This window comes from Lysobacter antibioticus (genome assembly GCF_000731095.1).
In the GTDB taxonomy this organism is placed as follows: Bacteria; Pseudomonadota; Gammaproteobacteria; order Xanthomonadales; family Xanthomonadaceae; genus Lysobacter; species Lysobacter antibioticus_B.
The window spans coordinates 1-50,376 of sequence record NZ_JMTZ01000065.1; the positions used below are offsets into that span (position 1 = coordinate 1).

Here is a 50,376-nt window from a genome sequence, read left to right on the forward strand (position 1 = left end):
TCCCTGTCCCGATGAAAAACGGCCCGCATCCATGCGGGCCGCCCTCCGGGTCTTCTGTGGCCTTCGCTAGTGCGAAGCTGCGCACAGCAACAGCAACAGCAACAGCAACAGTCATAAGCCAAAGCCAAGGCCAAGGCCAAGGCCAGGGATGGGATTCGACGCCGTCAAGGAAAGAACGTCGCCGCCCACGATTCGCGGTCGCGGCTCGCGCCGCTCCTACCCCAGCTGCGTCGCGGATCGCACCTTCGATCAGGTCTTGGCCTTGACCTTCGGCTTGCTCGCCGCCGACTTGTTCGCCGGCGGTTTGTTAGCGGCAGGCTGGTTACCCGGCGCAGGATTGACCGCCGGTTTGTTCGCCGGCGATTTGCTCTCGGCGGCTTTCTTCGCGCCGCCCTTGGGCTTGTCGCGTACCCACACCGTCAGGTTGTCGCGCCGTATCTCGAACAGGCCCATCGCCTCGATCAGGTCGCTGAGTTTGCGGTAACCGTAATTGCGCGGATCGAACGAGGCCTGGTTGCCGATCTGCTGTCCGATCGTGGCCAACCGCGACCAGCCGTCGTCGCCGCCGGCGGCGTCGACTGCACGCCGCAGCATCTGCACCAGGCGCGTATCGCTGCGCAGGTCCTTGGCGCTGCGCACCGGCGTCGCCGCGCTGTCGTCGGGCACGCCGTCGACGCTGGCCGGCTGGGCCAGGGCCTCGACATAGGTGAATTTGGAACAGGCGTTGACGAAGGGTTCCGGGGTCTTCTGCTCGCCGAAGCCGTAGACCTTGGCGCCCTCGGTCAGCAGGCGCATCACCAGCGGGGTGAAATCGGCGTCGCTGGAGACGATCGCGAAACCGTCGAGGTTGCGCGCATACAGCAGGTCCATCGCATCGATGACCATCGCCATGTCGGAGGCGTTCTTGCCCTTGCTGTAGGCGAACTGCTGCATCGGCCGGATCGCGTAGTCGTGCAGCACCGCTTCCCAGCTCCTCAGGTTCGGACTCTTCCAGTCGCCGTAGGCGCGGCGCACGTTGGCGATGCCGTAGCTCGCCACCTCGGTCAGGATCACGTCGATCTTCGCCGCCGGCGCGTTGTCGGCATCGATCAGCAGCGCGATGCGTTTTTCCTCTGCGGCCATGCGAATCCCCTGCGGGCCGGTCCCGGCCCTGTCGCGGCCAGCCTAGCGCAACCCCGTCGTCGGCGCCTCCACGCCGCGCCGGCGCCGAAACGAGCGCCACGGTCATGACGCGCTAACCTCGATCAGTGAGAATGGCGGGGACCCTAACGACACGACATGACCCCACCCCCATGACCAACCAGCTCGAACAACTGCGCGCACTCTCCGCCGTCGTCGCCGACACCGGCGACATCGAAGCCATCGCCCGCTTCCGACCGCTCGATGCGACCACCAACCCCTCCTTGCTGCTCAAAGCCTCGGCCTTGCCGGCCTATGCGCCGCTGATCGAGGCCGCGGTCGCCGCGGCGCAAGGCGCCGACACCGCCGCGCGGGTCGGCGACGCAGGCCTGCGCCTGGCCGTCGCGATCGGCGGCGAAATCCTCAAGCTGATCCCCGGCCGCGTCTCCACCGAAGTCGATGCGCGCCTGAGCTTCGACACCGAAGCGACCCTGGCCCAGGCCCGCCGCATCGTCGAGTTGTACGACCAGGCCGGCATCGGCCGCGAGCGCCTGCTGATCAAGATCGCCTCGACCTGGGAAGGCATCCGCGCCGCCGAGCAGCTCGAACGCGAAGGCATCCACTGCAACCTGACCCTGCTGTTCTCGTTCGCCCAGGCCGTGGCCTGCGCCGAGGCCGGCGTATACCTGATTTCGCCGTTCGTGGGCCGCATCCTCGACTGGCACCTCGCCAACGGCACGCCCAAGCCGGCCACGCCCGCCGACGACCCCGGCGTGCAGTCGGTCGCGCGCATCTGGCAGTACTACAAGCGCCACGACTACGCCACCGTGGTCATGGGCGCGAGCTTCCGCAACACCGGGCAAGTGCTCGCGCTCGCCGGTTGCGACCGCCTGACGATCTCGCCGGAGTTGCTCGGCGAACTCGAAGCCGGCCACGACGCGGTCGCGCGCGCGCTCGTCGACGACGGCCAGCGCGCCGCGCCGGGCGCGAAGCTCGACGAGGCCGGGTTCCGCTGGCAGCACAACGAGGACGCGATGGCGACCGACAAGCTCGCCGACGGCATCCGCCGTTTCGCCGCCGACCAGCGCAAGCTCGAAGACCTGCTCACCCACCATCTCAGCTGATCGAGGTTCCATCGCCATGAGCGACTCCCGCAAGCACGTCGTCATCGTCGGCGGCGGGTTCGGCGGTCTGTGGGCGACGCGCGCCCTGGCTTCGGCCGAGGTGCGCATCACCCTGATCGACCGTCGCAACCATCATCTGTTCCAGCCCCTGCTCTACCAGGTCGCGACCGCCGGCCTGTCGGCGCCGGACATCGCCGCGCCCTTGCGCCACATCCTGCGCAATCAGAAGAATGTCGAAGTGCGCCTGGGCGAAGTGACCGGCATCGCCGCCGACGCGCGCCAGGTGAGCCTCGCCGGCGGCGACGTCATCGACTACGACTACCTGCTGCTCGCCAGCGGCGCGACCCATGCCTATTTCGGCCACGACGAATGGGCCGACGATGCGCCCGGCCTGAAGACCCTCGACGACGCCCTGCACATCCGCCGCCGCGTCCTGCTCGCCTTCGAACGCGCCGAAGCGGCCGAAACCGAGGAAGAACGCTCGGCTTGGCTGCACTTCGCCGTGGTCGGCGGCGGCCCGACCGGGGTCGAACTCGCCGGCACCCTCGCCGAGATTTCGCGCAAGACCCTGCGTCGCGAGTTCCGCCGCATCGACCCGGCACAGGCGCGCGTGCGTTTGATCGAAGCCGGCCCGCGCGTGCTCGCCAACTTTCCCGAATCGCTGTCGGAAAAGGCCCGCGCGCAATTGCAGCGGCTCGGAGTCGAGGTCGCCACCGGCACCCCGGTGGCCGAGATCGACGGCCGCGGCTATCGCCTCGGCGCCGAGTTCGTGCCGTCGCGCACGGTGCTGTGGGCGGCCGGCGTCGCCGCTTCACCGCTCGGCGCCCTGCTCGATGCGCCGCGCGATCGCGCCGGGCGCGTGCTGGTCGAACCCGACCTCAGCGTGCCCGGGCATCCGGAGATCTTCGTCGCCGGCGATCTGGCCAGCGTCAAGCAAGCCAACGGCCAGCCCGTGCCCGGGGTCGCGCCGGGCGCCAAGCAGATGGGCGCCTACGTCGCGCGTGCGATACGCGCACGTCTCGATCGGCGCGCGCTCGAGCCTTTCCGTTACGTCGACTTCGGCAACCTCGCCACCATCGGCCGCCGCGCCGCGGTGGTCGACCTGCGCGGCTTCAAGTTCTCCGGCTTCCTCGCCTGGGTGTTCTGGCTTGCCGCGCACGTGTTCTTCCTGATCGGCTTCCGCAACCGGCTGATCGTGATGCTCAACTGGTCGTGGGCCTACTTCACCTACCAACGCCACGCCCGCATCATCTTCGGCACCGGCGAGCCTGCCCGCGCCGACACGCCGCCGCCATGAAGGCATGGACGCGACGCGGTGCGCACGCATTGCCTCGGCTGCAGCGGTAACGACGACGAAGGGCGCCTCGCGGCGCCCTTCGTGTTTACCGCGGACTCGGTGGCTGTCTGCAAGGTCGCGTCAAACCCGATCGATCCGGCACATGAAGCAACCGGTGCGGGCGTTGTGCGCGTGCACTTCGGTCGTGTCCGGATCGTCGAGCAGCTCGGCCAGCGCCGCATCGGCCTGGGCGCCATCGATCGCACGCGCGCCGCGCATCCAGCCGTCGGCATCGTAGGCGCGCAGCGACAGATGACGGGTGCGCAGGAACGGCGGTAGCGCGTCGTCGTACGAGGCCGCGGCGGCGCCCTCGCGCACGTAGATCGGGCCGCTGGAACGATAGGGGCCGTCGCAGGCGTGGTGCTCGAAGGTCAGCAACAACACCGAGTCGCCGGGCTTGGCGTCGGCCAGGCTGATCCGGCAGGGGTAGCCGTTCGGCGAGTCGGCGACGATGCGGCGCATGCCGTGGGCACGCAGGCTGGCGTCGTCGAGCGCGCCGAGGGTGGCGAAGGGTTCCGGCGACAGGCCGGCGATGCGGTAGCGAGACATCGGGTAACTCCCTGGAAGACAGTGCCCCAAGTTAGATGCCGCGCGCGCGCGGCGATATCCGCTTCTTGCGCTGCGCGGTCGCGAACGCTGCGGCCGATTGCGGCGCCGCAAAGGACGACGGCCCGGTTTCCCGGGCCGTCGTCGCTAAGCTTGTTGATCGCCGATCAGGCGACGAACAGGCCGCGCATCTTCTTCAGGGCATTGGCTTCGATCTGGCGGATGCGCTCGGCGCTGACGCCGTACTCGTCGGCCAGTTCCTGCAAGGTGATCTTGCTGTCGGCATCGAGCCAGCGACGCTTGATGATGTCACGCGAACGCGCATCCAGGCCGGCGAGGCCTTCGCGCAGCAGGCCGAGCTGGTTGTCTTCCTCGTCCTCGCGCTCGTACGACTGCGACGGATCTTCGTCGCTCGCGCGCAAGTACGCGGCCGGCGACGGCGGCGCATGATCGTCGTCCTCGTCCGAAGGCGCATCGAAACCGATGTCGCGGCCGGACAGGCGCGATTCCATTTCCAGCACTTCGCGCTCGGAGACGTTGAGGTCCTTGGCGACCAGGCGCACTTCCTCGGCGTTCATCCAGCCCAGGCGCGTCTTGCTCTTGCGCAGGTTGAAGAACAGCTTGCGCTGCGCCTTGGTCGTGGCGACCTTGACGATGCGCCAGTTCTTGAGGATGAACTCGTGCATCTCGGCGCGGATCCAATGGACCGCGAACGAGACCAGGCGCACGCCCTGGTCGGGGTCGAAACGCTTGACCGCCTTCATCAGGCCGATGTTGCCTTCCTGGATCAGGTCGCCGATCTGCAGACCGTAGCCGTTGTAGCCGCGGGCCACGTGGACGACGAAGCGCAGATGCGAGTGAACGAGTTCACGGGCCGCGTCGAGGTCTTCCCCTTCGCGGAAGCGGCGCGCCAGCGCCTGCTCGTTTTCCACGCTGAGCACCGGGATCTGGTGCACGGCGCCGATATACGCGTCCAGCGAACCGAGCGCGCTGGGCACAGGCAGGTTGTTGGCGACTAGAGCAGTGGATTGGGCGATAGAGGTCATGGGGGTCATCTTAGCAGTCGCGATATATGACTGCTAAAGGTGGGGAAAGTTCCACAGTGTTGCGGTACTGGAACGGGCGACCGGGCCTTGACCGGCCCGGGCGGCGGAGCGCCGGACCGATGAGACGGCGGCGCGGACATCAACATACCCTTTGCAATTAATAACTTATTAAAGCGAACCGGCCGTCGGCGCCATTCAGCCTAGGGCCCGGGCGCTCGAATATCCGCCCGCGGCGCCTTCGGCCGCCTGAACCGGCGTGGCGAAACGCCACTATCGGCCTGATCCGGGCGCACGTTCCATCAGGACCGGGGTCCCAGATCGCAAAACCGGCGCCGGGTCGAGGGCGGCGACCGGGGCTTCGACCCCCGGTCCCGACGAAGGTTCACCCCGCAACCCTGCTCGCGCCCGCGACCGGCGCGCCACTACAGTGAGGCGACGCCGCCCGCCCCGGACTGCCCGTGATCCGAAGAACGACCCAGGAAGACGCCACCGGCTGCGGCCTGGCCTGCGTGGCGATGCTCGGCGGCATCGGCTATGCGCAGGCGCGGGTGCTGGCGCGCCGGCTCGGCGTCGGCCCGCACGACCGGGTCGTGGGCCGCGGCGACCAAGCGCGCACGGTGCGCAATGCCTATTTCAGCGATGCCAGGCAGCTGCGGCGCATGCTCAAACTGCTCGGTCTGCGCGCGGGGCCGGAACGTCGCCTGGCGCGATGGGATGCGCTCGATCGCAGCGGCATCGCCGGCATCAATCCCAACCGCCGCGAGGGCAGCTGGCACTGGGTGGTCTATCTGCACTCGGACGAAGGCGGCTGCGTGCTCGACCCGAATCCGCGCGTGCGCAGCGAACGCAGGACCGACTTCGGCCGGATGAAGCCGCGCTGCTTCATCCCGGTGGCCCCCGCCTGAGCCGGCGTCAGGCGCCGCCGAGTTCCTCCAGCGAGCGGCGGAAACGCTTCAGGGCCGGGGCGATCTCGTCGGCATCGATGACGCCGTAACCGAAGGTCAGCGCCGGCCGCTCCAAGGCGCCGATCGCATAGTCGCCGACCGACTGAGCACCGGGCAGGTGGCGCAGCATGCGGGTAAGGATCGCCGGCGCCAACCCGGGGTCGCGGATGCGCGCGGCCAGATGCAGCCCCGCTTCCGAGGGAATCGGCTCCAGCCACGGATGCAGTTCGCGGCGCAGGCCGTCGAGCAGAGCGTCGCGGCGCTCGCCGTAGATCGAACGCATGCGCCGCACGTGCCGGGCGAGATGACCGTCGCGGATGAAGGCCGCAAGCACCGACTGGGTGATCGTATCGCAATGCGAATCGGCGCATTGCTTGACCGTGATCAGAGCGTCGCGCGCCCACGCCGGCGCGACCACGAAGCCTTTGCGCAGCGACGGGAACAGGCTCTTGGAGAAGGTGCCGACGTAGAACACCAAGGCGTCGCGATCCAGGGTCTGCAGCGCATCGAGCGGGCGCCCGCCGAAGCGGAATTCGCCGTCGTAGTCGTCTTCGATCACCACCGCATGATGCTGGCGGGCGAACTCCAGCAGCGCCTTGCGCCGGCGCAGCGACAAGGCGACGCCGGTCGGCGATTGGTGCGAGGGGGTGACGCTGACGACGCGCACGTCCTCGGGCAGGCGATCCACGCACAAGCCTTCGTCGTCGACCGGCATCGGCACCAGGCGCGCGCCGGCCGCGGCGAAGGCCGCGCGCACCGGCGGATAGCCCGGCTCTTCGACCGCCACCCGGGTCACGCCCGGCGTCACCAGCAAACGCGCGAGCAGATCGAAGGCCTGCTGCGCGCCGGAAGTGACGATGACGTCGTCGGCCGCGCAGGCGACCGCACGCGCGAACGCGACGTGCTGGGCGATCGCTTCGCGCAGGGCCGGGATGCCTTCCGACGGCGGATAGCTGAAATGGGTCTTCGACCATTCCCGCAGGCTCTGCGCGGACAGACGCCGCCAGAGGTCGTGCGGGAAATGGCGATGGTCGGGAATGCCGAGGCGGAAGCAGCGTTCCGGCAGGCTGCGCGGCAGCGCGGGACGCATGAACGGTGTGCGCCACAGCGGGTTCAGGCGCGGGTCTTCCAGCCCCTGCTCCAGATGCGAGGGCGCGCGCCGTTCGCGACGTCCGGCGACGTCGGCCACCACGGTCTTCGCGCCCTTGCGCGGCAGCGCATAGCCTTCGGCGATCAGCAGGTCGTAGGCGGTGACGACAGTGTTGCGGGCGACGCCGAGTTCGTTGGCGACCTGGCGCGTCGCCGGCAGCGGCGCCCCGGCGGCGAGGCGGCCGTCGAGGATCGCCGAGCGCAGTTGGTGGTGCAGTTCCTGGGTCAGGGTGCCCTGGCCGCGGTCCGGCAGGGCGAGAGGAAACGGGAAAACTGGCCCCATGAAATATCACCGTTTTGGCTCATTCAGGGCGCCAGAGTACTCCTAAGCTGAGTCCATGGAAGCGGCACGACGCCGCCGCACCGCCCCTCCCAGACGAGCCCCTGCCGATGATCGACCTCTACTACAGCCCGACCCCCAACGGCCTGAAGCTGCGCCTGTTCCTCGAAGAGTCCGGCCTGGCCCACCGGATCGTGCCGGTGCAGCTTTCGGCCGGCGAGCAGTTCGCCCCCGAATTCCTGGCGATCTCGCCGAACAACAAGATCCCGGCGATCGTCGACCACGCCCCGCGCGACGGCGGCGAGCCGGTGGCGGTGTTCGAGTCGGGCGCGATCTTGCTCTATCTCGCCGAGAAAACCGGCCTGCTGCTGCCCGAGGACGCCCGCGCCCGTCTCGAAGTCACCCAGTGGCTGTTCTGGCAGATGGCCGGGCTCGGCCCGATGGCCGGCCAGGCCGGTCACTTTCGCGTCTATGCGCCCGAGCCGCTGCCGTATGCGATCGAGCGCTACACCCAGGAAGTGAAGCGCCTGTACGGCGTGCTCGACCGCCGCCTCGCCGACCGCGCCTATCTCGGCGGCGACGCCTATTCGATCGCCGACATCGCTTGCTACCCGTGGATCGTGCCGCACGTCGGGCTCGGTCAGGACCTCGCCGCGACCCCGCACCTGCAGCGCTGGTTCCAGAGCATCGCCTCACGTCCGGCCACCCAGCGCGTCTACGCCGGCATCGACGACCCCTACACGAAGGCGCCGGTGCTGTCGGAGGAAGCGCGAAACGTCCTGTTCAACCAGGGCGCGACGAACGCGAAGTCCTGACTCGTCGCGCACCCGCACAGCCCACCTGCATGAGGCCTGTCATGTCCCTGCCGATCTGCGAAACCTGCGGCACCCAGTTCGCCCCTCATGCCGGCGTGCCGGCGCATTGCCCGATCTGCGAAGACGATCGCCAGTACGTCGGCTGGCAAGGCCAGACCTGGACCACCCACGAAGCGCTGGCGCAACGCTACACGCTGCGGCTCGAGGACGATGCCGGCGTGCTCGGCATCGGCCTGGCGCCGGCATTCGCGATCGACCAACGCGCGCTGTATCTGCAGACCGACGCCGGCAACATCCTGTGGGAATGCCTGGCCCTGGTCACCGACGAGGCCGTGGCCGAGCTGCGCGCGCGCGGCGGCGTCAACCTGATCGCGATCTCGCATCCGCATTTCTACGCCTCGATGGTCGAGTGGAGCGAAGCGCTCGGCGGCGTGCCGATCCTGATCCACGAAGCCGATCGCGCATGGGTGCAGCGCCCGTCCGAACGCATCCGCTACTGGAGCGGCGACGAACACAAACTCTCCGAGGACGTCACCCTGATCCGCTGCGGCGGCCACTTCCCCGGCAGCACCGCGCTGCACTGGAAGCGCGGCCCGCGCGACGGCGGCGCGCTGTTCCCGGGCGATGCGCTGCAGGTGGTGTTCGACCGCCGCCACGTGACCTTCATGTACAGCTATCCCAACTACATCCCGATGAAACCCAGCGATGTGCGGGCGATGCGCGAACGCGTCGCCGGCTACGCATTCGAGGACGTCTACGGCTACACCTGGGGCCGCAACATCATCGGCGGCGGCCGCCAGGCGGTCGACGACTCCTTCGATCGCTTCCTCGATGCGGTCGCCTGCTGAGCCGGCCGCGCCTGGCTGCCTTCCCTATCCTCCGAGGAATACCCGATGCCGCACGGACTCGATGCCCTGCACGATTATCTGCCCGCACGTTTCAGCACCAGCGCCGACCTGCCGTGGATTCCGTCCTCGACCCCGGGCAAGGCCGCCAAGCCGCTGCGCTTCCTCGCCGGCGACCAGGGCTTCGTCGAGCTGCTGCGCATGGACCCGGGCGTGGTCATGCCGCTGCACCGCCACACCGGCGAGATCCATGCCTACAACCTCAGCGGCAGCCGGCTGTTGTGCACCGGCGAGCTGATCGGCCCCGGCGACTATGTCTATGAGCCGCCGGGCAATACCGACTGGTGGAAGATCGTCGGCGACGAACCGATGATCGCCCTGGTCGTGGTCATGGGTGCGGTCGAATTCCTCGGCCCCGGCGGCGTGGTGCGGATGCGCGCTACCGCCGAGACCCAACGCGCCGAGTACGAGCAGTACTGCCGCGAGCACGGGCTGCCGCCGCGCGATCTGATGGAGCGATGACCGGCGCCGCCGGCGCTGCGCCGGCGAGCCTCGGCGGCCTCGGGGTCTCAGTCTTCGACGGAGGATTTAAGCCGCAGCAAGGCCTGGTCCCACTGCTGCGAGATCGCATCGAGCGAGCGCCGCGCCTCGTCCAGTTGCGCGGGCTCGAACTCCCACAAACGTTCGCGCCCGGCCTTGAGGTCGCGCACCAGGCCGGCCTCGGCCAAGACCTGCAGGTGCTTGGTCACCGCCTGGCGGCTGATGTCGGTGCCGCCGGTGAGTTGCGCGATCGACATCGCACCGCCCGCGCACAAAGCCACGACCAGGCGCAGCCGCGTCTCGTCGCTGAGCGCGGCGAAGACCCGTGCCGATTTAGACAAAGCCGACTTGCGCAGGACCGGCGTTTTCGACGCGGCCCTAGCCGACATAGCGTTCGATGTTCTTCATCTGCTCGTCCCAGCCGCCGCTGTTCATGCGGAAGGCTTCGTCGCGGCGCGAGGCCGGCACGCGGTCGAAACCGGACTCGACCACGCGCAACAAGGTGCCGCCGTCGACCTCTTCGAGAGTGAACTCGACCAGGGTCGGCGCTTCCTGCGAGTAGTCGACCTCGGCATCGACCGCATAGGGATGCCAATGGAAGGACAGCAGGCGTTCGGGCTCGACGCGCTGGACTTCGACCTGCATCAGCAGGTGCTCGTAGCCCGGATAGGTGATGTAGCCCTGGGTGGTCTGCCCGGGCACGAAGCGCTGGCCTTTGAGGCGGACGCCGAACCATTCGCCGAAGGACTCGGCGTCCGCCAAGGCCCGCCAGACCCGCGAGCGCGGCGCCTTCAGCAGGATCTGCTTCTCGATGCGATCGGTGGATGCGTTCATGGTCGTACCTCCGACCCGGAGGCTAGTCCCGCCCGCAACGAAATGCAACCATTTGGTTGCCTTACATCGCCACCGCGGCGATCAGGCCGCTCGCCGCCACCGGACCCGCGCCCCGGCTCAAGCCCCGAGCGATCCGTCCTGCAGGGCGCGGCACAGCTGCGCGGTGGCCTCGTCCATCGGGAAACAGCACTCCACGTGCAATTCGTCGATGGTGACGTCGCGCGGGGTGCCGAAGGTGGTGATGGTGGAGAAGAAACGCAGTTCGTGTTCGTCGCGGCGCAGGATCGTGGTCAGCAACGGCGACGGCGCCGCATCGAACTGGCGCCGGCGCCAATGGCTCGGCACCCCGGGATAGGCCATGGCTTCGTCGAGCAAGGCGCGCGCCGCGCTGTCGCCGGGCGTGGCCGCGACGGCGGTATGCAAGTGACGGATCAGCTCGCCGGCCACCTCCTCCCAGTTGGCGACCGCCGGACGCAGATCCTCGGGGTCGAAGATCTGCCGGATCATGTTGGCGTGGCGGTTCGGGCGACCGCGCATGACGAAGGCATTGGTGCGCACCGCAGCCTCGTTGGCCATCAACACGTCCCAGTGCCGGTTCAACAGGAACGCCGGATACGGCTCCTGCTGCTTGAGGATGAATTCGATCGCGCGCCGGATCTGGGCGAACTCGGGCGTCGCCAACGCGGTCTCGGGGTACTTCGGCGCGAAGCCGGCCGCGACCAGCAACGCATTGCGTTCGCGCAGCGGCATGTCGAGGGCGTCGGCGAGCTTGACGATCATCTCGCGGCTCGGCTGCGACTTGCCGGTCTCCACATAGCTCAGATGACGGGCCGATACGCCCGCGTCCAGGGCCAGGTCCAGTTGGCTCCAGCGCCGGACCGCGCGCCACTCGCGCAGCAGCGCGCCGACACTCTGGTTGCGCGGGCCGGTCTTCGGATTCGTAGCGAGGGCCATGTTCATGCGGCCATGATAGGAGCCGGCTTCAGTCAAAACCATGACCTCGCAGGTCATGCAAATTGCACCTGCAACGTCATTGCCGGCATGACTGCCGATCTCGATCATCGCCTCCCATCGAAACGCCCGTCCGGGCCTGGGAGACGACATGAACCGCAGAACCTTCATCCAACTCGGCGTCGGCGCAGCCAGCGTCGGCCTGCTCGGCGCTTGCGCCACCGGCCTGACCGGCGCCGGCGCCACCGCCGCCGATACCGCGCCGTGGAACGCGGCGGCGTTCCATGCCGCGCGCCGCTTCGTCGCGACCTCGTTCGGCGAGATCGCCTACGTCGAGCGCGGCCAGGGGCCGGCGGCCCTGTTCCTGCACGGCTTCCCGCTCAACAGCTTCCAGTGGCGCGGCGCGATGGCCTATCTGGCGCCGTACCGCCGTTGCATCGCCGCGGACTTCATGGGCCTGGGCTATACGCGGGTCGCCGCAGGCCAGAGCGTCGCGCCGGACGCGCAGGTCGACATGCTCGCGACCTTGCTCGACCGGCTCGGCATCGACAGCGTCGACCTGATCGCCAACGACAGCGGCGGCGCGGTCGCGCAGATGTTCCTGGTCAAGTATCCGCAGCGCGTGCGCAGCATGCTGCTGACCAACTGCGACGTCGAGAACGACAGCCCGCCGGCCGCGGTGGTGCCGGTGATCGAAGCCGCACGCCGCGGCCGCTTCGCCCTGGAAACGTTTCCGCCGCAACTGGCCGACCATGCCTTCGCCCGTTCGGAAAAGGGCATCGGCGTACAGTGCTTCACCTATCCCGATCATCCGAGCGACGAAGCGATCGAGACCTACTTCACCCCGCTGGTGAGCACGCCGCAACGCGTGCAGCTCACCGACGCCTATGCGATGGGGCTGGACCCGAACCCGCTCGCCGGCATCGAGGCGGCACTGAAGCGCTGCACGCAACCGGTGCGGATCGTCTGGGGCACCGGCGACACGATCTTCTCGCCGGCCAGCCCGCATTACCTGGACCGCTTGTTCCCGAAGTCGCGCGGCATCCGCTTCATCGAAGGCGCGAAACTGTTCTACCCGGAAGAGTTTCCGGAAGTGATCGCGCACGAAGCGCGCCAGCTCTGGGCGACGCTCTGATCGCAGCGAAATCTGCGTCGTATCCGTATGACGTTTGTCATCAATCGTGGCCGCGCCGGCGCGTTGCGACGACAACGATGAAGTTCATGCCTGGCCATCGCCAGGCTCGTGTCTCGACTACGACGGCGGCGCAATGCCGCCGTCGCGCGTATCGCAGCGGCCCTCGATGCGCCGTTGGTACGCTCTTGCGATCCGTCCATCGGTTTCGCCTTGTCTCTGCGTACAGCAACCGCCATTACGCTGTCGTGCAAGGTCGCCGCGCCATCGCGTCGCCGCTCACGCCGCCGTCCGCGCATCGCGCTTGCAACCCTGCGTACGATCGCGGCATCAATGTCAGCAAGCCCACTCACTGCGCCGCCTTCGATGCCCTCACCGCTGCGTTTCCGAAACGAACGTCATTCGCCCGGCCCGGTTGCGGACGCACGCGCCAGTCCGCCGCCGTGGCGTCCGCCGCGCGCGCCGCCCGACCCCGGCTTCGATACCCGGATGTGTTTATTTGTACGGTCCCGACGAGCACCACCCGCCGGCGCTACCATGCCGGCTCGCATGAGGTGGCCATGAATAAAGTCCTGCTGATAGAGGACGACGCCCGACTGGCCGGGCTGATATCCGAATACCTGCAACGCTACGACTTTCAAACCTCGGTGGTACTGCGCGGGGACCAGGCGCTGACCGCGATCGAGGACGATCCACCCGACGTCATCGTGCTCGACCTGATGCTGCCCGGCATGGACGGCTTCGACGTCTGTCGCCAGATCCGCAAGCAGTCGAGTCTGCCGATCGTGATGCTGACCGCGCGCGGCGATCTGTTCGATCAGGTCACCGGCCTGGAGGTCGGCGCCGACGACTACGTCCTCAAGCCGGTCGAGCCGCGGCTGTTGCTGGCGCGATTGCGCGCCATCCTGCGCCGCAGCCAGGCGCGGCCGCAACCCAACGGCTCCTCGATGCTGCTGTACGGTGGCCTGCAGATCGACATGACCGCGCGTCAGGTGCGCTGGAAAGGCCAGGAGATCGACCTCAAGACCGCCGACTACAACCTGTTCGTGATCCTGGCCCAGGCCGCCGGCCGCGTGCTCAATCGCGACGAGTTGCTGCGGCGCTGGCGCGGGATCGGCTTCGACGGCGTCGACCGCACCGTCGACGTCAGCATCTCGCGCCTGCGCCGGCATTTCGGCGACGACGCCAACGAGCCGCGCAAGATCAAGACCGTATGGGGCCGCGGTTACCTGTTCAGTCCGATCGCCTGGGAGGACTGAATGTTCGCGATGCTGGTGCGGCTGTATCTGACCGTGGCCGGCCTGCTGTTGTGCTCGATGCTGTTGGTGCAGCAAGCCTTTCCGTATCTGTTCCCGGACCAGTACTCGCAATCGGCGCGGCACGAGTTCAGCGGCGAGCTGGCGCTGCTACGCGAGCACCTGCGCGGCGTCGGCATCGGCGAATTGCCCGAGCGCATCGCCGCGCTCAACCGCAGCAACCCGGACCGCTACAGCGTGCTGTCGCCGGCGATGGCGCTGCGCCTGCCGTCGCGTGTGCTGGCCGAACTGGCCGCCACCGGCACCGCCAGCGACCACGTCAGCACCGAGCATCACCACGTCTATGTCCGCCTCGACCACGGCGACGTGGTCCAGATCAGCTACGACGAAAGCGATTTCCCGATCCGCTACATCGCCTATGCCACCGTGTTCGCGATGGTGCTGGTCGGCCTGATGATCTGGCTGCAGCCGCATTGGCGCGACCTGGAGCAGTTGCGCGACGCCGCCGCGCGCTTCGGCGACGGCGACCTCAACGCCCGCGCACGCCTGCCGGGCGGCTCGTCGATCCGCCAGCTGTGCGTCTACTTCAACAACATGGCCGACCAGATCGGCTGCCTGATCCAGTCGCAGCGCGACATGGTCAACGCCGCCTCGCACGAGCTGCGCACGCCGATCACCCGCCTGGAGTTCGGCCTGGCCAACCTCGGCGACACCCTCGACGACCGGGTGGCGCGTGCGCGCGTGCACGCCTTGCGCTGCGACGTCGAAGAACTCGACCTGCTGGTCGGCGAACTGTTGACCCTGGGCATGCTCGAACGCAGCGGCCCGATGCCGGCGTTGGAGCGCATCGACCTGTCCGCGTTCCTGCGCGCCTCGACCGGCGTGTCGGCCGAGGAGCTGCGCATCCGCACCACCTATATCGAATGGGCGCTCGCCCCGGCGCTGAAAGAGGTCGTGGTCGAGCCGCGCAGCCTCGGCCGCGCCTTCTCCAACCTCATGCGCAACGCCCTGCGCTATGCCGACGGCACCATCCGGGTCGGCGCCGAAGCGGTCGAGCACGGTTGGCAGTTGGTGGTCGAGGACGACGGCGTCGGCATCCCGCCGGAAGACCGCCTGCGCGTGTTCGAACCGTTCTATCGCCTCGACCGCAGCCGCGACCGCGCCACCGGCGGCTTCGGGCTGGGCCTCAGCATCGTGCGCCAGGTGATCGACCGCCACGGCGGCGAGGTCCACATCGAGAGCTCGCCGCTGGGCGGCGCGCGCTTCGTCATGCGCATTCCCTGGCACCAGCCCGGCGAGTGGCGCGGCCGCAACCGCCCCCCGCGCGAAGAACCCGCGGCGGACGCCGGCCACCTCGAGCACTCGTTTCATCTGCAATGATCGGCGCCGAAAGGATCGGCGCCGAGCGCTGACCCCTTTTTCCGGCGCAGTGCGTTAACCCATGCGCAGGCCGCCAATGACGGCGGCCGGGAAGGAACCGATATGCATATGGAAATGAATGCCCTCGACGACGTCGAGTCGCAGGTCCTCGACCTCGCCAACCAGGCCATCGGCCATCAGGCCGGCGGCGATTACCGCCAGGCCGCCCAGCACTGGGCGCAGGCCATCGCCTTGGCCGACACCGGCATGCACGACGACGAGATCCGCTACTGGCTGCGCAGCGGCATCGCCGACGCCCACTACCGGCTCGGCCAGGACGAAGCCTGCATCGCCGCGGCGCGCGAGGCGCGCGCCTGGTGCCGGCAGAACCAGGCGCCGCTGGCGGCCTTGCTGCTGGGTCAGGCGCTGTACCGCAGCGGACGCGTGCAGGCGGCGCTGGAAGCCCTCGACGAGGCGCGCGGCATGATCGGCGCGGAGTTCCTCGACGCGATCGACCACGCCCATCGCGACGCCATCGCCGAGCTCATGACCGCCCGCGCCGCCTGATCGCGAGGCTGCGCGGCGGGCTCAGAAGCGCGCCCACCATTGCACCGAGCGCTCGAAGTAACCGATCAGGGTCTGCACCAGGCGTTGCCGGTCCTGCGGCTCGCCGCAGGCAATGACCCGGTCGACCGCGCTGTGCATGGCGGTGAAGAAGATCACCGCGGTCAGGCGTGGGTCCGGCGCGGCCCAGACCCGCGCTGCGATGCCGCCTTCGAGCAACTCGACCAGTTGATCGACGACCGGGTTCTCCTGCATCGCATGGCGGTCGTGGGTGCGCAGGTCGTGGAAGACGACGTCGTGCAGCGCGACCTGGTCGAGATATCCTTCGACCGCGCTCTGCACCCAGGCGCGCAGGCGTGCCGGCCAATCGTTGGGCCGGCAGCGGTCCATGGCCTCGTGGAGACGGACGCGAAAGCCCTCGACGAAACGCTGCTGCAAGGCCAGCAGCACATGCTCGCGGCTGGCGAAGTGGTCGCGCAGCACGCGCAGTTCCAGGCCGGCGCCGGCGGCGATGTCGGCCAGGGCGACGCGCTCGGTGCCGCGCTCGACGAACAGGCGCGCGGCGACGTCCAGCAGCGCTTCGCGGGTCGGGGCGGCGGCCGCGGCGAAGGCGGGCTGGGGCAGAGCAAACGCTGACGGGGACGGCATCGACCGGCCTCAAATGAGAATGGCTCTCATCATATCCCAGGCCACGACGGCGCGGGCCGGCGAGACCGGCCATACCGCCTGACCGCATTCACCCGGGCGTCGCGATCCGAGCCGGCCGCGCGTCGCAGTTCGATCGTTCTGCATCGCTCGACGCGGCGGTCTGCGCGCCATGGATATTCGCTGGCGGAAAATTCGTTCGCTAAAGCGAAAATCGAAAGCGCCTCGATGCCGCGCGGCATCACAGGCGGATCGTGATTTCGAACCGCGTTGCGATACCGCGCGGATACCGATATTTCAGAGGCGCAAACGCGAAAAATCGCTGCGGCGAGAATATTCGCGCGATCTTGTCGCCTGTAGAAAAAGCTTCACATATTCGACTTGTGATCCGGCTCTCAACGGCGGCTTCGTAAATATTCGACTTGTGATCCGGCTCTCACCGATCTCGATGGACAGCGCCGGAGCGCTCAGGGATATTGAATCCGAAGCGGCAGCGAAGTGCGATGCGGATCGTCGCTGCCGCAGGCGAACCATATAAGAACTCAAGCCCGCCATCTGCGCGAATAGCGCAGCCAGCTGCTACGGACAGGGCTCAGCCCCGGCGCCAAGCGCCGCGGCGGCGACGTAGTTTTATTTCGAAACAAACATGGAGAGGGGGCCACTCGTAACGACGAGCTGGCCGCGGGATCGCGCGCGAAAACAACGCGTCGTCGGGCATCGCGCCCGCCGGCCGCTGACGGCGTGCGGCCAACGGCCGCCTCAAAGGATGCGCGCCATGAATGAATCCCACTCCCCCGCCCTGCCCCTGACCACCGCCCAGCGCGGACTGTGGGTCGGGCAGAAGATCGCCTCGGCCGAAGCCTCCATGAACATCGCCGAAGCCGTGGAGATTTGCGGCCCGGTCGATACCGAGCTGTTCCTGCGTGCACTGCGCCAATTCACCCGCGAAGCCGATGCCACCCGCGTGCGCATCGTCGAACACGGCGGCTTGCCGCGGCAGATCGTGCGCGAGGAATACGAAAGCGACTTCCCGTATTTCGACCTCAGCCTGGAAGCCGAACCGCGCGCGGCCGCGGAACGCTGGATGCAGGCCGAACTCGCCAAGCCGGTCGATTTCGTCCACGACCCGCTCTGGGTCAGCGCGCTGTTCAAGCTCGCCGACGACCGCTATTGCTGGTACCAGCGCGCCCATCACACGATCTACGACGGCTACAGCGGCGGCATGACCGTGCGCCGCATCAGCGAGTTGTACAGCGCCTACGTCGAAGGCCGCGAGCCCGAGCCCTGCGGCTACGGCTCGCTGGCGGCGCTGGTCGAAAGCGAAGCCGCCTATCGCGGTTCCGAACGTTTCCAGCGCGACCGCGCGTTCTGGCGCGAGCAACTGGCGGCCCTGCCCGAGGCGGTGACCTTGGCGCGCCGGCGCGTGCGCAACAACGGCGGCCTGCGCCGTGCGCGCGGCCTGCTCGACGACGCGGCGCGCACACGCCTGGTCGAGATCGCGCGCGACTGCGGGGTGAGCCTGCCGCAGGTGCTGATCGCGCTGATCGCCGCCTATTATCACCGCGCCACCGGCGCCCACGACCTGGTGTTCGGCATGCCGGTCACCGGCCGCGTCAATCACGCCCTGCGCAGCACCCCGGGCATGGTCGCCAACGTGGTCGCGATCCGTTTGGCGATGAGCCCGCAGACGACCATGCCGGAACTGTTCGCGCAGGTCTCGCGCGTGGTCAAGCAGGCGCTGCGCCACCAGCAGTATCGCTACGAAGACCTGCGCCGCGACCTCGGCCTGGTCAATCCCGACCAGCATCTGGCCTGGCTCGGCATCAACATCGAGCCCTTCGACTACGGCAGCTTCGGCGGCCAACGCGCGACCGGGCATAACCTGCACAACGGCTCGGCCGAAGACCTGACCGTGTTCGTTTACGACCGCGACGACGGCGAAGGCTTGAGCTTCGACCTCGATGCCAACCCGGCCCTGTACCCGGCCGCGGAGCTCGACGAACACCGGCGCCGCCTGATGCGGTTGATCGAATCGGTGTCGGCCGATCCGTCGCTGAGCCTCGGCGCCATCGACGTGCTCGGCGATCAAGAGCGCGAGCGCCTGCTGCTGGGCTGGAACGACACCGACGCACCGCTGCCGGACAGCACCGCGCTCGACCAGTTCGAGCAGCAGGCCGCGCGCACGCCCGATGCGGTCGCGGTGATCGCCGGCGACACCGTGCTGAGCTATCGCGAACTCGACCAGAGCAGCACCCGCCTGGCCCACCGCTTGATCGCGAAGGGCGTGCGCCCCGGCGACATCGTCGCCATCGCCCTGCCGCGCGACGAGGTGTTGATCGCGGCCCTGATCGCGGTGTGGAAAGCCGGCGCGGCCTATCTGCCGCTGGACCCGGAAGCGCCGGCCGAGCGCATCGCCCTGACCCTCGACGACGCCGCACCGAGCCTGCTGCTGACCACCTCGAACTTCGCCGAGGCCTTCGCCGGCCGCGCGCTGCCGCTGCTGTTCGCCCACGAGCAGGACGAGGCCTACGAGATCGACGTCGACGCCGTCCTGCCGCGCGCGCGCTTCGACGCCACCGCCTACCTGATCTACACCTCGGGCTCGACCGGCCGGCCCAAGGGCGTGGAAGTCACTCAGCGCAATCTCGGCAACTTTCTGCTCGCGACCCAGCGCCTGTTCGCGCCGACCGCGGCCGATCGATTCTTGGCCCAGACCACGGTCGCCTTCGACATCGCCTGCTTCGAGCTGTTCCTGCCGCTCAGCGTCGGCGCGCGCATCGTCGTGACCACCGCCGAGGTGGTGCGCAATCCGCTCGCGCTGGCCCGCTTGATCGCCGAGCACGGCCTCAACTTCGTCCAGGCCACGCCGTCGCTGTGGCGCATGCTGTTGGCCAACCCCGAGCTGCGTCTGGACGGCGTGCACGCGTTGTCGACCGGCGAAGCCTTGCCGCCGGAACTCGCCCAGCGTCTGGTCGCCGCGGCCGCGCGGGTGACCAATCTGTACGGGCCGACCGAGACCACGGTGTGGGCCAGCGCGATCGAGATCACGGCGGCCGACCTCGCCGACGGTGCGCCGCCGCCGATCGGCAAGCCACTGGCGAACACCCGCGCCTACGTGCTCGACACCACGCTGAGTCCGGTGCCGACCGGCAGCGTCGGCGAGCTCTACATCGGCGGCGCCTGCGTCGCCAAGGGCTATCTGGGCCGCGACGAGCTCACCGCCGAGCGCTTCATCGCCGATCCTTTCGCCGCCCGCCGAGCCGATCCGCTCAGCGCCACCGATGCGCGCCTGTACCGCACCGGCGACCTCGCGCGCTGGCGCGACGACGGCGTCATCGAATACCTGGGCCGCGCCGATCAGCAGGTCAAGATCCGCGGCCACCGGGTCGAGCTCGGCGAAATCGAAACCCATCTCGGCGCCGAAGAAACCGTAGCCGAGGCCGCGGTCGCCCTGCACAGCGACACCGCGGGGCACGCGCTGCTTGCCGCCTATCTGGTGCCCGCGACCGGCCTGCGCCTCGACAGCGACGGCCTGCGCCGCCGTCTCGCCGCCAAGCTGCCCGACCACATGGTGCCGAGCGTCTACGTCGAATTGGCGGCGCTGCCGCTGACGCCGAGCGGCAAACTCGACCGCAAGGCGCTGGCGCCGCCGGAACGCAGCCGCCAGGCTGCCTACGCCGCGCCGCGCAGCGAGATCGAACGCAAGCTGGTGGCGCTGTGGCAGCGGATCTTCGGCCTCGAACGCGTCGGCATCCACGACAACTTCTTCGAGCTCGGCGGCGATTCGCTGACCGCCGCCGAACTGGTCGCCGCCTTCCCGCAGCATTTCGGCAGCGAGCTGTCGCTCGGCGCCCTGTTCGAGGGCTCGACCATCGCCGGCCTAGCCGCGTATCTGGAACGCAGCGGCGGCGAGAACGATCCGCTCGGCGCGTTGCTGTCGCTGCGCCTGTCCGACCGCGAACGGCCGCTGTTCTGCATCCACCCGGTGACCGGCTTCAGCTGGTCCTACGCCGGCATGCTGCGCCACCTCGACGAGACCCTGCCGGTGTACGCCCTGCAGTCGCGCGGCCTGCGCGGCGGCGGCGCCCTGCCCGGCAGCATCGAGGAGATCGCCGCCGACTACATCGCGCAGATGCGCCGGATCCAGCCGCAGGGGCCGTACCGCCTGCTCGGCTGGTCGCTCGGCGGCCTGATCGGGCATGCCATCGCCGCGCAGTTGCAGCAGGTAGGCGAACGCATCGAACTGCTGGCGATGATGGATTCGTATCCGTTCGTGGCCGATGCCCACGACGCCCAGAGCGAGGCGCAACAGGCCGTGGCCGTGCTCAAATTCCTCGGCTTCCACCACCGCATCCGCGACAACCCGCCGCAGGACATGCGCAGCCTGGCCGACCTGCTGTGCCGCGAGTACGAGGTGTTCTCGATTCCGCTGGTGCAGGAAATCATGAAGGCCGACGCGCGCCTGATCGAGAACGTCACCGCGGTGACCCGCAACAACCTGATGCTGGCGCGGCGCTACCGCCCGGCGCCGATCGAGACCGACGTGGTGTTCTTCAACGCCGGCCTCAAGGAGCACGTCGACCTGGACGGCCTGCTGCATTACCACGCCGCGGCCTGGCAGCCCTTCATCGGCGGGCGCATCGAGATCCACGACGTCGACTGCCATCACCAGTCGATGCTCGAACCGCGCGCGGCCGCCCACATCGGCCGCGTGCTGCGCGAGCGGCTGGACTCGCGGCCGCTGCCTTCCCCGCCACCGACGCCGGCCGCGCTCGCGGTCGCGTACTCGTAAGGAGACGCTCCGTGTCCGATGCCATCGTCATCTTCACCGTCGGCACCCAAGGCGACGCGCGTCCCTGCGTCGCCCTCGGCGTGGCCCTGCGCCAGGCCGGCCACCGGGTCCGCATCGTCACCAGCGACAACTTCGCCGGCATGGTGCGCGAGGCGGGGCTGGAGTTCTTCGCCCTCAGCGCCGACTTCAGCGATCTGCTGACCAACAACCCCGAGACCGTCGACAAGGCGCTCAACCCCTTGTTCCTGGTCAAGCACACGCGCGAGAAATTCGCCTCGATGGCCGCGACCTGGGTGCGCGAGACCCGCCCGGCCTGCGAGGGCGCCGCGCTGTTGATCGGCAACGGCATCGCGACCCAGTTGGCGAAGGCGCTCGGCGAGGCCGAGGGCATCGCCTTCGTGCAGGCGCAGTTGCAACCGTTCACGCCCTCGCGCGAACTCTCGCCGCTGGCATTCTGGTCGAAGGCGCGGTTCCCGGGCGCGGTCAACCTGGGCCTGTACCAACTCATGAAATTGTTGGCCTGGTACACCCTCAAGCCCGCGGTCAACGACGTGATCCGCCCGCAACTCGGCCTGCCGCGCTATCCCTGGTACGGCCCTTATTTCGAGCGCGATCGCTTGCGCAAACGCGTGCTGTACGGCTACAGCCGCCACATCCTGCCGCGCCCGAGCGACTGGCCCGAAGAAGCCCGCGTCACCGGCGGCTGGTTCCTCGACCAGGCCGAGCAGTGGCAGCCCCCGCAGGCGCTGCAGGACTTCCTCGACGAGGGCGAGAAACCGATCTACATCGGCTTCGGCAGCATGCTGGCGAACAACGCCGAGGCCTTCACCGCGACCGTGCTCGAGGCCGCGCGCATGAGCGGTCGCCGCGCGGTGCTCGCGACCGGCTGGGGCGGCCTGCGCGGCGAACCCGGGCGCCGCGACGAGCGCACCTACGTGATCGACAACGCGCCGCACGACTGGCTGTTCCCGCGCATGGCCCTGGCCATGCATCACGGCGGCGCCGGCACCACCGCGGCCGCGGCGCGCGCCGGCATCCCTTCGGTGTTCGTGCCGTTCTTCGGCGATCAACCGTTCTGGGCGCGGCGCATGCACGAACTGGGCGCGGCGCCGCCGGCCCTGGACCGCGTGAGCGTGACCGCGACGCAGATGGCGCAGGCGATCGGCGCCGGGCTGCAGGCGCCGATGGTGCAGGCCGCCGCGCAACTCGGCCAACGCATCCGCGCCGAGGAAGGCGGCGCGACCGCGGTGCGCGCGTTGGCCGAGTGGGGGCTGTTGCCGGCCGCGTCGGGCCCGGCCGCGCAGGCCGCATCGGCGAAGGAAACACCGGCGCGGCTGCGCGCGGTGGAAGCCTTGGAGGCCTGAGGCGCGGCCCATCGGCGTCGGCCTCGCGGCCCGCCGCCCTCATCCGGCCCTGCGGGCCACCTTCTCCCGCAAACGGGAGAAGGAAGGCGCCGTCGCCGTCGCGAGCGCCTGAAGCCACAAGGCGAGGCGTTCGCAGAGGCGGGCCCGGCTTGCGACGGGCTCCCCACGGCGCCGACCAGCCATCGCAACCTGCAAGACGCGCTTCGGCGAGAATGAGCGGCTGATCGCGCGATGTTCTCGTCGCGCCTCAAACCGCCGAGGCGTCCTCCATGAAAAGCACCGATGTCGAACTCGAGCGCCTGCGCATCCGCCGCGAAGCGCGCCGCGCCGCGCTCGCCGCCGACACCCGCGTCGCGGTCGAACGCGAGGGCCGCGCCGTCTGCCTGTCCGGCGGCGGTTATCGCGCCGCGCTGTTCCACCTCGGCGCCTTGTTGCGGCTGCACGAGAGCGGATTGCTGGCCGGGGTGACCCTGTTCAGCTCGGTCTCGGGCGGCAGCATCGTCTCGGCCTGGCTCGCCTGCCGCTATCTCGACACCCGCCTCGACGGCGAAGCCTTCGCTGCCTGGAGCGACCGCATCGATTTCCGCGCGGTGGTGGTCGAGCCGTTCCGCGCCGTCGTCGCCCGCGACATCCGCACCGCGCCCGTGCTCGCCACCGTCGCCTACAACTGGCTCTGGCCCTCGCACCGCATCGCCCTGCTCGAGCGCCGCTATGCCGAAGTCTTCGGCGAACGCACGCTCGACCAATTGCCCGAATCGCCGGCCTTCGTGTTCTGCGCGACCGATCTGACCTTCGGGGTGAACTGGGAGTTCTCGCGACGCCGCGTCGGCGACTACCTCGCCGGCTATCTGCGCGACGGCGCACGGCGCGTCGGCCTGGCCTGCGCGGTGGCCGCGTCCTCATCGTTTCCGCCGGTGTTCGGCCCGGTCCGCTTCGACACCGAAGCCGGCGATTACCAGGGCGGTCACTACCAGGGCGACGACGGCGACGAACTGCGCGCACGCATCGAGCTCAGCGACGGCGGTGTCTACGACAACCTCGCCACCGAGCCGGCGCTGCGCCGTTACCGCGAGATGCTGGTGTCCGACGCCGGCGGCCCGTTCGCGTTCGAGACCCGGCGCTGGTGGCTGCAGCGGCTGCTGCGCTACACCCAGGTCGTCGGCAATCAAGCCGAGGCCCTGCGCAAGCGGCTGTTCTTCGGCCAGGCCGAGAGCGGTTCGCTGACCGGCGTGTACTGGAGCTTGAACGGCTCGCGCGACGAAGGCGCCGACGGCTACAGCCCGGCGCTGGTGCGCGAGGTGATCGGCCGGTTCCGCACCGATCTGGATCGCTTCCTCGATCCGGAGTTCGAGGTTTTGGTCAATCACGGCTACTTCGCTGCCGTCGACGCGATGTGGCGGCAGAACGGCTGGCATCCCGACAGCACCCAGAGCGCGAATTGGCCGTATCCGCAGCGCGCCGACGAGAGCGAAGTCCGGCGTCTGTTGCGCCACAGCCACCGGCGCGTGCTGCACCGGCGCTGGTGGGGCGCGAGCTGAGCCGATCGCGTTCGGCGCGCCCCCTCAAGCAGAGGCCGTGGCTCCACGCTCGCACGGCGCGAACAGGTCCAGGCGTTTGCGATACACGGAAGTCTCGACCTGCATCAGGCCGAGCACCGAATGGAACAGGTTGTCCTGGCTGGCCGGCCGCCGTGCTTCGTTGCGCAGGCACCGCAGGTCGAGGCCGCGCGCGGTGCTGAAGCCCGGCGACATCCACATCACCATCGGCACCCGGGTCTGAGTCTTCGGCGCGATGGCGTACGGCACGCCGTGCAGGTACAGGCCGTTCTCGCCGAGCGACTCGCCGTGGTCGGACAGATAGATCAGCGCGGTGTCGCGACCGGCGTCGCCGGCCAGGTAACGGATCGTGCGGGCGAGGAATTCGTCGGTGGCCAACACCGCGTTGTCGTAGGCGTTGACGATCTGCTCGCGGCTGCAGCGCCCGAGCTCGTTGGTGTCGCAGGTCGGGGTGTAGCGGCGCAGGCGCTCGGGATAGCGACGGAAATAACTCGGCCCGTGATTGCCGAGCTGATGCAGCACCACCACCGCATCGCCGCCGCGCACGTCGAGGCGTTCGCGCAGGCCGCGCAACATGACCTCGTCGAAGCAGCGCTCGGCATCGCAGAAGGCCGGATCGCGGTCGTGCTCGAACGACTCGAACGCCAGGCCCTTGCAGACGTTCTTGCAGCCGGTCTGGTTGTCACGCCACAAGGTCTGGATGCCGGCGTATTCGAGCACGTTGAGCAACGACTCCGAGCCCTCGATGCGACGCTTGTCGTAATTCTCGCGGCCGTACGGCGAGAACATGCACGGCACCGACACCTCGGTGCTGCTGCCGCAGGCAGTCATGTCGGGGAAATTGATCGGCTGGATCCGCGCCAGCTCCGGCGTGGTCTGGCGCTGGTAACCGTTGAGGCCCCAGTTCTGCGCGCGCACGGTCTCACCGACCACCAGCACCAGCAGGCGCGGCTTGGCCCCGGGCGCGCGGGCACCGACGCGTGCGTCGGTGCCGATCGGCGCGCGTCCGCGCACCCGCGAAGCCGAGTCGTCCAGCGCGACCCGCGCCAGCGAGACCAGATAATTCGCCGGCGTCACCAGGTGGCGGATCTCCTTGTGATTGCGCATCAGCGCCGATACGTCCTGGAACGACAGCATCAGCGCCAGCACGCCGACCGCGAGCGCGGCCGACAGCGTGCCCAGGCGCACCAGCACGGCGCGCCCGAGCGGCCGCGGTTTCAGCTTCACCCGCCACAGCAGCAGCGACGGCAGCACGCCGTACAGCAGCATCGGCAGGATCAGACCGGCACTGAGCAGTTCGCCGGATTCTTTGCCGTCGGACTGCAGCACGTTGCGCACCATGCCGGTGTCGAGGTACACGCCGTACTGGCTCATGAAATGCGCGGCGGCGGCGGTGATCAACAACAGGAGAGTCAGCAGCGGCTTCACCGTCCAACGGTTCAACAGCATCCCGAGCAGAAGCAGAGTGATCGCGACGATCGCCACGAACATGCAGGCGGCGATCCAGGCGCCGTCGCCGGCGCTCAGCGCCCCGGCGGCCGAAGCCGCGTGCCAGAACGCGCCGTTGGCGAACACCGCGAAGAACAGACTCGCGGCCAGGGCGATGCTCTCGACGCTGGCCTCGGGCCGGTAAGCGAACCAGGCCGGCCAACGCAGCCGCGAACGGACGATCGCGTTCATCGGCCGGCCCCCGGCGCCAACGGCAAGGCGACCGCCGCGGGCGCCGCGCGCTTGAGCGGCGCCATCGCCAGGTACAGCGTCAGCGCCGCCGACCAGGCGATGCCGAGGGTCCACAGATCGTGCGAAAGAAAGTGCGCGCCGCGCAGCTGTTGCGCAAAACCGAACAGCAAACCGAGGCCGAGGCCGACCGACAGCCCGAGCCAACGCAGCCGCGGCTGCACGGCCAGGAAGAAGAAGTACAAGGCGACCCAGGCATAACCCGCGCTGGCATGGCCGGCCGGAAAACAGCGTCCGCGCGCCAGCCCCGACGGGCGCTGGGACAACAGGCCGAAGAACTCGTTGGCGCCGCCGTAGCGGCTCAAGTCCCAGGGGCAATCCATGTCGGTGAGCGACTTCAGCGCCGACACCAGCGCGATCGCCAGCACGGTCGACAGCAACAGATACGCCAGCGGCCGCCGCCATTCGCTCAAGCCCGGGCTCAGGCGCGCGACGAGCCACGATGCGAGCACGCCGAACCAGGCCGCGGTGCTGGCGTCGCGGCCGAAACGATGGACCAGATGCTCGGTCAGATAGGCGTTCTGCAACGCCCAACGCCCGCCTTGCCAGGCATACAAACGGTCGGCCAGCCAGAAGTCGCCGCCCGTCGTCGCCCAGGCCGTCACGGCGAACCAGAGCAGCAGCGGCGCGGCGAGATGCGTCCGCAGGAAACGGCGATGCGACGGGTAATACCGCGGCGAGAGCGCGGAACGGGCGAGGAAATAGGCGGAGGGGTTCATCGACGGCGGCGGGCTCGCAGGGCGGCGAAGGCGGTCCCGCGATGGGATCGGCCGGACCGGCGGCGATCATCGAAGCGCCGCTGTCGGAGAGCGGTCGGAGCCAGGTTCGCGCTTCGTTAAAGCGCAGCCGATGGCGCAGGCCGCAACCGCCGGCGTTCAGCTGCCGGCGTGGGCGGCGGCGTGCTTTGCGAGGCGCTCCGACATCGCTCCGACGCGACCTGGGCGACCCTGGCGGTTTGGTCCAGTGGTTTGGTCCGGTGGTTTGGCGGTGGTTTGGCGGTGGTTTGGGCCCGGCGCCCGGGCCAGGTCGGGCCGATCACGGCCGGCGGCGGCCACGGGCCGCGCCGGTGCGAATCGGGCACTATCGCAACGAGCCGCGAACGGCGGCGGGAGATTCGGCGCATGCGCCTGTTGGTGGTGGAAGACAATCGCAGCCTGGTCGCCAACCTCTTCGATTATTTCGAGGCGCGCGGCTACACCCTGGATGCCGCGCCCGACGGCCCGACCGGCCTGCACCTGGCGGTGACCCAACATTACGATGCGATCGTGCTGGACTGGATGTTGCCGCGCCTGGACGGGCGCGAGGTGCTGCGCTGCCTGCGCGAGGAAGCCGGTTCCGACGTGCCGGTGCTCATGCTGACCGCGCGCGACGAACTGCCCGACAAGATCGCCGGCTTCCGCGCCGGCGCCGACGACTACCTGACCAAGCCCTTCGCCCTGCCCGAACTCGAAGTGCGCCTGGAAGCGTTGGCCGCGCGCGCAGCCGGACGCGGCCGCAGCCGGGTGCTGCAACTGGCCGATCTCAAACTCGACCTGACCACCCTGGAAGTCAGCCGCGGCGGGCGCGCGCTGCACCTGTATCCGGCCTGCCGCAAATTGCTCGAAGTGTTGATGCAGTCGAGCCCGGCCGCGGTCACCCGCGAACGCCTCGAACATGCCTTGTGGGGCGACAGCCCGCCCGACGGCGACATGCTGCGCTCGCATATCTACGAACTGCGCCGCGCCGTCGACGGCCCTTATCCGGTCAAGCTGATCCAGACCCTGCCGCGCGTCGGTTATCGCATCGCCGTGCCGGCCGCCGAGCGCGACAACGATGCCCACGCCGACTGAATTCAACGGGCCCGCCGCCGGGACCGCAGGCGCTCGCGGCGGATTCCGTTCGAGCCTGCAGCGCCGCATCCTGCTCGGCGTGCTCGGCTATACCGCGTTGCTGTCGATCGCGGTGGTGGTGCAGGGGTTCGTCGTCAACGAGCACGCCGAACATCTGGTGTGGACTTCGCTGATGGATTCCGAGCTCGATCACTTCATCGAGCGCCGCCGGATCGAACCCGACTATCGCTGGATCGACACCGAATCGCTGAGCCTCTACGACAGCCGCGGCGACCGCCCGATCCCGGCCGACCTGCAGGCGCTCGGCCCCGGCGTGCACGACGACATCCTGGTCGACGGCGGCGAGCGCGTGGTGATGGTGCGCGACGTCGACGGCGGACGCCTGACCCTGTCGCTCGACATCACCGACATGGAGCACAGCGAATTCGACATGGCGCTGACCATCGCCGGCGCGGCACTGACGACCTTGCTGCTGCTGGCGGTGATGATCGCCTGGGGCGTGCACCGCCTGGTGCGCCCGCTCAGCCACATGGCCCAGCGCATCGGCGGCCTGCAGCCCGATCGCGCCGGCCAGCGCATCGAGGTGCCTGAAGCGGCGAGTTCGGAACTGGTGGTGATCGCCGATGCGGTCAACGACTACCTCGAACGCAACGACCGCTTCGTCGAACGCGAGCGCGCCTTCATCGACAGCGCCAGCCACGAACTGCGCACGCCGATCGCGGTGATCGCCGGTTCGACCGAACTCGCGCTCGAACAACGCGAACTGCCGCCGGGCGCGCAACTGCAGTTGGAACGGATCCGTCGCACCGCCCGCGACGTCGAGCAGCTGATTTCGCTGTTGCTGGTGCTCGCCAAGGACCCGCAGCGCCTGGCCGCGAGCGCCGACCGCGTCGCCCTGGATCAGTTGCTGCCGGAGATCGTCGAAGACCACCGTCACCTGACCCGCGACAAAGACCTGAGCCTGGCGCTGGCGCCGATGCCGCATTGCGAGATCGTCGCGCCGCTGCCGATCGTGCAGGCGGCGATCGGTAACCTGCTGCGCAACGCCATCGAGAACAGCGACCGCGGCGAGATCGCGATCCGCCTGTCCGCGGATGCGACCGTGATCATCGAAGACCCGGGCCACGGCATGACGCCGGAGGAGATCAGCGCGATCTACGCGCGCGTCGCGCGCGGCGGCCGCGAAGGCGGCGGCATCGGCCTGGACCTGATCTCGCGCCTGTGCGAGCACCTGGGCTGGAGCCTGCGTTTCGATGCCGCCGAACGCGGCACGCGCACCACGCTACGCTTGCGGCCGGATTGAACGGCAGCCGCTACGAATACCTCCAACCGTCATCCCCGCGAAGGCGGAGTGAATGGATGCTGCTCGCGAGCCACTGGCTCGCGCATCCACGAACGCCAGGGCGCTATGCGCCCTGGCCGGCTCGCAGAGACCTCAGGTGTTCCCGCACGAAAATCCGACTGCTCGACCACTCGCCATCGACACGTGGAAGTGCACGGTCGCGGCTCGCGCCGCTCCTGCCCTTGGCTGCGGGAAGTGATGCCGCCAGCCGGTCAGTGCCGCCGGTCTCACTCGTCCAGTTAATCGCCCGCAGCATCGTCCGCCGGCGGCGCCGGCAAAGCCCGCGCCGCTACCGCTACCGGTGCCGACAGCGACGCCGGCGCGGTGCGCTGGCGTTCGTAGGCGCGCGCGACTTCGGCGTGGCCGTACTTGCGTTCCAGGCGCTTGACGATGAAATGGCCGCGCGCCATGTCCTGATAGTGATTGGTGAACAGCATGTTCATCGTCGCCGCGGTGGCCGCGCCGATCACCGGCACCAGCTGCGCCGCGGTCTTCTCGCCGACGACCACGCCGAAGCGCGTGGCGACCACATCGACCAGCTTGCTCATCCACGCCGTGGCCTGCTTCTTGGCGTAGGCATGGGTGGCATGCTGGGCACCGCGCCGGCCGGCCAGCCCGGCCAGTTCCAGCCGGCCGACTTCGGCCAGGGCGGTACGCACGGCGTAGTAACCGGATGCGGACGCATCGTCCTCGTCGCTGCCGCCGCCGAAGGCGAACACTTCCACGCACGCGGCCTGCACCTCGGGATCGGACAGCGAGAACCCCTCGCTGCGGGCGATGTCGGCGACCGCGCGCATCATCACCACGGTCGACACCGGAAGCTCCGCGGCCAGCCCGGCCGCGCCGAAGAAACCGCCGACCGCACCGACCGCGCCGGCGACGAGCTTGTGGCTCTTGGTCGAGGAGGCCTTGCTCGGCTGATCCTTGACCGTCCACAGCGCCGCCGCGGCCGCCTTGTGCAGGGCCCCATGCACGATGTTCTGGATCCTGCGGCTGACGAAGCCGGGCAGCTTGGACATGCCGAACTCGATCGGCGCGCCGACGAAGGCGGTCATGCGCGCGGTGATCGACGGGGTTTCCAGCAGCGCCACCGCGCGCTTGAGATCGGCCGCGTCGGCGGTGTCGTCGAAGATGTCCTGGCCCTGCTCCATTCGCTCTCGCTCCGTCTCGGCTTGTCGCTCGCTGCCGCGATCGGACGATCGCGGTAAGGCGAACATAGGGGCGCCGGCGCCGCGCAACAAGCCCGCGCCGGCGCGGCGTCAGTCCCGCGCCGGGATCGGCCGCACCATGCGTTCGAGCAGGTGCTCGACGATCCGCTCGGGTTCGAGGCAGCGGCCGGTGTGCACCGGCGACATCTGGATGATCGAGCTGCGCTTGGCGGTGAGCCAGTGGAAACGCGCCCGCGCCGGCAACTGGCCGATCGGGCCGGCATCGCGGCCGCCGCGGCAGATGCGTTCGATCGCCTGCAGGTGCAATCGCACCGCCTCGATGTCGACACCGGGGTCGAGCGCACGCAGCCGCGCCGCATCGAGTTCGATCCCGGCAACCAGCAGACTGGAACCCGGACACGAGACCAGCACGCCGACGTTGACGAACTCTTCGCGTTCGACCCGCGGCACCACGCGGATCACCGCATAGTCATACGGAGAGCGAGCGGGCATGGATCGCCTCCTCCACGAATGCGCGCGGCGCTTGCACGCGGCGGTTCAGATAATCGGCATAGGCCTGTCGGTGCGCGGCTGCATCGGCGAAGCCGGGTTCGTCGGTCAGCCAACTGTCGGGCACCAGCTCGACGATGGACCGCACCAGCGCGGGCGTGACCGCCGCGGCCATCGCCGCGTCGACTTCGGCGATGTCGCTGGCGAACGGCAGCAGCACATGGTCCTTGACCGGCGCGAAGCGGCTGCCCGCGGCGTTGCCGGCGTTGGCCCAGTCGTGATGGAAGTACAGGGCGGCGCCGTGATCGATCAGGGTCAGGCGGCGATGCCACAGCAACATGTTGGTGTTGCGCGCGGTGCGGTCGACATTGGTGACGAAGGCGTCGAACCAGGCGATGCGCGAGGCCAGCTCGTCGCTCGGACGGTCGACCAGCGGATCGTAGTTGACCGAACCGGGCAGGTAGTCGAGCGCGAGGTTGAGACCGGCGCTGGCGCGGATCAGGTGCTGGATCTCCGGATCGGGCTCGGTGCGGGCCATGTCGGCGTCGAGCTCGATCAGGACGATTTCCGGCACCGGCAGTTCCAGCCGGCGCGCGAGCTCGCCGGCGACGATCTCGGCGATCAGGGCCTTGCGGCCCTGGCCGGCGCCGCGGAATTTCATCACGTACAGGCCGTCGTCGTCGGCTTCGACGACGGCCGGCAGCGAGCCGCCTTCGCGCAGCGGCGTGACGTAACGGGTGGCGCAGACGGTCCTCAACACGGACGTTCCATTGCGGTCGGCTCGGCGGTGACGGGCGATCGCGGCGATGCGCGATCAGGCCGCCCACCTTAGGTCGAGCGAGGCCAAAAGCAAAATCCGCGGTTCGGATTCGCCACCGAAGGCCGCCTCCGCCGTCTCAAGCCGCCTTGCGCGTTTCGCCCTGGCGCGACAGACGCTCGACCAGCGCATCGACCTCGGCTTCGGCGCTTTCGATCGAGCAGCGCAGGTCCTCACCGCCGAACTCGTCGTACTCGATGGCCACGCCGTGCGCGTCGGTGATGCCCATGTAACCCATCGGCGTCAGCACCGAGGGTTCGACGTGGTTGATCGACTCCAGGCGTTCGCCCTTGCCGTAACCGTAGTCGCCGCGCGAGCTGAGCAGGACCAGGCGCTTGCCGGCATCGGCCAGCATCGGCCAGTACGGCTCGCCTTCGCGCGAACGGTCGAAGCCGAAGGTGCGGCCGACCCGGACGACGTTGTCGATCCAGGCCTTGAGCGGGGCCGGCACGCCGAAGTTGTACATCGGCACGCCGATCACGATCAGGTCGGCGGCGATCAGCTCGTCGATCAAGGCATCGCTTTCGGCCAGCACCTCGTGCATCCAGTCCTCGCGCTGCGCGAGCGGGGTGAAGGCGGCATGGATCCAGCGGCCGCTGACCGGGGTCGGCGGGGCGACGCCGACATCGCGCTGAACGATGGCGTCGTCAGGATGGCGCTCGCGCCAGCGGCGCACGAAGCGGGCGCTGAGGCGGCGGCTGTGCGAGCCGTGGGCCGCGGCGTCGGAGGCGTGCGGGCGGGCGCTGGAATCGATATGCAGGAGTCGGGTCATGGCGGTTCTCGTGGCGGGCCGATGGATGAGCCCTGATCATGTTCAGGCCGGAGTGGCGCTGGCTGCCGCCATGTTGATCCCGCCTTACGAACCCGACAAACTCCGATTACTCAGCCGATAAGAGAATTTTTCTCATCCATGTCCGGACGCCGCCTGCCCCCGCTCGGTTCCCTGCGCGCCTTCGAGGCGGCAGCGCGCCTGCACAGTTTCAAGCGCGCCGCCGAGGAGCTGTCGGTCACCCCCACCGCGATCAGCCACCAGATCCGTGCGCTGGAAGCGCAGATCGGCGTGCGTTTGTTCGAGCGCCAGACCCGCAAGGTGGCGCTGACCGCCGAAGCGGCCGCGCTGTATCCGGTGCTGCGCGACGGCTTCGACGCCTTCGCCGAGGCGATCGCGGCGATCGCGGCGCGGCGCCAGCGGCGCGCCCTGACCTTGTCCGCGCCGCTGTCGTTCACCGCCAAATGGCTGGTGCCGCGAGTGGCCTCGTTCCGTGCCGCCTACCCCGATCTCGATCTGCGTCTGCACGCCTCCGACGACCCGGTCGACCTGCATGGCGGCATCGCCGATGCGGCGATCCGCTACGGCCGCGGCCCCTATCCGGGACTGGTCGCCGAACGCCTGATCGAGAACCGCTTCGCTCCGCTATGCAGCCCGCGCCTGGGCCTGCGCCGTCCCGAAGACCTGCGCGCGCAGTCGCTGCTGCATTCGGAATGGCGGCATCCGACCGAGGACACGCCGACTTGGCAAGCCTGGTGCGCGCGCGCCGGCCTGGCCGGGCTCGATGTCGAGGCCGGCCTGCGTTTCACCGACGAAAGCCATGCGATCCAGGCGGCGATCGCCGGCCACGGCGTGGCCCTGCTGAGTCTGGCGCTGGTCGCCGACGATCTCGCCGCCGGCACGCTGGTGCAGCCCTTCGGCCCGGCGCTCGACGGCTATCCGCATTGGCTGCTACGGCCGGATACGCCGCCGAGCGAGGAAGTGCTGGCGCTGCGCGATTGGCTGCGCAGCGAGGCGAAGGTCGAAAGCGCGCCCGCGGGCTGAGACCGCGGACGGCACATCGGAACGCGCCCGATCGCCTCAGGCCGCAGCGATCCGCGCCGCCTGATAACGCTGCTCCTGGGTCAGCCCGCCATAGCCGTAGGCCGCGGCGCGCGCATCGATGACGTGGATGTAGGAGGTCTCGTGCACCTCGCCGATCAGTGCCGACAGCTCCGCATGCATCCGCTGCAGATAGCGCGCCTTCTCGGCCTTGGTGTTGGTCTCGTCGGTGATGCTGATATCGAGATGAAAGGCGTTGCGCCCCCACTGCGCCAGCGAACGACCGTCGATGAACCAATGCGGGCGGTCCACGTAGTGGATCGCGACCGCGACCAACTCGCGGGGCTTACCGAGAATCTCGACGGTCAGATCGGCGACCACCGCCGCGGCGCGGCGGCTGAGCTCGGCATCGGGGGTTCCGGAGAGTTGCAGGTTGATGTGCGGCATGGCGGCGTTCCTGTGAGGGCCGAGACGGTTCGGCGTGATTCGATGGGCTCAGCTTAGGCTTGCGCCCGCCATCGGAATAGCGGGAAGATCCGGCCCTATCCATCGGATTCTCCGATGGCTAAAGGATCGCCATGAGCACCCTCGACCTGGAACAGCTGAAGGCCTTCGTCGCGGTCGCCGAGGCCGGCAGCATTTCCGGCGGCGCCGAACGCGTGTTCCGTTCGCAGTCGGCGGTCAGCGAACAGATCCAGAAACTCGAACGCGCGGCCGATACCGCCTTGCTGCTGCGTTCGCGCCACGGCGTCGTCCCGACCCCGGCCGGCGAACGCCTGATCGGCCACGCGCGGCAGATGCTCGCCCTGGGCGAATTGGCCTTGCACGATGTGCGCCGCGAGCTGCGCCGCACCGAAGTGCGGCTGGCGATCAGCGATTACTTCCGCCCAGACGAGATCGCCGACCTGTTGCGCCACCTCGCCCGCCACTGCCCGCAGTTGCAGATGCAGGTGACGATGGGCCAGAGCGCGGCGCTCGCGCAGGGCCATGCCGAGGGCGCGTTCGACCTGGCGCTGACGATGGAGGTCGAATCGATCGCGCGACCGCGCCGTCGCGCGACGCAGGGCGAGTTGCGGCGCGAACCGCTGGCCTGGGCAGCGGCGGCCGGACTGGATCTGCGCAATGAAGCGAGCTTGCCGCTGGTGCTGCTGCCGCAGAGCTGCAGCCTGCACCAGACCGCTTTACGTGTGCTGCAACGACAGCGCGTCGGCCATCGCATCGCCCATCTCGGCAGCGGCGTGGCCGGCGTGCAGGCAGCCTTGCGTGCGGGCCTGGGCGTGGGTTGCCTCAATGCCTCGGCGATCGGCGAGGACCTGATGGTCGCGCGTTCGAGCCGGCTGCCGGCCTTGCCGTCCTGCGTATTCCGACTGTTGCCGCCGCCGGCCGATGCGAACCCGGCCCTGCGCGAAGCCGGCGAGGCCCTGCAGGCGTATTTCGCCTGAGCGAAGAAAAGCGGCACGCGCTTTCAGGGCAGGAACGACGCAAGCCGCGACCGCGGCGCATCCGATCGCGCCGATAGCAGCGCGAATCGCGGCACGCATGCATCCAGATATCGTGATTACGCCGCGCGCCGGATATGGCGGTCGCGGCTTACGCCGCTCCTACAAAGGCAGCGGGTGTAGGAGCGAGGTGAGTCGCGACCGCGATGCATCCGATCGCGCCAAAACCGCCACGCAAGGCAGGGCGGCAATGCATGCAGACCTCGTTGTTACGCCGCACGTCGCATAGCGCGGTCGCGGCTGGCGCCGCTCCTACCCCTTGGAGCCTTCGGCCACGCTTACGCGCTCAAAGCGCATCGCGCGCCGGCAGGGTCCAATCGATCGGGCCCTTGCCGTGGCGCGACAGGTACTCGTTGGCGGTCGAGAAATGCCCGCAGCCCATGAAACCGCGATGCGCGGACAAGGGCGAGGGGTGCGGCGCCTTCAACACGCGATGGCGGCCGGCGTCGATGACCTTGCCCTTGGCCTGGGCATAGCTGCCCCAAAGCAGGAACACCAGGCCCTCGCGTTCGCGATTGAGGGTGTCGACGACGTGGTCGGTGAAGCCTTCCCAGCCCTTGCCCTGATGCGCGCCGGCGCGGCCTTCCTCGACCGTCAGCACGGCGTTGAGCAGCAACACACCGCGTTGCGCCCACGGCAGCAGGCAGCCGTGATCGGGCCGGGCGATGCCGAGGTCGCGCTGGATTTCCTTGAAGATGTTGTCGAGCGACGGCGGCACCGGCACGCCGGGCTGGACCGAGAAACACAGCCCGTGCGCCTGGCCATAACCGTGGTACGGGTCCTGGCCGAGGATGACGACCTTGACCTGCTCGAACGGCGTAGCGTCGAAGGCCGAGAAAATCTGCGCGCCGGGCGGGAAGATCCGCGCGCCGGCCGCCTTGCGCTCGCGCAGGAAGCGCGACAGCGACTGCATGTCCTCGCGCGCGAACCAGTCGCCGACGCGGGCTTTCCAGGAGGCTTCGAGCTTGGGCTCGCGATCGACGTCGTTCATGCCGGCAACGCCGTCGGCTCGAGCCGCGACAGGCGCAACTGGAACAGGGTCTTGGTCACCAGCAGGCGCTCCTCGATCGGCTTGAGCACCAGGTCGTTGGCGCCGGCGCGCAGCAGCTCGCTCTGGTTGTCGCGGTTGGCGTCGCCGGTCATCACCAACACCGGCAGACGGCGCTTGCCGTAAGCGAAGTCGTTACGCAGCCGGGCGAGCAGATCCTTGCCGCCGAGCTCGCCCTTCAGATACACGTCGGTCAGCACCAGGTCGGCGCCGGCATCGCCGCCGGCCGCGCCGCTGGCGCGGTGCGCCTCGAGATGTTCGAGCGCTTCCTCCACGCCGATGAAGTGCAGCACCTGCAGGGCGTGGCGCTCGAGCATGCGCTTGGTCGCCACCGCGACCACGCGGCTGTCTTCGACGTAGAGCACGCGCGCGCCGGGAATCGGCTGCGGCTGCACATAGCCGCGGATGAACTCGGCCAGGGCGTTCGGGCCGAGCGCCTTGTCGAAATAATCGGTGACGTCTTCGGTGAAGCGGCGCGCTTCCAGATGCGCCTGGGCATCGCCGGAGACCACGATCACCGGCACATAGGCCTGGGCCGCGGCTTCGCGCACGGCGCGCGCCAGGGCGATGCCGTCGCCGTCGGGCAGGACCAGGGCGGTGGTGACCAGATCGACCTCGCCGTGGTCGAGGGCGACGCGCGCCTCGATGATGCTGCCGCATTGGACGATGCGGGTGTTCGGCAGCTCGCGCATCAGCACGTCGGCGATGAGCTTGCGCACCAGCTTGGAGCCGTCGACCACCATCACCCGCGGTGCGGTGTTTTCGAAGTGACGTAGATTCTGGCTTTGCATATCAGGAACGGTACCGTGTCGGCGACGCAGGGCCGACGCCCGAGGGCATCGACGCCAAGCGCACAGGCGGGGGAACCCGATTCTAGGCGGAAGCGGCCGCCGAATCCGAGTCTCAAGCAACATCCTGACAACCGCGCGACAAGGCGCGGACCGCTCAGCCTTGGCCGGAGCGGTTCTGGCGCAGGTAGTGGCCGGTCACGAAACCGGCGCCGAGCCAGCCCAGCACGGCCGCACCGGCCAGGATCGCCAAGGCCTGCGGCAGGTCGAAGCCCTGCAGCTCGAAATGACTGCCGTAACTCGTGGCCAGGGCCGTCAGCGGTTCGCGCAGGGTGCGGTCGGCCGCGGTCAGCAGGGCCAGCGCGACTGCGCCGGCGGCCAGGCCGTAGCAGGCACCGAGGTACAGGAAGGGCCGGCGGATGAAACCGTCGGTGGCGCCGAGCAATTGCAGCACCCCGATTTCTTCGCGCCGCGACTGGATGTCCAGGCGCACGGTGTTGCCGACCACCAGCAGGGCGCCCAGGCCCAGCATCGCCGCGAGCAACCAGGCCAGGCGGATGCCGAACCGCAGCCAGCCGTCGAGGCGCTGGCGCCAACCGGCGTCGTGCTGGACCACGTCGGTCTCGGCCAGGGTGCCGAGCGATTCGGCCAGGGCCAGTTCGTCGCCTTTCGGCGTCACCAGCAACAGGCTGGGCAACGGATTGCCTTCGATCGCGCTCAGGCTGTCGCCGAGGCCGCTCTTCTCGCGCAGATCGGCCAGGCCCTGCTCGGGCGTGCGCAGCTCGATGGCGCCGATCTCCGGCCGCGCGCGCAGCTCTTCGGCGAGGGCGCGGGCGCGTTCGAGCTTGATCTCGGGCTTGAGGAACAGGCTGATCTGGCGCGACTGCTGCACTTCGCCGGCGAAGCGTTCGATGTTGCTCAGCGCCGCCCACAGGCCGAGCGGCAGGGCCAGGGCGACCGCCATCACCCCGATCGTCAGCAACGCCGCCCAGGGCTTGCTCAGCAATCGGCCGACGCTGGCGACCAGGCTGTAGAGGTGATGATCGAACCACACCCCCAAGCGCGACTGCACCGCCGACTCGACTGCGAGGTCGTCGTCGTGCGATGCCGGGACCTCGATGCGGGAAGGCGCCCCGCCATGGGAAGACTCTGGGGTCGGAAAGGAACTCATTCGGCCAGGTCCTCGGGCGCGATGTCGTCGACCAGGCGGCCCTGGTTGAGCACCAGCACGCGCTTCTTCATGCGCTTGACCAGGGCCAGGTCGTGGCTGGCGACGAGCACGCTGGTGCCGCGCTCGGGCAGCGACTGGAACAGGGTCATGATTTCCGCCGACAGGGTCGGGTCGAGGTTGCCGGTGGGTTCGTCGGCCACCAACAACCGAGGCTCGCCGATGATCGCCCGGGCGATGCCCACGCGTTGCTGCTCGCCGGCCGACAGCTCGCCCGGCAGAGCCGAAGCGCGCGCACCCAGGCCGACCTTCTCCAGGGTCATGCGCACGCGCCGGCCGATGTCGGGGCGGCGCAGGCCGCGCAGCAACAGCGGCAGGGCGACGTTGTCGGCGACGCTGCGGTCGGCGAGCAGGCGGTGATCCTGGAACACCACGCCGATCTCGCGCCGATGCAGGGCGATGCGACGGCCGCCGACCTTAAGCAGGTTGCGCTCGCCGAAAAACACCGCGCCGCGGCTCGGGCGTTCGCTCAGATGGATGAGCTTGAGCAGGGTGCTTTTGCCGGCGCCGGAGTGGCCGGTGACGAACAGCATCTCGCCGGGAGCCACCTCGAAGCTGACTTCGCTGAGGGCCTCGTGCCCGCTGCTGTAGCGTTTGCTGACGTTGTCGAAGCGCAATACGGTCATGGCCGGAAGTATCGCAGAGCGAATCGCCGGAGACATCACGTTTCGGCCCCGGCGTTTGGCCTATGTTCTCGCTGCGGTCGTCGCGCGGCTTCGACGACGAATCGACGGCACCGACCGGCCTCGCAGGCCGGCCGGCACAGCACGACCGCAGCGGGCCCGATCTCGGCATAGCCGTCCGAGCCACCCGCGCGATGCCTTGCAGCACCTTGATCGTCCGACACAGGAAGCACCGCCGCCGGCCCCGATGGCCGGCGCGGACCGTCGTCGACTTCATCAAGGAGCACCACCATGCAAACGACCAAGGCCCACCTGGCACTCGCCCTGCTCGCCCTCGGCCTGTACGCGCAGAGCGCCCGCGCCGAGCAATACGACCCGCCGCTCAACGTCGCCACCCTGGCCTGCCCGGCCGGCTCGACCGGCTACGGCAACGCCCGTTTCATCGTGTTTCCCTCGTTCGGCAGCGCGCCGCCGAACTGGCGTTTGACGATCTGGTGCAGCGCCGGCGGCAGCGGCCGCCGCGGCCACTTCGAGCCCGGCAGCAGCGGCGTGTACACCACCTGGCCGTATGCCGGCGGCGCCTTCGGCATCGGCTGGCCGGCCTCGCCGAACTACAGCAATCAGCTGCAGTTGCTCGACATCGACATCGACGGCGATCTCGACGTGTTCCAACTCGTCGAGACCTCGGCCAATACCTGGTCGGTGTTCGTCAGCAGGACCCTGTGACGAAAGACCGCCGCGAACCTCGTCGAAGCGACGAGGTTCGCGTGCGGGCTCGACGGCAGGCGCGGGCCTGCCGTCGACGGATCGCTATGCGCTGATCAGTGCTGCGAACGCGGCGGACGCGCGACCAGCGACTTGAGCTTGCGGCCGATGCGGCCCAACAGCGAGGGCTTGGCCTCGCCGGCCGGCGCCGCGGCAGCCGCCGCGGGCTTGTGCACAGGCTTGTGCGCGGGCTTCGACGGCGCCGGCTTGGCGACCGCGCTCTCGCCCTGGCTCGCGGTCGGCGCGCCGTTGTCGGTCTCGGCGCCTTCGATACGACGGCCGCCGCGACGGCGACGGCGCTTGCGCGGTGCGCGCTCGCCCTCGATCGCCGGCACGCCGGTGGTCGCGGTCGCCTCGCCTTCCGGCTTGGGCTTGCGCGGCGGACGCGGCGCAGCTTCGACTGCCGCGGCGACACCGGCTTCGGCCGGCTTGGCCGCACCGGCCTCGACCGGCGCGCGTTCGCGACGCGGTGCGCCATCGCGACGGCCTTCGCTGCGCGGACCGCGGCTCGGGCCGGAACCGCTGCGGCTGCCGCTGCGGCCGCCGGCACCGCCGCCACGGCGCTGTTCGTCGGCGGCGCGCTGTTCGCGCGCTTCCTTGAAGATCGAACCGATGCTCTCGTTCTCTTCGCCTTCCTCGGCCGCCGGGATCTCGCGCGGCGTGCGCGGCAGGGCGATCAACAGTTCGGCGTCGACTGGCGCGGTCGGCAGCTTCTGTTCGATGTAGGCCTCGATGTCCGGCAGGCTCATCGCATAGCGTTCGCAGGCGAAGCTGATCGCGTCGCCCTCGGCGCCCAGGCGCGCGGTGCGGCCGATGCGGTGGACGTAGTCCTCGGCATCGAACGGCAGGTCGTAGTTGTAGACGTGGCTGACGCCGTCGATGTGCAGGCCGCGTGCGGCGACGTCGGTGGCGACCAGGATTTCGAGCTGGCCCTTCTGGAACTTGTTGAGCAGCGACTCGCGCTTCTTCTGCGGCACGTCGCCCGACAGCACGCCGACGCGGTAACCGCCGCGTTCGAGCGAACGCGCGACGCGCTCGACCCAGGCCTTGGTGTTGACGAACACCATCGTCCGCGCGCCTTCGCTGCGCGACAACAGGCCCAGCAACAGCGGCACCTTTTCCTCGTCGGCCGGGAAGTAGACCTTCTGGCGGACCTTGGCGGCGGTGATGAACTCGGTCTCGACGACGACCTTCTCGGGCTCGTTCATGTGCTCGTAGGCCAGCTCGAGCACGCGATGGCTCAAGGTCGCCGAGAACAGCAAGGTCTGGCGCTCGGTGCGGATCGGCATGCGCCGCAGCAGGAAGCGGATGTCCTTGATGAAGCCCAGGTCGAACATGCGGTCGGCTTCGTCGAGCACGCAGATCTCGCAGGCGTGCAGCGAGACGACCTTGTGCTGCTTGACGTAGTCGATCAGGCGGCCGGGCGTGGCGATGATGACGTCGGCGCCCTTCTGCAGCAGTTCGCGCTGCTTGTCGTAATCGACGCCGCCGTAGACCAGGGCGAACTTCAGGCCCAGGTCGGAGCCGAACTTGACCGCGTCCTTGTGGATCTGGATGGCCAGCTCGCGGGTCGGCGCCAGGATCAGCGCGCGCGGGTCTTCGGGCTTGCGCTCGGCCAGGGCCGGGCGGGTCAGCAGGCGGTTGATCACCGCGACCAGGAAGGCGAGGGTCTTGCCGGTGCCGGTCTGGGCCTGGCCGGCGACATCGCGCCCGGTCAGCGCCAACGGCAGGGTCAGCGCCTGGATCGGCGTGCAGCGCGAAAACCCGGCGGCCTCGAGGCCGGCCAACAGGCTCGGGTGCAGGTCGAACGAAGAAAAGGTGATATCGGTTAAAGGCTTGTCGCTCATGCTTCTCAGAGATCCGCGCGCACTGGGCGCAGTAGGTGGTCGCTTGCGTGGGTGGCGTCGGCGAAGCAGACTGCCGGGGCCGAGCCGGCGCCCGAGTTGAACTCTGAAGGCAGGCTCGATGAGACCGTGGCGCAGCCCTTGAAGGTGCCGCGTAACGCCCCAGTTTAGCGTAAGCCCCCGCCCGGCATGGCCCGCCCGGGGTTCCGTTCAAGAATAGCCCGTTCCGTACGGGCGAGTATCCCCGCAGGAGACCCCCGTGAGCGAAAAAGTTCTGCATGCTGGCGATTCCGACTTCGACGCCACCGTGCTGCAGTCGTCCGAACCCGTCCTCGTCGATTTCTGGGCGCCCTGGTGCGGCCCGTGCAAGGCCATCGGCCCGATCGTCGAACAGCTGGCCGACCAGTACGAAGGCAAGGCCAAGGTGGTCAAGGTCGACGTGCAGGAATTCCCGGCATTGGGCGTTCGCTACAACGTGCGCAGCATCCCCATGCTGTTGATGTTCAAGGACGGCCAGGTCCATTCGAGCCAGCTCGGCGCGCCGCCGAACATCAAGTCGCTGTTGACCCAGATGATCGACAAGGCCATCTGAGGCGGCCTGCTCTGAAGCGGCCCGCCATGTGAAGCCGCCTCGCTTACGCCCGCCCCGCGCGGGCGCAAGCGCTCCGGGCCTTGCCCGGTAACGTGAACGGCCCGGCTCGGGAAGCTTGCCGCCACGCAGCAGCAGTGCTAGTTTCGCAACACCCGGCGTCGGACCTCGCGTCCCACCCGCCGCACCCCGTCTGATACCCATCTATCAACCCACGTCCCTGACGTCCCGCTCGCCCGATGCGAGCGCTCGCCGCTTAGCGAGGAACCTCCGCTTGTCCGATAAGACCCCCGACGCTGGCGATACCGCCGAAAAGCGCGTGCGTAAGCCGCGCGTCAGCAAAGCCGCCGAGTCCGCTCCGGCCGCTGCCAGCGATGCCAGCCCCCTGATTCCTGCCGCTCGACCTGCCGCGCCTGCCGCGCCGTCCGTCGCGCCGCCTCCCGCCGCACCGGCTCCCGTGGCCGCCGCACCCCGCACTCCCGCCCCCGCACCTGCTCCGGCCGCCAGCGCCAGCGAGTCCGCCCCGGCCGCCTCCGGCGCCGAGAGCGCCGCGCCGCAAGGCCAAGGCAACGACCGCGGCAACCCGCAGTCGCAGCAGGGCCAGCAGCGCGACGGCGGTTTCGACAACCGCGGCGGCAACCGTCGCGACCGTTTCCGCAACCGCCGCGACCGCGACCGCAACAACCGCCCGCAGCAGCGCGACGAAGACGGCTCCTTCGACAACGGCAACGGCGAGAACTTCGTCCCGCGCCCGCACCCGCAGGTGCCCGAGGGCTTCCCGCAGTACTCGCTGGGCGACCTCAAGCGCATGCCGGCGCCGAAGCTGCTGGATCTGGCCGACCAGCTCAGCATCCAGGAAGGCGTCGCCCGCGCCCGCAAGCAGGACGTCATCTTCGCCCTGCTCAAGGTGCTGACCCGCCACGGCGAAGGCGTCGCCGCCGACGGCGTGCTGGAAATCCTGCCCGACGGCTTCGGCTTCCTGCGCGCGGCCGAGGCTTCCTACCTCGCCGGCCCAGACGACACCTACATCTCGCCGAGCCAGATCCGCCGCTTCAACCTGCGCACCGGCGACCATCTCTCGGGCCGCATCCGCTTCCCGAAGGACGGCGAGCGTTACTTCGCCCTGTCGGTGGTCGACAGCATCAACGGCGAGCCGTTGGAAGCGTCGAAGAACAAGGTCCTGTTCGAGAACCTGACCCCGCTGTTCCCGCGCCGCAAGTTCAAGCTCGAGCGCGGCGACGGCTCGACCGAAGACATCACCGGCCGCATCCTCGACCTGATGGCGCCGCAGGGCAAAGGCCAACGCGCTTTGATCGTCTCGCCGCCCAAGGCCGGCAAGACGATGATGATGCAGCAGGTCGCCACCGCGATCACCCACAACCATCCCGACGTGCACCTGATCGTGCTGCTGGTCGACGAGCGTCCGGAAGAAGTGACCGAAATGCAGCGCACCGTGCGCGGCGAAGTAGTCTCCTCGACCTTCGACGAACCGGCCGCGCGTCACGTCCAGGTCGCCGAGATGGTGATCGAGCGCGCCAAGCGCCTGGTCGAACACAAGAAGGACGTGGTGATCCTGCTCGACTCGATCACCCGCCTGGCCCGCGCCTACAACAACGTCGTGCCGAGTTCGGGCAAGGTGCTGTCGGGCGGCGTCGACGCCAACGCCCTGCACCGTCCGAAGCGCTTCTTCGGCGCCGCGCGTAATGTCGAAGAAGGCGGCTCGCTGACGATCATCGCCACCGCGCTGATCGACACCGGCAGCAAGATGGACGAGGTGATCTACGAAGAGTTCAAGGGCACCGGCAACTCGGAAGTCCACTTGAACCGCCGCATCGCCGAAAAGCGCGTGTACCCGGCCATCGACATCAACCGCTCCGGCACCCGCCGCGAGGATTTGCTGATCGAACCGGAACTGCTGCAGAAGATCTGGATCCTGCGCAAGCTGCTGCACGGCATGGACGAAATCGGCGCGATGGAATTCCTGCTCGACAAGATGAAGACGACCAAGTCGAACGACGAGTTCTTCAGTTCGATGAAGCGCTGAGTTTCACCGGCGCGGTAAAGAAAACGCCCCGCGATGCGGGGCGTTTTCGTTGGTGGGAGAGCGTTCTTGCGTTGGCAAGAGGCGTCAACGTTTTGGCATGGCGGTCGCGGCTTGCGCCGCTCCTACCCCAATGCGACACCGCTCCTCGGGTAGGAGCGGCGCGAGCCGCGACCACGCAGCCTCCGGGTCGCGACGAAACTACTGCCCCGCTTCTCCCACAGGCCGCATGCACGATCCGCATGCGGCCCGTGCGCGAACGAGCGCTTAGAACCCGCGCCCGCCGCCCTGGTTGACCTGCACCGTCGGCGCCTCGGCCGTGGCCATCGCGCGCGCGGCGAGCTGGCTGCTGGCTTCCACGCTCTGCTGCGAAGCCGCGGCGACGTCGAGAGTGACCATGCGCCGGCTCGGCGATTGCGGATCGCCCTGCACCGCGAACAGTTTGCTGCCGTCCTTGCTCGCCAGCAGATGATCGACCTGGGTCAGGCCGCCGTCGCGCATGGCCGGCACCAAGGCCGCGGCGAGGTTCTTCTGCTGCTGTTCGTTGAGCTTGCCCTGGCCCAGCTCGCTGCCCTGGACCTTGCCGAGCATTTCCTTGTACATGCCGTTGAGGGCGTTGGCGCCGCTGCTCAGGATCGCCGCCACCCGCAGGCCGTCCTCGACCGCGCCGCCGACCGGGTTGTTGTTGCGATTGGCGACGTCGCGCAGTTCCGGCGGCAACAGATACGTGCCGCGCTCGCGATCGCCGTCGCGATCGCGGACGTAGCGCTTCACGTCCTGCAGCTCCAGATCCATGAACTCCTTGGCCGAACCCTTGGCCGCCTGCGCCAACTGCATCGCCTCCTGCGTATTCAAACGGCCCAGGTCGCCACGGGCGAGCGTGTCGACCAGCGACTCGGGCTGCACCTTCTGCTTGAGGAAGGCGAGGAAACGCTCGCGGGTTTCCGGGTTCTGGCCGAGCCCGTCGAGGATGCGCGTCGCCGTCGACAAGGCATTGCCGGCATCGACCGGCATGCCGGCGATCTGCCGCAGCACGCCGTTCATGGCGCGCTTGGGCTCCATGCCTTCGGCGAACGGGAAGCGCTCGCGGAACTCGTCCCAACGCGGCGCCAGCAGGGCTTCGCGTGCGCGCTTGATCAACTCGAACGCGCCCGCGGCGAAGGCGACGATGGCGGCGCCCATCGGGGCGATGCCGATCAGGGTGCCGACCAGGCCGGCATTGCGCGCGCCCATCATCAGGGCGACGTTGCCGATGCCGCCGGCAAGCTTGAAGCCGCCGTCGAGCAGGTCGAACGCGGCGTCGACGCGATCGTCGGTGCGCAGCGCCTTGCCGGTGACCGGGTCGCGGCCGTTGAACACGCGACCGGCGTTCTGGCCGAGGGTCTTGACGCCAGCGGTCACGTCCTTGATCGCGCTGTAACGTTCCAGCAGTTTCGCCGCTTGGCGCTCGTGGCCGCTGCGGGTCGCGAATTCCAATACCGCGCTCATCGCCACCGCATCGAGCGGACGGCCGGCCTGGCTGGCCGCGCTGCCGGCTTTGATCGCGGCGTCGATCGCTTCCAGGGTCTGTTCGATATCGCGGTGACCGCCGCTGCGGGCGAGGGTCTTGAGCTCCATCACCGCGCCGTCGATCGGCGCCGGCGGCGCCGCATCGCGCTGCGCCGACCAGGTCTTGGCGTAGCCGACCAGCGAGGTCTGCAGTTCGGCCGGCACTTCGACCGCATAGCCATGGAACGGCGGCGACACGCGGCCGTCGGCGCGGGTTTCGCCGGGGTGCAACTTCCAGCTCAGCGCGGCCTGTGCGAGCGCGCCGCCAGGTGCGGCGACCGAAGCCACGGTCGCCTCGAGGGTGTCCTCGTCGACCACCTGGCCGTTGCGCTGCAAAGCGTCGGCGACGATCGCCCGCAATACGGTGTCGCGCGACCACTCGTCGTCGGCGGGCAGCAAAGCGGTATAGCCCGAGGTCCCGTCCTGCGCTGCGGGCTGTCCGGCGTACCAGCGCGGTGGGTGGGAGGCGCCGGTCGGCGTACGGCCGCCGGGATTCGAATCGACTGCTGCATTCATATGCACTGCTCCTTGTCGGTGACCCGGGTCCCCTAGAACCCGGTCGCCCGCGGCCAGGCCGCCGGCGGACCCGCATCATGCCTCTCGTTCAGCTTCGAGGGCAATTCGGTGCCGAATGGAAACAGCGACCGTGGCCGGCAAATCGGCCGGAAAAGCAGTGCCGGCGGACAGGGCCGAGTTCGATCGGCCGACGGACGGCGCTCGCGCGCGCCGGAAACGCATCGCGAGAGGCGCAGCGGCAAGCGAGCGCTGATCGAGATTCCCGGCGGGACCCACGCCGAAACGCGGACCCGCCGGGGCAAAGCCCCGATGATCAGGGATACAGCGTGTACTGCAACACCGGTGCGACATCGACGAGCACCTGAAACACGCTCTCGCCCGATGCCGCACTGCAGGACCCATTGCTGCAGGCGGAGACCCGGTAGCGATAGATCCCGGCCTGCATGTCCACGGCGGTCCAGGCATTGGCCGGGCCGCTGTACACCCGGCTCCACGAGTTGTCGCCGGCGCTGCGTTCGAGCACGTAGTTGTCGGCGCTCGGCGAGGCGTTCCAGGTCACGGTATGGGTCGGGGCGACGAGGCTCGGCGCGACCGGCGGTGGCGGCGGCGGCGGCGCGGTCGATACCGCGATGCTCACGATGCCCGAGTACACCTCATGGGCATTGGTGATCAGCTTGACCCGATAACGGTAGTTCGCCGGTGCAGCCAACTGCGCCGTCCAGTTGGTGCCGTAACCCTTGTAGCGCTCGGTCCAACCGCCGCCGTTGACGCTTTGTTCCAGGGCATAGCGGGCCGGTTCGGGCGTCGACCAGCTCACGGTGTGGTCGGCGCCGTTATTGCTGCGCACCGGTTCGTAGATCGCCGGCGGTGGAGGCGGCTGGGTGGGCGGCTGCGTCGGCGGTGGGCCCATGTTCTTGTAACAGACCACCGTGGCCGAGGCCTGAAAGACTCCGCCGTATTCGTACCAGGTATAGCCAAGGGTGCTGCAATTGAAATAGCCGGCCTGATTGCCCCGGGACTTCGCCGCGGCGATCGCCTTTTCGATCGCTTCGGTGTCGCTGTAGCCGCTCGCTCCCGCGAAGAACTCCATCGGAACCGGGTCCGACGACTGCGCGAACACGACCTGCGGCGCCGCGACCGCGAGACAGGCGCCAAGACCGAGTGCGCTCAGCATGATCGCTCTGTTCATGGCGTCATGCTCAATTCGTACTCGCCACGGCGGTAATCACCGGAAAGCCCTGCTGATCGCAGCCGGTGATATGCACCTGGACTTGCTTGTTGGAGGCATGCGCGGACACCAGCAGTGCGTAGAACTCCTTGAACATCGGGCTGCCCTGGCGGATCAGAAAGAAGTCGTTACGCATACATCCCTCGGGATTGATCATGGCCTGGTGACGCACCAGCACACCGTCGTGCGCGGGCCAGACCTGCACTTCGGTAATTTTTCCGTGAACGGTCACGGCGGCCTGAGCGGCAAAAGCGGACAGGCACAGGCTTGCGGCCATGAAGAAACGACGCATGAATTTCTCCTTGAGTTGATGAGGCGACGCGGTCGACCGCGTCCACGCACGAGTGGATGCGAGTACCCGGGATGCGGAGCTCATCCGAGACTCGACGAAACGGCCCATGGCTCCGAAGTGTTGAAACAGCGCACGGCTCCCCTGCCGGCGGTCCCGCATCATGCCGCTCGTTCAGCTTCGCGGACAATGCCGTGTCGATGCGCCGTTACGGCGGTCGCGACCCGACCCGACCCGGCCGGGATGCCTGCCCGCGAAAGATGGATCGGGTGCGCCGCACTATCTGAGCCGGCGCACGGATTCGCCTCCGCCCTGCCGATCCTGCGCGGCGAAAGCCACATCGCCGCGCAACGGCTCTTCCCAACCCGGCTGACAACCGCTCAGCCACAACACCGTCAACAGCACCAGCAACGATCGCATGATGAACCTCCCTGTTCGAAGACGGACTGCGCTCCTGCGCGCCGCGGACGCTTCGATGCCCCCGGCGACTCGTCCGTCATTGTGATTGGCAGCCCTCGCACAGACTGCGATTGAGGGCCGCGCAGGCGGCCGGCCGTACCGGGGCGTCCCGCTGAAGGACTCCGGCGGACGGGTCTGCAACCTCCGGGCCAATGGCGATGGAACGATCCGCAACGGGAGGTTTGAGCCGCCGTCGCCGCAGCGATTGAAATCCGGTCAGCGAGCAACCATTGCAAAGTAACGACGTCATCCTTCCCGGCTACGCAGCGTTGCGTAATGCAGCGCAGCGGCGGTCGTCGCACCCCGGCGTATCGCGCCATAATCCCAGCCGGAGGTGCTCATGCACGGTGGCGGTCTAGAACTCGCGTTGTTGTTCCTGCTGGCCGCGGTCATCGCCGTGCCGGTGTTCCGTCGTTTCGGCCTGGGCGCGGTGCTCGGCTATCTGACCGCGGGCGTGGTGCTGGGCCCGTACGGGGTCAAGGTGATCCGCGACGCCGAGCCGGTGCTGGCGGCGTCGGAAATCGGCGTGGTGATGATGCTGTTCGTGATCGGCCTGGAGCTGTCGCCGGCGCGCCTGCGGGTGATGCGCAAGCCGGTGTTCGGCGCCGGCGGCCTGCAGGTGCTGCTGAGCGGCCTGGCCTTGGGCGCGCTGGCGATGTTCGGCGGCCACATGGGCTGGAAAGCGGCGACCGTGGTCGGCCTCGGCCTGGCCCTGTCGTCGACCGCGGTCTGCCTGCAGCTGTTGTCCGAGCGCAAGGGCCTGGCCAGCGATTACGGCCGCCTCGCCTTCGCCATCCTGCTGTTCCAGGACCTGGCCGCGATTCCCTTGCTCGCCGCGATTCCGCTGCTCGGCAAGGCCGCCGCGGTCGAAGGCCTGAACTGGATGGCCGTGGCCAAGGCGGTCGGCGCGATCGCCGCGGTGGTGTTCGGCGGTCGCGTGCTGCTGCGCCAGGTGTTCCGCGTGGTCGCGCGCACGCAGATGCCCGAGGTGTTCACCGGCGCGGCCCTGCTGACCGTGCTCGGCTCGGCCTGGATCCTGCAGACCGCCGGGCTGTCGGCCGGCCTCGGCGCCTTCCTCGCCGGCGTGCTGCTGGCCGATTCGGAATTCCGCCACGAGCTCGAATCGCAGATCGAGCCCTTCAAGGGATTGCTGCTGGGCCTGTTCTTCATGGCCGTGGGCATGAGCATCGACCTGCAGCGGGTGCTGGCCGAGCCGGGCACCATCGCCAGCATCGTGCTGGTGCTGCTGTCGGTGAAGTTCATCCTGCTGTTCGGCGTCGGCATCAGCGCCGGCGGGCTGGAGAAACGCGGGGCCTTCCAATTGGCGACGGTGATGTCGCTGGGCGGCGAGTTCGCCTTCATCGTGTTCAACGAAGCGGTCAAGGCCAACCTGCTCGACGACCCGACCCGCGACCGCCTGATCGCCGCGGTCGGCGTGTCGATGGCGCTGACCCCGCTGTTGATGATCGGCGCCCAGCGCATGCTCGACGCGGCGCCGGCCGAGAAGCCCAAGCGTCCCTACGACGACATTCCCGACCATCACCCGCAGGTATTGATCGCCGGCATGGGCCGTTTCGGCCAGATCGTCGCGCGCCTGCTGGTGGCGCACCGCACGCCTTTCATCGCCATCGAGAACAGCGCCGACCAGGTCGACTTCATGCGCCGCTTCGGCAACATGATCTATTACGGCGACCCGGCCCGGCCCGAGTTGTTGCGTTCGGCCGGCGCGGCGCAGGTGAAGATCTTCGTGATCGCCATCGACGACCGCGACAGCGGCATCCGCACGGTGCGCACGATCCGTCGCCTGTACCCGAAGGCGAAAGTGTTCGCCCGCGCCCGCGACCGTCGTCATGCCTGGGACCTGATGGACCTCGGCGCCGAGCCGATGCGCGAGACCTTCCATTCCAGCCTCAAGCTCGGCGAGGACGTGCTGGTCGAACTCGGCGTCGCCCCGGAGACCGCGCGCGACCACGTCGAACGCTTCCGCGAACTCGACGAACGCATGCTCAACGCCCAGTACCTGGTCCACGACGACGAGGACGCGTTGATCCAGACCGCACGCGATGCGCGTAAGGAATTGGAAGAGCTGTTCGACGCCGACCGAGGCGAAGGCATGCTCGCCGATATGGTCGAGAAACAGGGCCCCGTGCCGGAGCATGCGACGCGGCATTGACGGCGCGTCGGCGTCGTCGATGGAAGAGTGCGCGCCGGGTCGCATCGCATCGAACCGGCGCGGATGGATGCTCTGCTCTTGCTCGAGCAATGCAGCGCCGCGAATCCATCCCTGTAGGAGCGGCGTCCTACTGTATTTGCTTCGGTCATGAGCAGCGACCGCCTCGTTTCAATCTCGCGTCGATGCGGGCCGAAGCCCGTCAGGGTAGGAGCGGCGCGAGCCGCGACCGCGTCGTTTCGGTCTCGCGGCGTAACGCTCACGCAAGATCAGGATCAGGATCAAACGCCAAGAACTTCCGCCACTAAAGCGGCGGGTTACTTTCTTTTGTCTAAAGCAACAAAAGTCCGT

General features: G+C 68.8%; 45 protein-coding genes. 21 read left to right on the top strand and 24 right to left on the bottom strand.

The genetic code is table 11. The annotated features are described in order from the left end of the window. Positions 1 to 249: 249 nt before the first annotated feature. Positions 250 to 1,122: an NYN domain-containing protein gene (locus tag EX88_RS0117265; RefSeq protein WP_031373238.1), complete on the bottom strand. Its 873-nt coding sequence runs from the start codon at positions 1,120 to 1,122 to the stop codon at positions 250 to 252. Positions 1,123 to 1,292: 170 nt separating this feature from the next. On the opposite strand from EX88_RS0117265, the gene tal reads away from it, so the two are divergent. Both tal and EX88_RS0117275 read left to right on the top strand, forming a co-directional pair. Then, positions 1,293 to 2,243 (top strand): transaldolase, encoded by a 951-nt coding sequence (tal, locus tag EX88_RS0117270; RefSeq protein ID WP_031373239.1) that lies wholly within the window; start codon positions 1,293 to 1,295, stop codon positions 2,241 to 2,243. 16 nt (positions 2,244 to 2,259) lie between these two features. Then, a complete protein-coding gene (locus tag EX88_RS0117275; protein WP_031373240.1) occupies positions 2,260 to 3,540 on the top strand; it encodes an NAD(P)/FAD-dependent oxidoreductase in 1,281 nt (426 codons plus the stop codon). A gap of 120 nt (positions 3,541 to 3,660) precedes the next feature. On the opposite strand, the gene EX88_RS0117280 is transcribed toward EX88_RS0117275, so the two are convergent. Both EX88_RS0117280 and rpoH read right to left on the bottom strand, forming a co-directional pair. Continuing rightward, positions 3,661 to 4,128, bottom strand: coding sequence for a DUF1203 domain-containing protein (locus EX88_RS0117280; protein ID WP_031373241.1), 468 nt, complete (start codon positions 4,126 to 4,128; stop codon positions 3,661 to 3,663). A 164-nt stretch (positions 4,129 to 4,292) separates the two neighbouring features. Further along, positions 4,293 to 5,171 (bottom strand): RNA polymerase sigma factor RpoH, encoded by an 879-nt coding sequence (rpoH, locus tag EX88_RS0117285; RefSeq protein ID WP_031373242.1) that lies wholly within the window; start codon positions 5,169 to 5,171, stop codon positions 4,293 to 4,295. 458 nt (positions 5,172 to 5,629) lie between these two features. On the opposite strand from rpoH, the gene EX88_RS0117290 reads away from it, so the two are divergent. Continuing rightward, positions 5,630 to 6,076, top strand: a complete 447-nt coding sequence (locus EX88_RS0117290) for a hypothetical protein (RefSeq protein WP_152566330.1) — start codon at positions 5,630 to 5,632, stop codon at positions 6,074 to 6,076. 7 nt (positions 6,077 to 6,083) lie between these two features. On the opposite strand, the gene EX88_RS0117295 is transcribed toward EX88_RS0117290, so the two are convergent. Further along, positions 6,084 to 7,547 (bottom strand): PLP-dependent aminotransferase family protein, encoded by a 1,464-nt coding sequence (locus EX88_RS0117295; RefSeq protein WP_031373244.1) that lies wholly within the window; start codon positions 7,545 to 7,547, stop codon positions 6,084 to 6,086. Positions 7,548 to 7,654: 107 nt separating this feature from the next. On the opposite strand from EX88_RS0117295, the gene EX88_RS0117300 reads away from it, so the two are divergent. The 3 genes from EX88_RS0117300 to EX88_RS0117310 are packed head-to-tail and all read left to right on the top strand — an operon-like array spanning position 7,655 to position 9,726. Beyond that, positions 7,655 to 8,359: a glutathione binding-like protein gene (locus EX88_RS0117300; protein ID WP_031373245.1), complete on the top strand. Its 705-nt coding sequence runs from the start codon at positions 7,655 to 7,657 to the stop codon at positions 8,357 to 8,359. 41 nt (positions 8,360 to 8,400) lie between these two features. Continuing rightward, complete coding sequence (locus tag EX88_RS0117305; RefSeq protein WP_031373246.1) at positions 8,401 to 9,207, top strand: MBL fold metallo-hydrolase; 807 nt, start codon at positions 8,401 to 8,403, stop codon at positions 9,205 to 9,207. A 45-nt stretch (positions 9,208 to 9,252) separates the two neighbouring features. After that, on the top strand, positions 9,253 to 9,726 hold the full coding sequence (locus EX88_RS0117310; protein ID WP_081931146.1) for a cupin domain-containing protein: 474 nt from the start codon (positions 9,253 to 9,255) through the stop codon (positions 9,724 to 9,726). A gap of 47 nt (positions 9,727 to 9,773) precedes the next feature. Here the strand turns inward: EX88_RS0117310 and EX88_RS0117315 are convergent, their stop codons facing one another. The 3 genes from EX88_RS0117315 to EX88_RS0117325 form a co-directional block, all read right to left on the bottom strand. After that, the gene (locus EX88_RS0117315; protein ID WP_235186334.1) at positions 9,774 to 10,085 is read right to left on the bottom strand and encodes an ArsR/SmtB family transcription factor; all 312 of its coding nucleotides are present in this window, start codon (positions 10,083 to 10,085) and stop codon (positions 9,774 to 9,776) included. 37 nt (positions 10,086 to 10,122) lie between these two features. Then, positions 10,123 to 10,578: an SRPBCC family protein gene (locus tag EX88_RS0117320; protein ID WP_031373249.1), complete on the bottom strand. Its 456-nt coding sequence runs from the start codon at positions 10,576 to 10,578 to the stop codon at positions 10,123 to 10,125. Positions 10,579 to 10,695: 117 nt separating this feature from the next. Continuing rightward, on the bottom strand, positions 10,696 to 11,538 hold the full coding sequence (locus EX88_RS0117325; RefSeq protein ID WP_051885252.1) for a helix-turn-helix domain-containing protein: 843 nt from the start codon (positions 11,536 to 11,538) through the stop codon (positions 10,696 to 10,698). 142 nt (positions 11,539 to 11,680) lie between these two features. Here EX88_RS0117325 and EX88_RS0117330 point away from each other — a divergent pair, with 142 nt between their 5' ends. The 4 genes from EX88_RS0117330 (at position 11,681) to EX88_RS0117345 (ending at position 15,843) form a co-directional block, all read left to right on the top strand. Then, positions 11,681 to 12,664, top strand: coding sequence for an alpha/beta fold hydrolase (locus tag EX88_RS0117330; RefSeq protein WP_031373251.1), 984 nt, complete (start codon positions 11,681 to 11,683; stop codon positions 12,662 to 12,664). A gap of 557 nt (positions 12,665 to 13,221) precedes the next feature. Next, complete coding sequence (locus EX88_RS26125) at positions 13,222 to 13,920, top strand: response regulator (RefSeq protein ID WP_031373252.1); 699 nt, start codon at positions 13,222 to 13,224, stop codon at positions 13,918 to 13,920. After that, a complete protein-coding gene (locus tag EX88_RS0117340) occupies positions 13,921 to 15,297 on the top strand; it encodes an ATP-binding protein (RefSeq protein ID WP_051885248.1) in 1,377 nt (458 codons plus the stop codon). A gap of 102 nt (positions 15,298 to 15,399) precedes the next feature. Next, a complete protein-coding gene (locus EX88_RS0117345) occupies positions 15,400 to 15,843 on the top strand; it encodes a hypothetical protein (RefSeq protein ID WP_152566331.1) in 444 nt (147 codons plus the stop codon). A 21-nt stretch (positions 15,844 to 15,864) separates the two neighbouring features. Here EX88_RS0117345 and EX88_RS0117350 read toward each other — a convergent pair whose 3' ends face one another. Next, positions 15,865 to 16,488 carry a TetR/AcrR family transcriptional regulator gene (locus EX88_RS0117350; protein ID WP_051885249.1) on the bottom strand — a complete coding sequence of 208 codons (624 nt, stop codon included), beginning with the start codon at positions 16,486 to 16,488 and terminating at the stop codon, positions 15,865 to 15,867. 772 nt (positions 16,489 to 17,260) lie between these two features. On the opposite strand from EX88_RS0117350, the gene EX88_RS0117355 reads away from it, so the two are divergent. The 3 genes from EX88_RS0117355 (at position 17,261) to EX88_RS24720 (ending at position 24,179) form a co-directional block, all read left to right on the top strand. Further along, on the top strand, positions 17,261 to 21,277 hold the full coding sequence (locus tag EX88_RS0117355; protein ID WP_036149298.1) for a non-ribosomal peptide synthetase: 4,017 nt from the start codon (positions 17,261 to 17,263) through the stop codon (positions 21,275 to 21,277). Between the two features lie 11 nt (positions 21,278 to 21,288). Next, positions 21,289 to 22,641, top strand: a complete 1,353-nt coding sequence (locus tag EX88_RS0117360) for a glycosyltransferase (RefSeq protein ID WP_051885250.1) — start codon at positions 21,289 to 21,291, stop codon at positions 22,639 to 22,641. A 269-nt stretch (positions 22,642 to 22,910) separates the two neighbouring features. Then, positions 22,911 to 24,179, top strand: a complete 1,269-nt coding sequence (locus EX88_RS24720; protein ID WP_051885251.1) for a patatin-like phospholipase family protein — start codon at positions 22,911 to 22,913, stop codon at positions 24,177 to 24,179. A gap of 24 nt (positions 24,180 to 24,203) precedes the next feature. Here EX88_RS24720 and EX88_RS0117370 read toward each other — a convergent pair whose 3' ends face one another. Together EX88_RS0117370 and EX88_RS0117375 are read right to left on the bottom strand one after the other, a co-directional pair. Then, complete coding sequence (locus EX88_RS0117370) at positions 24,204 to 25,877, bottom strand: phosphoethanolamine transferase (RefSeq protein WP_031373259.1); 1,674 nt, start codon at positions 25,875 to 25,877, stop codon at positions 24,204 to 24,206. Then, positions 25,874 to 26,653 (bottom strand): phosphatase PAP2 family protein, encoded by a 780-nt coding sequence (locus tag EX88_RS0117375; protein WP_031373260.1) that lies wholly within the window; start codon positions 26,651 to 26,653, stop codon positions 25,874 to 25,876. Before EX88_RS0117375 ends, EX88_RS0117370 begins: the two co-directional genes overlap by 4 nt. Before the next feature lie 402 nt (positions 26,654 to 27,055). Between EX88_RS0117375 and EX88_RS0117380 the strand changes: the two genes are divergently transcribed. Then, positions 27,056 to 27,763 (top strand): response regulator transcription factor, encoded by a 708-nt coding sequence (locus EX88_RS0117380; RefSeq protein ID WP_031373261.1) that lies wholly within the window; start codon positions 27,056 to 27,058, stop codon positions 27,761 to 27,763. Further along, the gene (locus EX88_RS0117385) at positions 27,747 to 29,066 is read left to right on the top strand and encodes a sensor histidine kinase (RefSeq protein ID WP_081931150.1); all 1,320 of its coding nucleotides are present in this window, start codon (positions 27,747 to 27,749) and stop codon (positions 29,064 to 29,066) included. Before EX88_RS0117380 ends, EX88_RS0117385 begins: the two co-directional genes overlap by 17 nt. A gap of 278 nt (positions 29,067 to 29,344) precedes the next feature. On the opposite strand, the gene EX88_RS0117390 is transcribed toward EX88_RS0117385, so the two are convergent. The 4 genes from EX88_RS0117390 to EX88_RS0117405 form a co-directional block, all read right to left on the bottom strand. Next, on the bottom strand, positions 29,345 to 30,256 hold the full coding sequence (locus EX88_RS0117390) for an EcsC family protein (protein ID WP_081931153.1): 912 nt from the start codon (positions 30,254 to 30,256) through the stop codon (positions 29,345 to 29,347). A gap of 108 nt (positions 30,257 to 30,364) precedes the next feature. Then, a complete protein-coding gene (locus tag EX88_RS0117395) occupies positions 30,365 to 30,766 on the bottom strand; it encodes a DUF3037 domain-containing protein (RefSeq protein ID WP_031373264.1) in 402 nt (133 codons plus the stop codon). After that, the gene (locus EX88_RS0117400; RefSeq protein ID WP_031373265.1) at positions 30,744 to 31,520 is read right to left on the bottom strand and encodes a HipA family kinase; all 777 of its coding nucleotides are present in this window, start codon (positions 31,518 to 31,520) and stop codon (positions 30,744 to 30,746) included. Before EX88_RS0117400 ends, EX88_RS0117395 begins: the two co-directional genes overlap by 23 nt. Before the next feature lie 139 nt (positions 31,521 to 31,659). Further along, positions 31,660 to 32,352, bottom strand: coding sequence for an FMN-dependent NADH-azoreductase (locus EX88_RS0117405; protein ID WP_031373266.1), 693 nt, complete (start codon positions 32,350 to 32,352; stop codon positions 31,660 to 31,662). 138 nt (positions 32,353 to 32,490) lie between these two features. Here EX88_RS0117405 and gcvA point away from each other — a divergent pair, with 138 nt between their 5' ends. Further along, on the top strand, positions 32,491 to 33,393 hold the full coding sequence (gene gcvA / locus EX88_RS0117410) for a transcriptional regulator GcvA (protein ID WP_031373267.1): 903 nt from the start codon (positions 32,491 to 32,493) through the stop codon (positions 33,391 to 33,393). Positions 33,394 to 33,429: 36 nt separating this feature from the next. Here gcvA and EX88_RS0117415 read toward each other — a convergent pair whose 3' ends face one another. Continuing rightward, entirely contained in the window at positions 33,430 to 33,837 is a 408-nt protein-coding gene (locus EX88_RS0117415) for a tautomerase family protein (RefSeq protein WP_031373268.1), read from the bottom strand. A gap of 131 nt (positions 33,838 to 33,968) precedes the next feature. Here EX88_RS0117415 and EX88_RS0117420 point away from each other — a divergent pair, with 131 nt between their 5' ends. Next, complete coding sequence (locus EX88_RS0117420; protein WP_031373269.1) at positions 33,969 to 34,832, top strand: LysR family transcriptional regulator; 864 nt, start codon at positions 33,969 to 33,971, stop codon at positions 34,830 to 34,832. A 343-nt stretch (positions 34,833 to 35,175) separates the two neighbouring features. Here EX88_RS0117420 and ung read toward each other — a convergent pair whose 3' ends face one another. The 4 genes from ung to ftsE form a co-directional block, all read right to left on the bottom strand. After that, positions 35,176 to 35,880: a uracil-DNA glycosylase gene (gene ung / locus EX88_RS0117425; RefSeq protein WP_031373270.1), complete on the bottom strand. Its 705-nt coding sequence runs from the start codon at positions 35,878 to 35,880 to the stop codon at positions 35,176 to 35,178. Next, positions 35,877 to 36,728 carry a response regulator gene (locus EX88_RS0117430; RefSeq protein ID WP_031373271.1) on the bottom strand — a complete coding sequence of 284 codons (852 nt, stop codon included), beginning with the start codon at positions 36,726 to 36,728 and terminating at the stop codon, positions 35,877 to 35,879. Before EX88_RS0117430 ends, ung begins: the two co-directional genes overlap by 4 nt. Before the next feature lie 154 nt (positions 36,729 to 36,882). Then, a complete protein-coding gene (gene ftsX, locus EX88_RS0117435) occupies positions 36,883 to 37,896 on the bottom strand; it encodes a permease-like cell division protein FtsX (RefSeq protein WP_081931155.1) in 1,014 nt (337 codons plus the stop codon). After that, positions 37,893 to 38,579 carry a cell division ATP-binding protein FtsE gene (ftsE, locus tag EX88_RS0117440; protein ID WP_031373273.1) on the bottom strand — a complete coding sequence of 229 codons (687 nt, stop codon included), beginning with the start codon at positions 38,577 to 38,579 and terminating at the stop codon, positions 37,893 to 37,895. Before ftsE ends, ftsX begins: the two co-directional genes overlap by 4 nt. Before the next feature lie 288 nt (positions 38,580 to 38,867). Between ftsE and EX88_RS0117445 the strand changes: the two genes are divergently transcribed. Further along, entirely contained in the window at positions 38,868 to 39,302 is a 435-nt protein-coding gene (locus EX88_RS0117445; RefSeq protein ID WP_031373274.1) for a hypothetical protein, read from the top strand. 95 nt (positions 39,303 to 39,397) lie between these two features. Here the strand turns inward: EX88_RS0117445 and rhlB are convergent, their stop codons facing one another. Further along, positions 39,398 to 41,188 carry an ATP-dependent RNA helicase RhlB gene (gene rhlB, locus EX88_RS0117450; RefSeq protein WP_031373275.1) on the bottom strand — a complete coding sequence of 597 codons (1,791 nt, stop codon included), beginning with the start codon at positions 41,186 to 41,188 and terminating at the stop codon, positions 39,398 to 39,400. Positions 41,189 to 41,444: 256 nt separating this feature from the next. Here rhlB and trxA point away from each other — a divergent pair, with 256 nt between their 5' ends. Both trxA and rho read left to right on the top strand, forming a co-directional pair. Continuing rightward, positions 41,445 to 41,777, top strand: coding sequence for a thioredoxin (gene trxA, locus EX88_RS0117455; protein ID WP_031373276.1), 333 nt, complete (start codon positions 41,445 to 41,447; stop codon positions 41,775 to 41,777). A 271-nt stretch (positions 41,778 to 42,048) separates the two neighbouring features. Next, the gene (gene rho / locus EX88_RS0117460; RefSeq protein ID WP_031373277.1) at positions 42,049 to 43,818 is read left to right on the top strand and encodes a transcription termination factor Rho; all 1,770 of its coding nucleotides are present in this window, start codon (positions 42,049 to 42,051) and stop codon (positions 43,816 to 43,818) included. Positions 43,819 to 44,082: 264 nt separating this feature from the next. Here the strand turns inward: rho and EX88_RS0117465 are convergent, their stop codons facing one another. The 4 genes from EX88_RS0117465 to EX88_RS26580 form a co-directional block, all read right to left on the bottom strand. Beyond that, the gene (locus EX88_RS0117465) at positions 44,083 to 45,879 is read right to left on the bottom strand and encodes an XVIPCD domain-containing protein (RefSeq protein ID WP_152566332.1); all 1,797 of its coding nucleotides are present in this window, start codon (positions 45,877 to 45,879) and stop codon (positions 44,083 to 44,085) included. 313 nt (positions 45,880 to 46,192) lie between these two features. Continuing rightward, on the bottom strand, positions 46,193 to 47,068 hold the full coding sequence (locus EX88_RS0117470; RefSeq protein WP_152566333.1) for a hypothetical protein: 876 nt from the start codon (positions 47,066 to 47,068) through the stop codon (positions 46,193 to 46,195). A gap of 10 nt (positions 47,069 to 47,078) precedes the next feature. Continuing rightward, positions 47,079 to 47,399, bottom strand: a complete 321-nt coding sequence (locus EX88_RS0117475; RefSeq protein WP_152566334.1) for a hypothetical protein — start codon at positions 47,397 to 47,399, stop codon at positions 47,079 to 47,081. Positions 47,400 to 47,675: 276 nt separating this feature from the next. Next, a complete protein-coding gene (locus EX88_RS26580; RefSeq protein WP_161786143.1) occupies positions 47,676 to 47,816 on the bottom strand; it encodes a hypothetical protein in 141 nt (46 codons plus the stop codon). Positions 47,817 to 48,195: 379 nt separating this feature from the next. Between EX88_RS26580 and EX88_RS0117485 the strand changes: the two genes are divergently transcribed. Beyond that, positions 48,196 to 50,028 carry a monovalent cation:proton antiporter-2 (CPA2) family protein gene (locus EX88_RS0117485; RefSeq protein ID WP_031373281.1) on the top strand — a complete coding sequence of 611 codons (1,833 nt, stop codon included), beginning with the start codon at positions 48,196 to 48,198 and terminating at the stop codon, positions 50,026 to 50,028. Positions 50,029 to 50,376: the final 348 nt, after the last annotated feature.

Coding starts and splice junctions, on each gene's coding strand:
- EX88_RS0117330 (WP_031373251.1), top strand. CDS start 11,681: ATGAACCGCAGAACCTTCATCCAACTCGGCGTCGGCGCAGCCAGCGTC.
- EX88_RS0117430 (WP_031373271.1), bottom strand. CDS start 36,728: ATGCAAAGCCAGAATCTACGTCACTTCGAAAACACCGCACCGCGGGTG.
- EX88_RS0117470 (WP_152566333.1), bottom strand. CDS start 47,068: ATGAACAGAGCGATCATGCTGAGCGCACTCGGTCTTGGCGCCTGTCTC.
- EX88_RS24720 (WP_051885251.1), top strand. CDS start 22,911: ATGAAAAGCACCGATGTCGAACTCGAGCGCCTGCGCATCCGCCGCGAA.
- EX88_RS0117350 (WP_051885249.1), bottom strand. CDS start 16,488: ATGCCGTCCCCGTCAGCGTTTGCTCTGCCCCAGCCCGCCTTCGCCGCG.
- EX88_RS0117265 (WP_031373238.1), bottom strand. CDS start 1,122: ATGGCCGCAGAGGAAAAACGCATCGCGCTGCTGATCGATGCCGACAAC.
- EX88_RS0117485 (WP_031373281.1), top strand. CDS start 48,196: ATGCACGGTGGCGGTCTAGAACTCGCGTTGTTGTTCCTGCTGGCCGCG.
- EX88_RS0117475 (WP_152566334.1), bottom strand. CDS start 47,399: ATGCGTCGTTTCTTCATGGCCGCAAGCCTGTGCCTGTCCGCTTTTGCC.
- EX88_RS0117380 (WP_031373261.1), top strand. CDS start 27,056: ATGCGCCTGTTGGTGGTGGAAGACAATCGCAGCCTGGTCGCCAACCTC.
- EX88_RS0117420 (WP_031373269.1), top strand. CDS start 33,969: ATGAGCACCCTCGACCTGGAACAGCTGAAGGCCTTCGTCGCGGTCGCC.
- tal (WP_031373239.1), top strand. CDS start 1,293: ATGACCAACCAGCTCGAACAACTGCGCGCACTCTCCGCCGTCGTCGCC.
- gcvA (WP_031373267.1), top strand. CDS start 32,491: ATGTCCGGACGCCGCCTGCCCCCGCTCGGTTCCCTGCGCGCCTTCGAG.
- EX88_RS0117370 (WP_031373259.1), bottom strand. CDS start 25,877: ATGAACGCGATCGTCCGTTCGCGGCTGCGTTGGCCGGCCTGGTTCGCT.
- EX88_RS0117320 (WP_031373249.1), bottom strand. CDS start 10,578: ATGAACGCATCCACCGATCGCATCGAGAAGCAGATCCTGCTGAAGGCG.
- EX88_RS0117345 (WP_152566331.1), top strand. CDS start 15,400: ATGCATATGGAAATGAATGCCCTCGACGACGTCGAGTCGCAGGTCCTC.
- EX88_RS0117415 (WP_031373268.1), bottom strand. CDS start 33,837: ATGCCGCACATCAACCTGCAACTCTCCGGAACCCCCGATGCCGAGCTC.
- EX88_RS0117310 (WP_081931146.1), top strand. CDS start 9,253: ATGCCGCACGGACTCGATGCCCTGCACGATTATCTGCCCGCACGTTTC.
- EX88_RS0117385 (WP_081931150.1), top strand. CDS start 27,747: ATGCCCACGCCGACTGAATTCAACGGGCCCGCCGCCGGGACCGCAGGC.
- EX88_RS0117405 (WP_031373266.1), bottom strand. CDS start 32,352: ATGACCCGACTCCTGCATATCGATTCCAGCGCCCGCCCGCACGCCTCC.
- EX88_RS0117390 (WP_081931153.1), bottom strand. CDS start 30,256: ATGGAGCAGGGCCAGGACATCTTCGACGACACCGCCGACGCGGCCGAT.
- EX88_RS26580 (WP_161786143.1), bottom strand. CDS start 47,816: ATGCGATCGTTGCTGGTGCTGTTGACGGTGTTGTGGCTGAGCGGTTGT.
- EX88_RS0117280 (WP_031373241.1), bottom strand. CDS start 4,128: ATGTCTCGCTACCGCATCGCCGGCCTGTCGCCGGAACCCTTCGCCACC.
- ftsX (WP_081931155.1), bottom strand. CDS start 37,896: ATGAGTTCCTTTCCGACCCCAGAGTCTTCCCATGGCGGGGCGCCTTCC.
- ung (WP_031373270.1), bottom strand. CDS start 35,880: ATGAACGACGTCGATCGCGAGCCCAAGCTCGAAGCCTCCTGGAAAGCC.
- EX88_RS0117340 (WP_051885248.1), top strand. CDS start 13,921: ATGTTCGCGATGCTGGTGCGGCTGTATCTGACCGTGGCCGGCCTGCTG.
- rpoH (WP_031373242.1), bottom strand. CDS start 5,171: ATGACCTCTATCGCCCAATCCACTGCTCTAGTCGCCAACAACCTGCCT.
- EX88_RS26125 (WP_031373252.1), top strand. CDS start 13,222: ATGAATAAAGTCCTGCTGATAGAGGACGACGCCCGACTGGCCGGGCTG.
- EX88_RS0117325 (WP_051885252.1), bottom strand. CDS start 11,538: ATGAACATGGCCCTCGCTACGAATCCGAAGACCGGCCCGCGCAACCAG.
- EX88_RS0117445 (WP_031373274.1), top strand. CDS start 38,868: ATGCAAACGACCAAGGCCCACCTGGCACTCGCCCTGCTCGCCCTCGGC.
- rhlB (WP_031373275.1), bottom strand. CDS start 41,188: ATGAGCGACAAGCCTTTAACCGATATCACCTTTTCTTCGTTCGACCTG.
- EX88_RS0117465 (WP_152566332.1), bottom strand. CDS start 45,879: ATGAATGCAGCAGTCGATTCGAATCCCGGCGGCCGTACGCCGACCGGC.
- EX88_RS0117395 (WP_031373264.1), bottom strand. CDS start 30,766: ATGCCCGCTCGCTCTCCGTATGACTATGCGGTGATCCGCGTGGTGCCG.
- EX88_RS0117300 (WP_031373245.1), top strand. CDS start 7,655: ATGATCGACCTCTACTACAGCCCGACCCCCAACGGCCTGAAGCTGCGC.
- EX88_RS0117375 (WP_031373260.1), bottom strand. CDS start 26,653: ATGAACCCCTCCGCCTATTTCCTCGCCCGTTCCGCGCTCTCGCCGCGG.
- EX88_RS0117355 (WP_036149298.1), top strand. CDS start 17,261: ATGAATGAATCCCACTCCCCCGCCCTGCCCCTGACCACCGCCCAGCGC.
- EX88_RS0117275 (WP_031373240.1), top strand. CDS start 2,260: ATGAGCGACTCCCGCAAGCACGTCGTCATCGTCGGCGGCGGGTTCGGC.
- EX88_RS0117295 (WP_031373244.1), bottom strand. CDS start 7,547: ATGGGGCCAGTTTTCCCGTTTCCTCTCGCCCTGCCGGACCGCGGCCAG.
- EX88_RS0117305 (WP_031373246.1), top strand. CDS start 8,401: ATGTCCCTGCCGATCTGCGAAACCTGCGGCACCCAGTTCGCCCCTCAT.
- ftsE (WP_031373273.1), bottom strand. CDS start 38,579: ATGACCGTATTGCGCTTCGACAACGTCAGCAAACGCTACAGCAGCGGG.